We start from the raw sequence: 43,685 nt of genomic DNA, 5'->3' as shown, positions 1-43,685 counted from the left end.
TAAACTATTTTATTAATTAATTTTTAGCACGCATGAATTGTTTGACGTAGTCATCAGCTGGATTGTTGCGTAAATCACTTGACGTCCCCGTTTGTACCAAGCGTCCTCCATTTAAAATGCTGATACGCTGACCTACTTTAACGGCCTCATCGATATCATGAGTAATAAAGACAATCGTTTTATTCAGACGCTCTTGTAGCTCTAGCAATTGATCTTGCAATTGGGCACGAATAAGGGGGTCAAGCGCTGAGAACGCTTCATCCATGAGTAGTATTGGATTGTCTGTCGCCAGAGCACGAGCCAGCCCGACGCGCTGCTGCATACCACCTGACAGCTCGTCAGGATAACTGTGCTCCAAGTTTGATAGCCCAACTTCATTAAGCCAGTGCCGGGCAATCTCATGACGCGCGCTCACGCTCATTTTTCGTACACGCAGACCGTAGGCGACGTTCTGCATGACTGTCATATGTGGTACTAAGCCAAAGTGTTGAAAGACCATACTGACCGTTTGCTGGCGATACTGCTGCAAGCCTTTATCATTGAGCTCTAAAATATTTATAGCAGATGGAGAGTTTACAGTTTCTAATGCATCAGTAGCGGGTTTGGCGTTAATAGCCGTATCGACCCATATTTTGCCGCTGGTTGGATCAATCAAGCGATTGATATGACGTATCAATGTCGATTTACCAGAACCTGACAGCCCCATTATGCAATGTAACTCGCCCGCTTTAATATTTAAATTGATATCATAAAGCCCGACCGAATAGCCAGTTTGTTCCTTTACCGCAATACTATCCATACCCTCAGCTAGCAAGGCTAATGCAGACTGTGCTTGCGCGTTACTGGCATTATAGATTTTACTAATATTCTCGAGCTGGATATGATTCATGATGACTCTCGTTATTTTTATTGTTCTATTGACATAGCTTTTATTATCACTAAGGCTGTTTAGGTCTCTGACTTCTATCATTAAGCAAACTACTATCCAATTGGATGTTTGCCTGCGTCAATGGTTTTTTGCCGCGCGCGCTTACCTTGACCAAAGGCTTGAGTAATACGGTCGATGATAATCGCTACTATAACGATAGCGGTACCTGCCTGTAATCCCTGACCGATATTGAGCGTTTGAATAGATTGTAATACATCTTCACCAAGCCCAGGCGCGCCAATCATAGAGGCAAGCACCACCATCGCAAGCGACATCATTACAGCTTGATTAATACCTGCCATGATACTGGGTAGCGCTTGCGGCAATTTAATCCAAATAAGCAGTTGCAAATGCGTACTGCCAAATGAGCGCCCTGCTTCGACCATTTCATGATTGACTTGAGTGATACCCAGAGTCGTCAGACGAATCAATGGTGGCAGTGCATAAATAACCGTCGCAAATAGCGCTGGCACCTTGCCAATACCAAACAGCATCAGCACCGGTATTAAATACACAAAACTTGGCATAGTCTGCATCACATCTAGTATAGGAGTGATGATCTTACGTAGCAGCTTACTGCTCGACATAGCAATACCAATTGGAATACCAATTACCACCGTGACCCACACCGAAACGATCAGCAGCGCCAACGTGTCAATCAGCGCGCCCCATAATCCAAACGCCCCAATTAAAAACAAGCCTGCAGCGCACGCCAGTGCAAACCAAATCTTACGTACGCCAAACCACGCTAAGACAGTCACTAACGCAATAATCAGCCATGGTGGAATAATGGTTAATAATCGCTCGATAGGGATGAGTAAATACGTTAACGCCATCGTACTGATAGCACGGAACACATCACCGTAATTTTGTACAACGCTTGCTAATGCCTTATTAAGTGGCGTCTCAAGTGACCATGAGGGGAAGAAATTTGATGATAAGCCTAATGAGTTCGTATTAGATGCTGTTGTATCAGTAGCGATAGTAGCGCCTGTTAAGCTAATACCTAACTTAGCAGCAAGGTTCTTGGCCGCCTCATTCGATACCCATTCTTGCCACACATTCGGGTTTTCACGCAAAAATACCAATGCCTGCTCCTCCCCGCTACGCTTACTTTCACTCATCTCCAAGATAGCGCCATTTAGCTCATCAGAGGTAAACTGTACTTTTTTGAAAACATCGGCCAGCTCAGGATTGGCAGCGATAAACGGAGTAGATACAGCGATACCTAGAGGTGATACAGGGAATCCAGAAACACAAGCAGATGTGCCATCAGCGAGTAGCAAGTCTTGCCAGCACTCATCTTTATAAGCTGCAAATTCTAACGCTGCAAAGTCATATTTTGCCATTAAGCCAGTAGGCTGCCAGTAATAGAACAATAGCGGTTTATGCTGCTCAAAAGCGGAGGCAATCTCCGCATCGAGAGCAGCACCCGTACCGGGATGGGCGTTATTAAACACACTGTCCAAACCGGTATTTTTGAGAAGGCGTGTATTAAAAATCTCACACGCCCAACCAGATGGACAATTCATAAAGCGTGACTTGCCCGGGTTTTCAGGGTCTTTAAACAGCTCAGCGTATTTAGGTAGGTCCTGATAGCCGCGCAACCCAGGGTTTTCATCCAGCACATACTTAGGAACGTACCAACCTTGAGTCGCCCCGCCTTTGAGCGTATCACCGATAACAGCTACCTTATTCTGTGCGATGGCTTGTTCCATGATTGGGGAGCGTCCAACCCATTGTTCACTGATAATTTGGATATCATTTTGTGACAATGCCGTTTCAAGCGCCGGACCTGCACCGGGCACTTCTGTTACTTGACAGCCGTAACCACTCTCAGTGATATATTTGAGTACACCCGTGGTGAACTGTCCACTTTCCCACGTTAGCGCTCCAAACTTAATCGGCGTGTCACAAGTTGGCAAGGCGGCTGATACTGGTGAAGACAGTAATAGCGAGCTTATGAGCAATAAGCTAAATGCAATCCATTGGCGCACGGCATGTCCTATTTATCATTTTTATTGTGATTAGAATGACTATCTTTTAGCTTAATAAAACTGTTTTTTAACCAAGCGTTTATTGCTAGACATCCATTTAAAAGTAACGGCACTATCGTTTAGACTCACTACAAAGTGTAGCGATTTATAAGACTGATAACAAATGTTTATTTGTCAATCATTAAGACTACTCTCTACATTTTAATGGGCATAAAAGATATGGCTGTTAAGCTTTATAAAACTCAAAACTTAATTGTAAATAAAAAAATAGCACCTACCTGAGTAGATGCTATTACTTATAATATCGCTCACCATAACCTACGATTATATCAATGAATGCTTTATATCAATTGATAGTTAACACCAATTTAACCCATTGTTTTTAACAACAGCTATTTCAAAAATAGCGCCATAGCCTTTTTAAATAAGCCACCATACGGCGGTAATAAGATATTCAGGCCGTTAATTTTGGATTGTATAAAGATCGGCTTCATATGGCTTAAACGCTCAAAGCCCGCTTTCCCATGATACGCCCCTGTACCTGAATCGCCAACACCGCCAAATGGTAAGTCGTGCTGCACCACATGCATAACAACTTCATTAATACAAAGACCGCCCGATACTGTGTTGGTACGAACCTTGTCTATGTCACGGTTATTATCACCGAATACATATAGCGCTAACGGACGTGGACGCTCGTTGATGAAGGCAATGGCGTCATCAAGGGTGTCGTAATGTATTAACGGTAGGATGGGTGCAAAGATTTCATTTTGCATCACGTCACTATCAGGAGCAGGCTCGCTGACAATTACCGGCGGCATTAGACGAGTTTCAACATTAGAGTCAGCAGCAGTAAGCTTATGAACACCCTCACCTGACAAACTGTCTAAATATCCTTTCACCCGTTTAAATTGCTCACCATTGATAATGCGCGAGTAGTCAGGGTTGTCTTCTATATTAGGATAGTGCTTTTCCATCCACTCTCTTGCTAGACGAATAAACTCTTCATGATATTGACGCTGGATGAGCACATAGTCAGGCGCAATACAGGTCTGACCGGCATTCAGGGTTTTGCCCATCATCACACGGTTGACGGCGTTTTCTAAGTTTGCACCTTCTAAAACTACCACGGGAGACTTACCACCTAGCTCAAGCGTGACTGGCGTTAAATTAGGAGCCGCAGCCGCCATGACCTTTTTGCCGACCGCTGTAGAGCCGGTATACAGCAGATGGTCAAAAGGCAGTTTACTAAATTCTTCAGCAATCTCAACTTCGCCAATCACTACACAAACCATATCTGGTGAAAAATAACGCGAAATAGTATCTGCAAAGGTTTGCGCAAATTGTGGCGCCGCTTCACTCATTTTAATCATAATGCGGTTGCCAGCGGTGAGCGCATCAATCATTGGTCCTATTGCCAAAAACAATGGGTAGTTCCAAGGAACCATAATACCAACCACGCCCAATGGTTGTGGCAGGATCTCATTGTGTGCAGGCATATAAAGCGCTGAAATCGATACACGCTGCGCTTTCATCCATCTTTTACCGTGTTTTTTAGCATGACTGATACCAGTAAAGCTAGGAAATAACTCGGCAAACTGAGTTTCTGACTCACTACGATAGCCAAAGTCTGCGCTAATAGACTTAGCAAGCAATGCTTGATTATCACTCAGCATCACCTCTAAATTATCAAGTTGATTTGCACGAGTGGCCCAATCATTAATGGGTTGAGTACGGCTTAATTTTTTCAAGCGTGAAAATTGCGCCTGCATATCAGCCACTGTCTTGACGGTACTAAGCGAGTCATATTCATTGTAAGTATCGTTCGTATTTTCGGCCTGATTGTTTTGGGCTTGATCAGTTTGATTATTGTCTGTCATTTATATTCCTTTTCATATGCGTTAGAGTCAGCACGCTATATTAAGTTTAAGACTCTATATTTGTTATTAGACACTGTGTTTATATAAATATCTTACCTATACAGTAGCGTCCAATAATGAAAGCTGATGAGATTCCATTCAATGCGTTCTATTCAATAGCATTTAATGTAGCGCATTGACCAACAAATGAACAGCACCTTTAATTGACTACTGGGTTTGTATAAGATGCGTGTCCGTTAGCAGATACGTGATTGATATTTCACGGTGTTTTTAGACTAGCTATAGGAGTGAAGGCTTAAAGAGTGAGACAATTATTCTTAAAATTTAAATTTGGGCGACAATATTAAAACTGCTACACTCAATATTAGCTAGACACATCCATCTGAACAACAAAACTATAAGACAGCCACTCTCATGCAAAACGCCACCCAACCGCTTAATGATACACTTATCACAAAATCGCTCTCAACCGCCGATTATGTTCCTACCCTCGATGCCATGCTATCGCGTACATTAGCGCGTATTGCCCTCAAAAAAGAGCAAGGGCTGCGTACTCCTGATGAGTTATGGATTGTCGATCATAATGACGTCTATACACTTGGGCAAGCAGGTAAAGAAGAGCATATCTTACAGCGTACTAACACGCCTATTATCAAGACAGATCGTGGTGGTCAGGTGACGTGGCACGGGCACGGGCAACTGGTTATTTATTGGTTGTTTGATTTAGACAGTTTGGGCTGGAGTGTACGCAATATGGTCTCGCATGCTGAACAAGCCATCGAAGATGTGGTCAATGACTGTGTAAAAAGCCCATCATCATCTGACCCCATTCATATCAGCGCCCGTGCTCGCCGTGATGCACCCGGTGTTTACTTATATGCTGACACCTCTGAAGAAAACAATAGAGATACAGATGTAGAAGCATCTGCTGCTGACATAGATATCGATAATACAATTATGCTTGGGAAAATTGCTTCGCTCGGCTTCAAAATTAAACATGGTTTTAGCTACCATGGTATCGCCATTAATTTAAATTGTGATTTATCAGCATTTAATGCCATTAATCCGTGCGGTTACGCTGGGATGCAAATGTTACGGCTGGCCGATTTTGTCAATATGGATAAGCAGACGAACCAAGCGCTCAATGAAAAATCCGCGACCGATATTTCCAAATCGCTCACTTATGAGCAAGTCACTCAAAAACTTATCCATAATATCGCTGAGCGTCATGCAGGACGCATCAAATTGCGAGCACTAGCGCCAAAGTAAAAAGTAAATTGATTGAGTCTCTTTTTGCATAATCCTTTTTTGCATAATATCGTGCGCGCTTAGACTTAAGCATTGTGAGAAAATTTGATTCAAACTTGCTATAATCGTCAGCGGCACAAGTTGGGCGCAGCAACAATCCTTGTACGCCAACCTTTATCCTTTTACGACTCAAACATTCATAACAAAAGCAAATTGGAGTATTTTATGGCAGATTTTAATAAAATTTTAGACGCAGGTGACGTCGACGGTGGCATCATTAACGTGGTAATAGAAATTCCAACAGGTAGCAGCCATAAAATTGAGTGGAATCGCGAATTGGCTGTATTTGAGCTTGATCGTATTGATCCGCAAATTTTTGCCAAACCTTGCAACTATGGTTTTATCCCGCAAACGCTTGATGAAGATGGCGATGAGTTGGACGCATTAATCATCACTGAATACCCATTAACGACTGGCATTTTCTTAAAAGCTAAAGTTATCGGTGTTATGAAGTTCGTTGATGATGGCGAAGTGGATGACAAAATTGTCGTCGTACCAGCGGATGACCGCAATAATGGCAATGCTTATAACAGCCTAGCTGATTTGCCTGAACAGCTTATCAAACAGTTAGAATTCCATTTCAGCCACTATAAAGACCTTAAAAAAGCCGGTACAACGGTTGTCGAATCTTGGGGTGATGTTGCAGAAGCCAAAGAAGTGATTAAAGAGTCTATCCAGCGCTGGAAAGACCTGTAATCTATAGGCGTTTTACTTTAAAAGTAAGCCAGCCCTGATAGTTTATAAAATGAGGTTTATCATAAGTAAGATAAACTTTATAAAAAATACCGCAGACACGCTGATGACTGCGGTATTTTTTTTGCTTGAATTCCGCTCGTATAAAATGGTTATAATAACCCATATCATACCTACCTATTATCACGCTCAAATAAGGACAGTCATGTTTGACTCTGATTCAGGCTCAAAGCCTACCAATGCAAAGTTGCCAAGGACAGTTATTATGATGGTCGAAAAAGGCAATCTGGTAATGGCGATTAAGACTTTAGCTGCCGATGAAAATATCAGTATGGATGCCGCTAAATCTCGGATAGATGCTTACGAGCTAAAGCTGAAGAACGAGCAACAGCAAAAGCTTAATACTATCGCCAATAAACAAGGCATACCGAGTCAAGCCTTTAGCTTTGATAGAGAGCCGGTTGAGGAAGAAACGGAGCGCTTGATTAAGAGTCGGGTCAAGTCTACCCCGCCCGAACAAGGTTTCCAAAGTCTACAAGATGGTGTCGACAGTCAACTCAATGATTTGGGCTATAAAAAGCCACTGTTGCCCTATTGGGCAAAACGATTATTAATTATCGCGATCATCATGGCAGGATTGTTTTGGATATTATGGCGTGTGTTTGGCTAGTCTGTTTTAAGTAGTTCCATTATAGCAGTCTATTTTAAGTGGTCTATTAATAGGTTTAGAGGACAAAATGACTGGTTCGATTGGGGTATACCCTAATTTTATAATCCTCACTTTAAATCAATAAGTACAAAAAAGTTTTACTGATAATTTTTATATGATTCATAGTGTCTACACTGGATTAATAGGACATTTAGGGCAAAGCTATGATTTACACCAATCTACTGATGAAAGGTTTTTTAGATATTAACGAAAGTGAAATACGAGAAGGCACATTAGATAAGGAGTTAGACCTTATCTTAAAAGAAGGGTTTTTACCGATAGGTGACTGCATTTTTCTAGAAAAAACATTCCCTTCAAGCTATGCTCGCTGTTCAATTGAAAAACATGAGATTGAAAAAGAGTTTACTGATTTTTCGGGTTATGAAGTTTCGACTAATAGGTTTCATACAGAAGATTTTACAGACAAGGACCCGTTTATCCAGTCCATTATATTTGCTAACAAATTCAAGGAAAAATGGCTCATAGATTTTCCTTCAGAGAGCGTTAATATAACAATAGGTTTTCAAGATGATGAGGTTGGGAAGTTTGCAACTTTCACTTTTCACAAGAGTAGGAACTATGAAGTAGTGCATGATATCAATAGCCTTGAATTATACCCTCAGCCTATATACGTTGAAGTTCTATCTGGCAGTTCGATGCCTGTATAGCGCACCAGTCACGAGTAAATACAAATGAGCTTTAATTTTTACGCAATATCTAGATTTAAGAATAGCGAAGCTATTTTTGATGCCAAATGGACTAACATCGCTAATTTTATTGAAAACATTGGTATCGAAAACATCAACGATTACTTAATTGTAGAAAACGATTTTATAGACTTTTTAAGGATGTTTTACACTGATAGCTCAACAATTCCTCAAGAAAAATATGGCTTAAGTTTACTAGGATTTTGTATAAATGTGCATGATTTAAAATCTTTTGGTGAAAAGCATTTTTACGGTTTAGAGGGTGTAGAGACAAGGCTGTATAGATTGGCTAAACTGAATATTAACTATATACCTGAAGATGATTTAAATTTTTTACTTAGATGTTGGGTAAGAGATTTATGCTCAATTTATTTTTTTGAGGTAGGCACAGGCAGTTTTTTGAGATCTTCAGATGAAAGTTTTACTTTTACGATGATGTTACGTGAAAATATAGAGATCTCAGATATCTTTGAGCCAGTTGATAATGTATATATACATGAAGCTTTAGATCCGGATAGATAATAATCTGAATTGTAATACACTTAGCGATAAGTTCTATCCAAGGTTTCTTAAGCTTGAAAAACTAACGTCAAGTACACTGCCAAGTACACTAATACTGCCTCAGTAACTCAAACCATTGATACCATTAGCCTACAGCCTAAGATTCAAGTCCTCACTAGGGTACCATGCTTATTTCTGTATCGTCATAGAGGTGAAATAACATGACAGCATTTAATATGAATAAACCAGAAATAGAGCAAGCGGCTATTGAGTTTAAAAAGGCGCTTATAAATTGGAAATCAAGAGAGAAAATTGAAAAAGGTGCATTAGTACGACATCTTGATTGGACTGAAGAGGATATATTACGTTGCATAGAGGTAGAAACACGAAAGATTAAACCTGTCATAGAAGCATTTGAGCCTATATACCGTTTAGCTATACAGGGTAAAATGGAGAAGCCTTTCGCATTGCAAAGTTATATGATGACCTACACTGGTCGCGTATTAGGAGATGAGTTGTCATGGCCTGAAGCTCGTGAACCGTATCAGAGAATAATTAATAGTTTAAAAGGTGGCTTAACTTCAGAAGAGTTTATGGAATCGCCTGATATTATTAATCGAAAACTACCAGAGCATTACGACCAAGCGGTTAAAGAAATCGTAGCAGAGGGTTGGAGTCATAATGCTCCACTATAACTACTAAAAATATTTTTCAATAAATCACCGCATGCCAATCCTACCTTAATCTAAAGATTAAGCTGACCTTTAACATTAATAACTTTTATCTTATTCCCATAACAGACGTTATGACAAATGAATTTAGAACCGAAAAAGTTATCAAGTAGATAACTATAGAGATATCTCACACCATGCTATTAGTTTGCATATATAATTAATGACATCAATAGTAAGTAGAAAAAAGTCATGCCACTGCTTAAGTTTTCGGTCGTAAATAAAACAACGATTTTTTTAATAGCGGCGATGTTCTCCGCCTCGGCTATGGCAATGGATTTTAATCAACCAGAACGATTAGCCTATCAAGGCGATGCTATATCTCAATCAAACCCTGAAGTGATGTACTACAAGGGGCAAAGAGAGCGTAAGAATTATATTGAATCAGCTAAATCTTATCAAAAATTTGCCGACAAAGGCGATGTTAGAGCTCACACCGTCTTTGCAATAAATATAACAATAGCCAAAATATGCGTCAAGATTATATCAAAGCAAGTGAGTTGTATTGAAAATTAGCCAGCTAATGGAATACTAGTGCTCAATATAGTGTTGGCAATTATTACTACTACAAGAGCAGAGGTGTGCGTTAAAATCAAGATAACGCAAACGCACTTTCAAACATTAAATAAAAGATAGTTCGCATTTCTAACCATACGCTAGCTAAAAAAACACCGCTATCCTATCCGTCTATATCATTATCAATAATTTTAAGGCATTAAAAAAGGACGCTGCAGCATCCTTTTTTATTTTAGGTCAAGGCTAATAAAAACCCTATTCTAATGGTGCTCACCAGGTAAGATTCTGGCAAAGGCACGCTGAGCAAGATTTGGTTTTTTATCAGTAGTTAGACCAGCGCGGGTGCTTGGGAAAATACGATAACCTATCGATTGAATACCAACGTTGATCGCTGGTGCTAATGAATAAGTAGCAGAAGCAAATTTACCCATGTTGCTAGCGATACTGTTTGGTTTATGAACAATCGCCTTTGCGACCATCATCGCCGCCTCATCAGGCATAAGCGCTGGCATATAACGGTAAAGCTTAGTTGGCTCAATCATCGGCGTACGCACCAATGGCATAAAGATATTGGTGATTGTTACATTGTCGCCTTTTACTTCAGCGGCTAGGCAACGGCTAAAGGCATCCAATGCTGATTTTGAGGCGACATAAGCGGCAAAACGCGGACTATTTGCCAATACACCAATCGATGAGATATTAACAATTTGACCGGTTTGGCGTTCAATCATCGTCGGCAAAAATCCAAGGATGATTTTGACGGCACCAAAGTAATTAATATCCATAGTGCGCTCAAAATCATGGAAACGATCAGTAGACTCGTGAACCGAACGGCGAATCGAACGACCGGCATTATTTACTAATACATCAACATGACCGAAATCAGCCAAAATTTGCGCGCTGACTGTTTCAATGGCATCCATATTGGTCAAATCACAAGGATAATAACTGGCCTTACCACCAAGCTCCTTAATACGTTCTTTAACGGCTTTTAGCTTATCTTCAGTACGTGCCAATAAGATAACATGAGCACCGCATTCACTGAGTAAAAAGGCTGTACGCTCACCAATACCGCTTGATGCCCCTGTGATAATAATGTGCTTATCTTTGACCGCTTTAATGATTTCTTTTTTTGAGGGATTGGCCATGAAACATCCTTTTAAGAATTAGACTTCCGTTAATGTTCGCCTAAAGAATAGCAAATATAGTTGGATTAAAGGTAATAAATAAGCCGTAAAGCCCATTTATTTTGATGGTTATTAGCATTTAATAGCGTATTAACCCGTTTATTGCTCAAATTGTGAGTTTTTGCTCGTTATTCGTGAGCGTGTAAAAAATCCTCGACTACCCGAAACTGGCCAGCGGTGCTTTCTTCACCATACATGGCTTGTCGAAAAGCATTAGAGTTGGGAATACCTGTGGTATACCAGGCAATATGCTTGCGAGCAATTCGGCAGCCTGAGTATTCACCATAAAAATCATATAGCTCATCTAAATGCGCCAATACAATCTCTTTTATCTCGCTTACGCTAGGTGCATCAAGGCTCTCACCAGTACGTAAAAAATGTTCAATATCACGAAATATCCACGGTTGACCTTGGGCGGCGCGTCCAATCATGACCGCATCACAACCGGTCAACTCATAGACACGCTGCGCTTTTTGCGCACTATCAATATCACCATTGGCGATTACTGGAATACTAATGCTTTCTTTGACCTCACGTATCAGCTCATAGCGTGCCTCTCCGGTGTACATATCTTCGCGCGTGCGCCCATGAATGGCAATCGCCGCAATACCAGCTTGCTCAGCTCGCTTTGCTACACGCAGGATATTCTCACGTCCGTTCTCATAACCCAATCGCGTTTTTAAAGTTACGGGTGCATCAACAGCATTGACAGCAGCATCCAATAAACGCGCTACCAAATCCTCATCTTGCAATAATGCCGAACCTGCCAGCTTACGGCAGACTTTTTTGGCTGGACAGCCCATATTGATATCAATAATTTGCGCGCCATTATCAATCTGATAACGAGCCGCTTCTGCTAACTTATCAGGTTCAGCGCCCGCTATTTGAGCAGAAATAGGCGCTATCTCATTATCAAAGTTGGCACGGTATAGCGATTTTTTGCGCGCATACAGTGCCGTATCAGCAATAATCATCTCGCTGACTGCATGGCCAGCACCAAACGATTTACACAATCTGCGAAAAGGATTATCCGTCACGCCAGCCATCGGCGCGACTATCAGACGGTTTTCAATCGTCAAGCCGCCAATCACTAATGGTTGCAATAAAGGATGGTCAGAAGCTGACAAAGACGAAGGTAAAACGGGAGAATCAATAGACATAAAAAAACGGCTTGATTTGCAGTGAAAACAAGCCGTTATTCTAAGCATTCTTAATATTATTGCAAGTTATTAAAGCAAGCTACTTATCAAACACACTACCCTGCTCTAAGGTAATATCATCATCATGTTCTTGCATACGCCAAGGTAAAATATCCGGCGAAACATTGACAAAGTGTAGATATTTTTCAAATTGATCAATAATGTCATTAATCACTGATTCAGACTCATACCCATATAAATCATAAGTCTGGCCACCACGGCGCAGATATACTTCAGCGCGATGATCATGCTGTTGTGGTAATTTATCAGCGCCCTCTTCAGTGTAATAATCCGGTGTGTCATGCTCAGACAAGCGTACCTCATACCAAAACTCAACACCATCGCCGCGTTGCAGCTCTAGTACCGCACGATTATTAATTGCATCGTAATTGACATGAGTCGTCCAGCCAGTTTCTGTAAATTTCTCTGAGACTTCTACCATCGAAGGCATAATAGTCTCTTTGATATAGCTCAAGACTTTATCGCGAGTTGGCTGATCGGCCATATAGTCAATGCGCTCACGCCATGCGGATGGTTTGAGCAGATGTGGTGGAATTCTATTATCGTTATCTAGACTCTGGTTACGATGCCCTTCAATACGTAGCGCGCGCCACATACCAAATATCGAAATTAATATAATAACGGCAAACGGTAACGCGCTGACAATAGCTGCTGTTTGTAGCGCTGTAAGACCACCGGCTATAAGGAGAGCTGCTGCTACTGCCCCTTCAGTGACCACCCAAAACGTGCGCTGCCACCATGGTGTATCACTACGTCCACCGGCTGCTAACGAGTCAATAACCAATGAACCTGAATCCGATGAGGTTACAAAGAAGGTAATAATTAATAGCACCGTCAATGACGAGACAATTTGAGTAAAAGGTAAGTTTTCTAATAGTTTAAATAACGCAATCGCTTGGTTATTTTGTACTTCAGTAATCAGCGATTCATAGCCATCGACCATAATCATATGTAGCGCGGTATCACCAAAGACTGAAAACCAAAAGAAGGTAAATAAAGTCGGCACTAACATCACACCTAACACAAACTCCCGAATGGTACGACCACGGCTAATTTTGGCGATAAATAGACCGACAAATGGCGCCCATGCAATCGTCCATGCAAAGATAAATAGTGTCCAACTACCGATCCAATCACTCGATTGATACGCTTGCAAGCTAAAGGTACGCTCTACGATATTACCTAAATAACTGCCAGTATTTTCCATAAAGGCATTAAGAATAAATATGGTGGGGCCAACAACAAATACAAACAGCATCAGCGCGGTTGCCAATACCATATTTAGAATAGACAGCCGCTTCACGCCTTTATCCATCCCTGCTAACACCGATATTAGAGCGGCCGCCGTAACCAGCGCAATAATAATCACCTGAACCGTGCTACTAACCGGAATCATATCTGGTAGCAGATAGTTTAAGCCGGCATTAATTTGCGATACCGACAGACCTAAACTGGTCGCAATACCGAACATCGTGCCCACAATTGCAAACACATCCACAGTATGACCGATAGGTCCATAAATCTTATCACCGATCAATGGATATAATGTTGAGCGTATTGACAACGGCAGCCCATGGCGAAAAGAGAAATACGCCAATGACACGCCTACCACCCCATAAATCGCCCAGATATGAAAGCCCCAATGAAAATAAGCAATTTGCATCGCTTCTTTGGCGGCCTCAATGGTTTGCGGTGTCGATAACGGTGGACTGGCAAAGTGTATTACCGGCTCTGCTACTCCGTAGAATAGCAAGGCTATGCCATAACCTGCCGAGAACAACATAGCAAACCATTCAAGAAACTTGTATTCAGCTTCGGCATGGTCAGGCCCTAACTTAATATTGCCATAAGGTGAAAATGCTAGAAAGATAATAAACATTAAAAATATGGCCACTGCCAACATATAAAACCAACCGAAAGTATCGGTGACAAAATTCAGCACGGTACTAAATAGCTCGCCAGCTGCTTCGGGATTAACCGCAGTGCCGATCACTAATAGCAGCATAATGGCTGCTGCCGGTACAAATACTGGCAATAAAATGGTGGAACGGGATGACTTACTCTTCATAAAGATGTTCTCATTAAAACGGACACCTTAAAGAAACCTCTAAAACCAGTTTCTTAAAAAGATATATCCTCAAATTATTCTTAAGGTGTTAAAAAACGATGCTTTGTTTAAAACCCTAAAATGGAATGAGCAATAATGTCAAAATAATCGACAACGCTCAAATAGGCGATAATGCCCAAGTAGAAGTAATGTTTACCACAAACCCTTTATAAACCCCAGTATTGATGTTAGTTTGTAACATTACTTTAACGTTTATTACATGACTATTACCAAGTAATAAAAAAGGCAACTTGTTAGTTGCCCTTTTTTAATTATTCAGAAAACAAATTCTTTATACTGTTTTGATTAAGAAAACTCATCGGAAACTTCAACTTCAAGCATTAATAATAGCTGCCAACTGCTGAGCCTGCTCTGCCAATTCGTCTTGATTGGCCATCTTGATAGCATGCTTACCTAATTCATGGATACTAGAGGGAATCAGGTGCACATGGTAATGAAACACCGTCTGTCCCGCTTCAGAACCATTTAACTGCATTTGAATAATACCTTCACGTTTAAACACTTGACGCTGGGCCTGCATAATTTTTTTACAAGTCATCAAAACAGCTGCTGCGTACTCAGGTTCAAGATCAGCCAAGTCAACCGCTTTTTGCTTAGGGATGACCAATACATGCCCTTTTGCTTGTGGCATGATATCCATAAAAGCGAGGGTTTTATCATCTTCATAAACCTTGTGATAAGGAATGTCACCGTCTAACATTTTGGCAAAGATATTATCGTCATTATAGGCAGTATCATCATAGGTAGTTTGCTGATTAGCTTGGCTCATTTTTATTCCTTAATGATTTATGGGTACTGAGTGATAAATATGTCATGAAATTATGTCATAAAATATAGTGGACGAAATATAGGTTAAGTACAAGTGCCCGATAAAGCAACGACTCAAATTTATCTATATAGAAGCCAGCTTGGTTGATGATTAATTTATTGACGAGTCATACACTATAAATGTTATATTAATCCTCTATTTTAATAACCCTACGTTTATGGATTTGACAACCTTGTCCACTCAATCATCAGATAATCATGACACTTATTCAGAACCCTACAATACAGCAACGGCATCTGTATTAGATACCATTATGGCTGACAGTGATGAGCAAGAGGCGGTGATAGTCTCGAATAGTACTCAAATCACTGATCCTAACGCTATTATTTTAGCTGAAGCGGTGACCGATAAGACAATCAGTTGGCGGCTACATAATTGTAAAATCAGTAAAAAAACCGTCACGCAAGATTTGCCGTTACCGTTTTTATATCACTATGACAGCTTAGAGGACAGTATCAAAGCGAATTATCCACTTACGCCAACCCTACTTTCCCAATTTAATACGCCCATGACTGCTGCTAAGGCCGCTAAGCTGATTGGTATCGACGAAGCACTCATATCCAGTCCGTGGCATGTCAAAGTGATTGGCTCATTGGTGGTGTTTAGCGAGGTATTACAATTAGCCGTTCGTTTGCATTGGACCAATACGGGCAAAGACACGCAGCAGATTTATACTAAAAACGAAGCTGACGCTATCATTACTGCTTTTAAAGAATGGCAGTTTTTTGGTCGTATTGATGTACTGTACAAAAACGATAAGCAAACACTAATCAGTATTGATGAGCATGCCGTAAGCAATGAGCCACTACTGACTATTGATGCTAGCGCTGATTATCAGTTCTTGCCAGCGACTCATGCATTAGTCGTTATCGCTAAGCTAGAAGCAGATAAAACTGAGTTACCTTGGTTTGAAACCGCCATTTTAGAGCGTCTTGCATAAATTTTTGACCCTCAAGTCTTGATGATTATCGTCTAATTATTTTTAGTTACTCATATCTAATGGTATGGTAACGACCTAGTATTATTCAATAGTACTCACTCTCTATAAAAAGCACACTATTAATATAGAACCTAAAGGTGAAAAATTTAAGTCACCTCGCCTCATTGTAAGGAATATCACATGGATTATCGCTCAAAAACCTCTACCGGCGGTCGTAATATGGCAGGTGCGCGAGCACTATGGCGCGCTACTGGCATGACGGATGATGACTTTGGCAAACCTATTATTGCTATCTCCAACTCATTTACCCAGTTTGTACCTGGGCATGTGCATCTGAAAGACTTAGGACAATTGGTCGCGCGCGAGATTGAAAAAGCTGGCGGCGTCGCAAAAGAGTTCAATACTATTGCAGTTGATGACGGTATTGCCATGGGACACAGCGGCATGTTGTACTCATTGCCGAGTCGTGACTTGATTGCTGACTCTGTTGAATATATGGTCAATGCTCACTGTGCAGATGCATTAGTTTGTATTTCTAACTGCGATAAAATCACCCCAGGTATGTTGATGGCAGCCATGCGCCTCAATATTCCAGTGGTATTTATTTCAGGTGGCCCAATGGAAGCGGGTAAAATTATCGCCAGTACCGTGGCACACAGTCATAACAATGATGGCGGAAGTGATGCGCAAAGTGTTGACAGTAAAGGCAATGCCATTCGTAAGCTTGACCTCGTTGATGCGATGATGGATGCCGCTGATGACAGCATTAGTGATGAAGATGTGTTGGCGATTGAAAGCTCAGCCTGCCCTACTTGTGGTTCGTGCTCAGGTATGTTCACCGCCAACTCTATGAACTGCTTGACCGAAGCATTGGGATTGGCTTTACCGGGTAATGGCTCACTATTGGCAACGCACTCGCTACGTCGCGAGCTGTTTTTAGAAGCGGGTCGCACTATTGTTGCACTAGCCAAACGTCGCTATGAGCAAGATGATGATTCGGTGCTACCGCGCTCAATCGCCACTAAAGCGGCCTTTGAAAATGCCATGACCTTAGATATTGCAATGGGTGGCTCTACCAATACCATTTTGCATCTGCTTGCTGCTGCTAACGAAGCCGAAGTTGACTTTAAGATGCACGATATTGACCGTTTAAGTCGCGGTGTCCCTTGCCTTGCCAAAGTTGCACCGGCTTCACAAAAGTATCATATGGAAGATGTGCATCGTGCTGGCGGTGTATTTGCGCTATTAGCCGAGCTTGATCGTGCCGGCTTGCTCAAAACTGACTTGCCGACCATTCATAGCGCGACGATGAAAGAAGCGATTGATAAATGGGATATTATGAATCCTGACAATCTTGAAGCGCGTGCACGATACATTGCAGCCCCAGGCGGCGTACGTACCACTCAAGCATTCTCACAATCAAAAGAATGGTCAAACCTCGACGTCAACCGTGAGTCAGGTTGTATTCGCAGTGCCCAGCATGCTTATTCAACAGATGGTGGCCTTGCGGTATTGTACGGTAATATTGCGGAACGCGGTTGCGTGGTCAAAACCGCTGGCGTTGATGACAGTATCTTAGTCTTTACTGGTCGTGCGCGTATCTTTGAGTCACAAGATGACGCAGTCGCCGCCGTATTAGCTGACAGCATCGTCGCCGGTGATGTCGTTATCATCCGCTACGAAGGTCCTAAAGGTGGTCCGGGTATGCAAGAAATGCTCTACCCAACGACTTATCTGAAATCTAAAGGTTTGGGTAAAGAGTGTGCGCTACTGACCGATGGTCGTTTCTCTGGTGGTACGTCTGGCTTGTCAATCGGTCATGCCAGCCCTGAAGCCGCTGAAGGCGGTGCGATTGGTTTGGTTGTCGAGGGCGATACCATTCATATCGACATCCCAAATCGTACGATTAACATGCAGGTGAGCGATGCTGATTTGGCCGCGCGTCGCGAAGAGATGGAAAGTCGTGGTCGTGATGCTTGGAAGCCTGTGAGCCGCGAGCGTCATGTGACACCTGCGCTACGTGCCTATGCGGCGATGACTACCAGTGCGGATACTGGCGCGGTACGTGATGTGAGTCAAGTAGAGCGCTAAACGAGCCATTCAATCACAACCTTTTTAAACAGTCGATTATTATAGAGTGATCCAAAGCCTGCGCTATGCAGGCTTTTTTTTCACCAAAAAACAACGTAGACGTTATTCTGATAACGTTTATTTGCGGTATTGCAAGGACTTTACCGTCATTATAAACACCTATTGATAACGGCTATGTTATGACAAGCGCATGGTCTGTTATTCAAATATATTAAATATCATCCACAACAGCCTTTTATTTTGATAAATAACTGACATTGATCGTTAATTTCAAATTATTGAATAAACATAACAGTGTGCGCAAACCTTATGATTGAAAATTATAATTTATTCTTATTGGTCTGCGGCATTGCCTTCTTATCTGGCGCCCTGTTTCCCATCCTTTTTAAACGCACTCCCATCTCATTGCCTATGTTACAGGTGAGCTTTGGCTTACTAATGGGCTATTGGTGGACGAGTCTGGCGTTTCTCAACCCTATCGATAATGGTCTGATTATCGAAAAATTGACGGAAATTGTGGTATTGGTTTCTTTGGTCGGTGCTGGTATCAAAATTGATACCAAGCTATCTTGGCAACTATGGCGCCCAACGATGCGCCTATTGATCATCACTATGCCGATTGGTATTTTTGCGATGGCAGTCTTAGGCTACTATGCCTTTGGTATGACACTGGGCGCAGCAATCTTATTGGGCGCCGTACTTGCCCCTACCGATCCCGTGCTGGCATCAAGCATACAGGTTGGGCCACCTAACACTGGTGGCGAAGATACACCGCGTTTTACGCTAACGTCAGAAGCTGGATTGAATGATGGCTTAGCGTTTCCTTTTGTGTATCTCGCGATTAAGATAGCGGAAGCCTATAGCGGAGGACAGCGTTTTACGGGTGAGATGCTTTGGTCATGGTTTACCCACGATGTGCTATGGAAAGTTGGCGCAGGTTTGCTGGTTGGTATTATCGTTGGCAAAGTAATGGCAAAACTGGTGTTTTCGAAGTACAGCCGCGAGACAACTATTTCTCAAGGCTATGTAGTGATAGCCCTCACTCTGATAGCATATGGACTGGCAGAATATGTCCATAGCTACGGTTTTATTGCGGTATTTATAGCAGCATTTGTATTCCGCCGCTCAGAACATGAGCATAGTTATCATCATAAACTGCATGATTTCGCTGAACAATCAGAAGGTTTGCTGATGTCGTTGGTACTCGTCATCTTTGGCATGTTCCTTGGTCAAGGTCTACAAGCTGGGGTCGAGCTGACGTGGCGCGTCTATATTGTCAGCTTCACTTTTTTATTGCTGATTCGTCCACTTGGCGGGTTTATTGCCTTATCCGGACTTAATCTACCCCGTACTGAAAAATATGCTATTTCCGCACTGGGTATTCGCGGTATTGGCACCTTGTACTATTTGTCTTATGCACTCAACCAAGGTTTTTTCAATGATGAAGATGCCCTGAAACTTTGGATAGTATGCTCAATTGTGATTTTAACGTCTATTTTTATCCATGGTTTAAGCGCAGTAAGGCTACTGAAAATGACACCAAATAAGCCGCGTCAATAGCATTAACCGTACAGCTCAAGACTGATATTCATAAAAATTTATGCCCATTAAATCTCAGAATCAACCAACGCTAATACTGCTTCAGTCAGCGCAAACTGACGGATATCATTGAGCATAGTCACATCAAAGTTATGGATAAAGGCAAAAGACAATTGCCGCGCAGGGTCACACCAAGCAACCGAGCCGTTATAGCCCATATGACCAAAGGCTTGCTCAGTATAATTTTCAGTATCATTTTCGGTATTATTGTTAGTATCGTTTATAACCTCATTGAAACCATCACCTTGGCAGATACTAAATCGACGATGATAGCCCAAACGCCAATCCATATGAGCGGGCATCACCGCATCCATGCCAGTGACTTGCGGCGTTGATAATTGTTTAAAAGTTTTCTCATCAATCAGTGTTTGCCCTTGCCACACGCCGCCATTGGCTAGCATTGCATAGATAGTCGCTAGGGCGTGCGCTGAAGCCACACCATTGGCAGCGGGTATGATTGCCTGTAGCGTCTGTTTATCGTAATAGTCAATAGGTTGTTTATTGGCAAGTACGAGAGCAGCCTTATAATTTTTGAGATTGAGCTGACTGTTATTAAAATATAAGCGATTGATCTGTGCGGTATCTAAGCTTGGTATTTCATCAACAATTTCATTATCCGTTTTACCTACTGTTATTTGATTTTTTATCGCTTTTTTCTGCCAATAAGCATAGCTTGGTAAGCTTGTATAAGTATGTAGAGTATTTTCAGAGTCCGCTCTTAAGACTGGTTTACTACGGCGAGGACGCGCTTGTGCTGACTGCTGGCGGCTTTCTTGACTGCCCTCTTGCGCTACTACATCAAAATTCTTAACCAATCGTGCAACCTTGCTTACTTTGCTGTCTGGTACGCCAAAATAGCAGCTATCTACAATGCCCAAAGGGTGCGTCAAATAATGATGTAACGCCTCAGCCAATGGCATATCAGTGACTGCTTCTATCACGCCTCCTAATACCCAGCCATACACCAACGCACTATAAGCGCTGTCATATAATGCAGCATCTTCAGGTACAGTTATTGGCATTGCTGCGACTTTTTCGAGCATTACTCCCCAATCAAGCACCATGTCATTATCTACCTCAATACTCTGAATCGAAAATACATTGGCCTGATGAGACATAACGTTACGCAAGGTAATTTGCGCTTTTTCCTGTGCTGCAAATGCTGGCCAATAATGAGCAATCGGCGTGTCATAATTGAGCATTTTCTGCGAGACCAAGACATGAACCAGTGTCGCTAAAATGCCCTTGCCTGTAGAAAAATTAAGCGACAACGTATTAGAACTCCATGACAAGTCTGATCGTGCCATACCGACACTCGCCTGCGCGATACACTTCCCAGCTTGGTAAACCACCAGCGCGCCACCTGCTGGCGCATCATCAAGCTGTAAATCCGTTAGTAGCTGCTGTAAGCGGTGCTGAATCTTAGGATTGATATGTTTATTAGAGTCTTTTTTATTAGAGTCTTGTTTATTATTTTCATCATTATTTATCATGACTTCCTCGTTTTTTATCAAATATTGCGTTTTTATCGACTATCTAAATGCTCAAAAATAAAGGTTTATGATATAAGTTTGCTAATAAAAAAGGCCACCTATTGGTCGCCTCTTTGTTATTCAGTAACAATTATATTTTAGCGCGGTACTAATAAACGATTATGGACTTCTTCTGCAAGTTTGGTGAGACCATGACTGCGCCCACGTTCCATAGCCGTATCCATTTTACGCCCACGTAGCCAACCGGCTCGCAGCGCCATTACTGCTCCAGCACGATTACCAGAGCCACAATGCATGGCTATTTTTTTACCATGATACTGACGTAATATATTATCAAATGCCAATATTTTAAGCTGTTTTAAATCTTCGACACCGCTGATAGGTAACTGCTCATAATACATACCTGCGCGCTCAACAGCCGCGCGCTCATCAAAGCTCAACTCACCATCAGGTTGTAAATTAATCACCAACTCAACCCCAGCTGCTGCCAAGGCCGCCACTTTTTCGTCATCGAGCGCACCGCATACAATGGTATTTTCATCAGGGCGAAAATAAGGCTCGAAAATAGCTACGAGATTGATGCCGTTATCAGCAACAGTATTGTCTTTAGGCTCATTAGCAGCGCTTTGGTTTATAGCTGCTGAGTTATCAGCTTGGGTTGGGTTAAGCGTATTTTCAGGTAAAGTCATAATTATAAATTTGTTCGTTAGATAGGGCTATTAGGATAGAAAAATCTTAATTTACTGGTTTGCATCCTGCAACTTAATCACACCTACAAGATGCGGCTTGTCGTTTTTAGAGCTAAATAGCCCAAACTCACAACTGTCTTCTGCGCTTTGTAACTGCGCCACCGAATCAGCGATAAGCTCTACTTCTGCTGGCAAGAAAATAGGTAGCTTAAATGATACCTCAACCGTGCAAGCATCCGGCAGCTCATCCATCATTGCCAAACATTTGGCTTTTGACCACATGCCATGAGCGATTGCTTTTGGGAAACCAAAGGCGCGCGCTGATAGCGGATGCAGATGGATAAGATTAAAGTCGCCTGAAACAAACGCATAACGACGACCGATATCTTCTGGCACTTCAAAGATACTATGCACACCCTCTTCATTGACTGTCGGCTTAACCGTCACTGGACGCGGGCTGCTTTTTTTATCCTTACTACTGGCAGGTTTTTTGCTACGGGATAAATAAGTAGACGTTCCCTGCCAAATGATTTCATCCTGTGATTTTACAGTGGTAACAAAATCGAACTGCTGACCTTGCGCATGATCACGTAAATTATCAAACGTCACCGCCATTGCAACCGTTTCACGCTCACCAATAGGACGATACTGGGTCACGCTGTTATCAACGTGTACCAGACCTAACATAGCAAACGGAAATGGCTCTTTGACCATCATGTTCATCTGCAAAGTTTGTGATAACACAGAAAAATACGTAATAGGCACTTTGCCGTTGTCAGCAAAGCCACAAATCTTACGGTAATCGTTAAGATTGCTTTGGTCAATATGCAAATCGTCCACATAGTAAGTCGCTTGCGGCAACTCATCACGACTGACTTTACCATTGCCGATCGGCAATAAACTTTTTACGATATTAGCATAGGTAGTATGCGCTTTTGGCAACGCATCATAATGTTTGTCTGACATAATAAATCCTAAGTAGGGCTTGAGCAAATTTTATGGCTGCATCTAAAAAGTTATAAATTCGTTGATTGAAATGTATGGTTTAACAATAAAGTAGAGACTATCTTTAATCAATATGATTATTTTTAATTAAAGTAATAATGGTTTACCAGAGTGAAAAATCATTCAACTTATTATTACTGTGTTTTTATCATAAAAAAGCCACCCTTGGGCAGCTTTATTACAATTTATCAGCAATTTTTTCGTAAGCATATGTGAGGTAGATTAAAATCACACTTGATAGCATGTATTTATCGCCGGCTTATTTATTACACATAGCTAATAATAAATCGATATTATGCACCCAGTAAGCTTTGACCACAAACACGAACCGTATTGCCATTTAGACCGCCAGAAGCCGGTGATGCAAACCATGCAATGGTCTCAGCCACATCTACTGGTAAGCCGCCTTGGCTCATTGAGTTCATACGGCGACCAGCTTCACGAATGGCAAATGGAATCGCTTCCGTCATTTGCGTTTCGATAAATCCAGGGGCAACAGCGTTGATCGTCATGCCTTTGGCATTATCTTCTAACTGTTTAGCAGTCGCATTGACCAAGCCAATAACACCAGCTTTCGAAGTGGCATAGTTGGTTTGACCTAAGTTACCAGCAATACCTGAGATCGATGACACACAAACAATACGAGCGTTGTCTTTTAGCACATCATTATCAAGCAAGTAGCGGTTCAGCTTAGCGATACTGCCCAAGTTGATATTGATAACCATATCCCACTTCTGCTCATCCATATTAGCAAGCGTCTTATCACGAGTCACGCCAGCGTTATGAATAATGGAATCTAGACCACCGCGTTTTTTCGCCGCTTCGGCGATTTCTGCGCCCGCTTCATCACTAGTGATATCAACCATTAAGGCAGAACCACTAATCTCACTAGCGACTTTCTGCAAGTCAGCTTGCTGCTGCGGTACATCCAAACAAATCACATGTGCGCCTTCACGAGCTAAGACACGGGCGATTGCTTCACCAATACCGCGACTTGCTCCAGTCACTAGCATGGTTTTGCCGCCTAAAGGCTGCGTCCAATCAACATCAACAGCATCGCCTTTACTAACACGTACGACCTGTCCTGAGACGTAAGCTGAACGGGCTGAGGTGAAAAAGCGTAGCGTTGAATCTAGATTCTGCTCTGCGCCTTCTTCAACATAGATAAGCTGGGCAGTAATACCACGTTTAAATTCTTTACCAACAGATTTCACGAAACCTTCAAGCGCGCGCTGAGCCAATGCCGTTTCGATATCAGTGATAGCTTCTGGTGGACGACCAATGACGATCACTCGACCTGATTTCTCTACACGGCGAGCAACGCTATGAAAGAACTCATAAACTTGTTTAAGATCAGCAGCATTACTGATATTACTGGCATCAAACAATAAAACTTTGAATTTATCCTCACTGCCAGTATTGGCTTTTGCTTTAACGCCCGCATCAGAAAGCGCATCTTTCGCGTCATCGCCACTGTTCACAAATACTTCAGTGTGAAGTTCTGACAAAATACGCGCCACTGACTCACTGATTGTTTTATCAGCACCATCCGCACGGCCGACTAATACACTACCGCGTACCGAAGGTTGACCACTATCAAAACGATCAAGATCTACTGGCATGGGTAAACCTAAATTCTTCGCCACTTTTTTACCAATAGAAGACTGAACAAAATCACCATAACGGTCTGACATAATATAATCCTATAGTTAACGGTTAAAATAACAGTAAACAAAAATGCAATGCGCCTATTATAGAGACTCACCTACATCATCATTCATAAAAATTATTAGTATTTAGTAAATGGGTGTAAATCTGCCTTAACTATACACTTCCATGATAAACAAGTCCAAAAGCTACTAATGTCTATAACAATCTGTAAACAAGCCAGTATACAAGATGGCAACTTTTTCTAGCTTCAAAAAGCCTTATCTTGTGCTAAAATCAGACCTATAAGTTATGGCAAACTCATTTATCGATAACAATATATTATCAAACGCACTGTTATGCAATGCTTTTAATCCATACTAGCCAGTTTATAAGGCTTATATTTATATCCATCAAAGCTTGCAACGACTGTAAATAAGCGTCACATCGTTTGCTAAAGATATACAGTAAGGCTATAAAAAGCGCCTTATGATCAGCAACGATGTTATGTAATATGTGCCGCAATAAATGATAATATCTGCATATGTTGTTTAAGGTGTTTTGAGCTTGCTCGAAAGGTTTTAAATATCTTTTTATTGATATCTCTCTTTTCTTCTACCCATACTTTTTAAGGATAATATTATGAGTAATACAAACAATCACCCAAATAGCCCTGTTGTTGAAACTACTGTCGTTAAAGCTACCGATGCTAAAAGCACAGATACTGCTGTTGATAAAGCCGCGACTGATACGAAAAAAGCTGACACTAAAGCTACAGACTCAAAAGCGTCAAGCCCTAAAAAAGAAACGCCAGCGAAAGATAGCAAAAGTACTGCTGCTAAAGAAAGCAACGATAAAGCTAATAACGACAAAGACAGCACTGATAAAAAGGTCGAAGCGACAACTGCCAAGAAAACAACCACGGCTGCTAAAAAAGCCAGTACCACCAAGCTTAGCTCAGGTCAGCATCGTGTGGCTATCTTAGGTGGTAACCGTATCCCATTTGCACGCTCAAACGGTAGCTACGCTGATGTTAGCAATACTGATATGCTAACGGCTGCATTGGATGGTCTGATTGAACGTTATAATCTACAAGATGAAAAAATTGGTGAAGTGGTTGCTGGTGCAGTCATGAAATTAAGCCGCGACATCAACTTAACTCGTGAAGCGGCCCTAAACACGGCGCTTAACCCACATACCCCAACTTATGATATCTCACAAGCTTGTGGTACTGGCTTGCAAGCAACATTTGCCTCCGCCAATAAAATCGCCCTTGGTATCATCGATTCAGCCATTACTGGCGGTGTTGATACAACCTCTGATGCTCCTATCGCGGTCGGTGATGGCTTACGTAAAGTGTTGATTAAATTGGGCGCCGCTAAAGACAACAAACAACGTCTAAAAGCATTAATGGGTCTAAATCCAAAAGATTTAATCGATTCACCACAGAATGGCGAGCCACGTACTGGTCTATCAATGGGCGATCATCAAGCGATCACCACGCTTGAATGGAACATCAGCCGTGAAGCGCAAGATGAGCTTGCCTTTAATAGCCATCAAAACCTAGCACGTGCTTATGACGAAGGTTTCTTTGATGATTTAATCACCCCATATAAAGGTTTGACTCGCGATAACAACTTGCGTCCAGACACCACTTTGGAAAAACTGGCCAAGCTAAAGCCTGTCTTTGGTAAAAAGAATGCCAAACCAACCATGACTGCTGCTAACTCTACCCCGCTGACTGATGGCGCGTCTTGTATCCTATTGGGTACTGACGAGTGGGCTGCAGCACATGGCCTAAAACCATTGGCTTATATCGTCCATCAAGAAACAGCCGCTGTTGACTTCATCGGTAAATCTGGTGATACAGAAGGTCTACTGATGGCGCCTGCTTATGCCGTACCGCGTATGCTTGAGCGTGCTGGTCTAACTTTACAAGACTTCGATTTTTATGAAATTCATGAAGCGTTTGCCTCACAAGTATTATCAACACTGGCAGCATGGGAAGATGAGAAGTTCTGTGAAGAGCGTCTAGGACTTGATGCGCCACTAGGCTCGATTGATCGTAGCAAACTAAACGTGAATGGTTCTTCACTTGCTGCAGGACATCCATTTGCTGCTACTGGCGGTCGTATCCTAGCAACTGCTGCCAAATTACTAGATCAAAAAGGTTCAGGTCGTGCGCTTATCTCTATCTGCGCAGCGGGCGGTCAAGGTGTTACTTGTATTCTAGAGAAGTAAGACTCGCTGTTACTTAGCTAAGCTATTGTTTAGCTAAATAGTATCTCGTTATAAAAGCACCCTTTAATCCATTGATTAGAGGGTGCTTTTTTGTCTTAATGAAAATATTTTTAAAATAATAACGTTAATAACATAAGATATAAAAACACAATAATGAAATAGTTAGACGGTGAAAAATAGCCAATACATAGCTTCATGATTAGATATGCTAAAGTAAAGGTCATACCTATAATAACCATAAAAATATTTATCAGGAGCTTACTATGAACAATCCCTTCTCAGCAAGTGACCCCAAATCCTTAACAGCGCAAGGATCTAGTGAAATGACCTTACCTGAGCAAGTGACGTTTATCGAGCGGATGGATAAAGATCTCTTAAACGACGAACTACGACGCAAGATGCATCAAGACTTAATTGACAGTTATGATGAAGAACTTGAAAACGAGATAGATGATTATGTGCGCGACTTTCGTTTTGATGGTCGCGAGATGAGTGAGCAAGAGCGCCTAGATCGACGCACTTATTTTCAAGAGCTGGTACGCTTGCAACGTGAGCTTATCAAACTGCAAGATTGGGTGGTTGATCGCGGTGAGCGCATTGTTGTGATATTTGAAGGACGTGATTCTGCGGGTAAAGGTGGCGCGATCAAACGTATTACCCAGCGATTGAATCCCCGTGTTTGCCGCGTCGCAGCTCTACCCGCACCCACTGAACGTGAGCAATCACAATGGTATTTTCAGCGTTATGTGGCGCACTTACCTGCTGCTGGTGAGATTGTTTTATTTGATCGCAGCTGGTATAACCGTGTGGGCGTCGAGCGTGTCATGGGGTTTTGTACGGATGCGCAGTACGAAGAATTTTTCCAATCGGTACCGGAGTTTGAGCGTATGCTGGTACGCTCGGGGATTCGCTTGGTAAAATATTGGTTTTCAATTACTGATGATGAGCAGCATTCTCGCTTTATGAGCCGGATTCATGATCCATTGAAGCAGTGGAAGCTGTCGGCGATGGACTTACAATCACGGCGGCGCTGGGAAGATTATACCAAGGCAAAAGAGACCATGTTTGAGCGTACTCACATTCCTGAAGCGCCTTGGTGGGTGGTCGAGGGCAATAATAAGAAACGCGCAAGGCTCAACTGTATTGCGCATTTACTCGAGCAGATTCCTTATAAAGAAGTGCCGCGCGATGAAGTAGAACTGCCTGAACGAAAGCGCGACGATGAGTATTACCGCGAGCCTATCCCCGATGATATGTATGTGCCGCCGCGTTATTAGCACTCACATTTTCCCATTGTCTAAAACTATACTGCTAATAAAAAACAGCCTTATAAAAGTATAAGGCTGTTTTTATGACATCATTTTTAATGGAGCCGTCTCTTTAATATCCATCTTAATCACAGCACCTAGGATTACTGATAGGCATCAATACTACATAGTATAAGTAGATTGTAAGCTGTCAATCTTACCCGCCAATAAACGTTCGACTTCGTTTTTGATTCTTAGTCCAGACATATCAGTGCCAATTTGTACCGCAAAACCCGCTGGTCGACCACTTTGGGCTTTGGAATTAACCCAAACCACCTTGCCATTCATGGGTAAACGCTCGCTAGAATTGGGCAAAGTCACGGCAATAAACACCTCATCGCCCAGTTTTTGCGCTCGGTCAGAGGGTACAAACAATGCGCCGTTAGTAACAAAGGATAGATAGCTTGCATATAACATATCCATATTTTCAATATGACAGGTTAAAATCCCACCACGTCCTGGCATTGCCATAGTTAGCTTCCTTTATCAATGAAGTTTTCTGTATTTTTCAATACATTGTTAATGGTATTTAAGCGCAAACCATAAATCTTAAATATGAATTTGATGCCACTAATCGTATTTTTTGGTTTGCTATCTATTATAAATTAGCCAATTCTTGCATCAGCTTATCATAGGCAAATTTTTCTTGCACATTTTGTTGTAGTGCTATTTTCGTCTCTAGTAAGCTATGTGCAAAAGCCTCTAGCCCAGTATCGATAGGTTTATAATCACTTAAATTCGTTAAAAAATTAATGTCTTTTTGCAGCGCATCAAACCCTAAACAAACACGGCGGATATCAAGCAACATTAGCTCAGACAACTGAATAAACTCTGAAATACCGAGCTGGGTTTGCCAATAATCGCTTGCTGCTACGCTACTACGCTTGCCGCTACGCAATGCCTGCCATGTTGTCAGCCAGAGCGCACGCTTGCTATACCACGGCGCATGAGCAAGTGCTATCGCCGCTAAAGGCGCACCATTCGCTAATTGTATAAGCTGCTCAATCGCATCCGTACCAATCGCTTCACGATTGATAGTACTACCCAACGCCTGAGTAACATAATCTGATGAAATAACAGGGTCAATCGTCTGCAATGCCAGCTGCTGCACACGACTTTTGATCGTCGGTAGCAACTGCGCAGGGGCATCACTAATCAACAATAAATGGACTTGTGCTTGTGGCTCTTCCAAGGTTTTAAGTAGCGCATTAGCAGCAGCAATCGTCATTTTTTCAGCATGATCGAGTACACAAATACGCATACCCTGCCCACCTTGATAAATAAAAGGCTGTAAGGCACGAATATCATCCACCTTTATCTTTAGTGCTGCATTGCTCGCTGCTTTGGCAGACTTTTTGTCTTTGCCAGTACTATTGGACGCTTCTTCACTATGAGCATTATCGGCACTGACAGGCATACTGACAATTGGCAATACTTGTAAACTTGGATGGGTACCCGACCTAAGCCACTGACAGCTCTCACAATCTCCACAAGCGCCGAGTGGATTGACATCACGCTTGCGGCATAATAACCATGCTACCAAACGCCATACAAAAGCGCGCTTACCCATTCCTTGCATACCAGCAGCCAAGAGCGCATGTGGTAAGGATTGCTGTGGCATTGATACTCGCTTCGTCAGCTGTGACCATAGCTCTTTTTGCCACGGTAGTAATGGTGCAAAATAAATACTATCTGTTCTAGGTATCGTTGGCGTCATAGGCGTCATTGGCATTGTACTTGTCGTTTCTGTCATGTCACTCATAGCTATCGCTCAACACCTCTGAATACCGGATAATAATTTAGCACTTAACCAAAAACCATATTATTTTTACTTAGGCTATTTAATATCAACCGTTTTGAAAAGCTGACAAACTCATGGCATTTAAGCGGTCTAAATCTTCTTGCGTATCAACACCTGCTGGAAGCGGACACGCTGCTGTTGCGATAGCAATATGCCCGCCATTTTCTAACACACGTAGCTGCTCTAAGCTTTCTAGTATTTCGAGGGGCGTTTGTGGCCAGTGGACAAACTGCTGTAATAGACTAACGCGATAAGCATATAGCCCTAAGTGACGAAAGGCATTTTTTGGTGGTTGTTTATTATTCTCATTTGCTAATACGACATCACGCTCACAGGGAATCGCTGCTCGACTAAAATAAAGCGCCCGCTGCTGCTGGTTAGAAGTCTGGCTGACGACTTTGACGACCGATGGACGTATAAAAGTATCATAGTCTTCGATCGGTTCACACAAAGTCGCCATCACGCTATCAGTATCTTGCACCAATAATGCTTTGACTTGCTCTAACAATAACGGCGGCACCAGTGGCTCATCGCCTTGCATATTGACCACAATATCATGCGCAGACCAGCCTTTAATGCTAGCAACTTCAGCCAAACGGTCGGTGCCTGAAGCATGCTCGCTACTGGTCATCACGACATCAAAGCCTGCATCTATACAAATTTTGGCAATTGTCTCATCGTCAGTAGCAATACACATATCATCAGCAAAATTAGCCAATTGCGCTTTTTCAGCTACCCAAAGTATCATCGGCTTGCCATGAATACTTAATAATGGCTTATCAGGCAATCGCGTGCTTTTGAGACGCGCAGGAATGACAATATGAGTTTTGACTGGCGTAACTGCTGGCGACATGGTCTATTCCTAAAAAATTATCCAAAGTTTTCAATTATAAGCTTTAGACGTTTGCTCTCTCAAATTTTTCATTATTCATAGCGATCTTCACAGTTCGTAATTGCTGCTGTAATTGTTCATAGCAACTATCGGATAATACTGCTGTCACTGGTAATACCCATAATCTGCTGACCAGCTCTTTATATTCATCACTAAGCGTTTGATTAATAGTAGCTTGCACTAGTAACGCTCTTATTTTAACCGCATCTTTACTCGTCACAATGATAGGATGCTCGGTATACTGCAACAACTCAGTTAGACTAAAATCATAATGGTCAGGATAAGGATGCTGGATGACCTCAAAATCAAGCGAGTCTAAGGTATCAAAAAAACGCTGGGGATAACCAATACCACTCACCGCATGTACTAGATTTCCTCTCTCAGGCACCCCAATATTTACTATAGCTAAACCATCGACTTGATCATTACATGACCATAAGAGCTCTAAATTATCCGGCTGTAGATGCATCGTTAAACGCTCAGTCAGAGAGGCATTACTATCAGATTCATCATTATGAATTGAGGAGGCGTCTGTCTTTTGATGATAGACGACTTGCGCCCCTTGTAACCGCGACATGGACTCGCGTAAAAATCCTGTTGGTAGCAGCTGCTTATTGCCAAATCCGCGTGCCGCATCTACCACAATCCATTCAATATCACGTTGCAGCGCATAATGCTGTAAGCCATCGTCGGCAATAATTAATTGCAAGTCAGGATATGACTCCAACAAAGTAGTAACCGCTTGCTGACGACTCGGACATACCGCCATTGCAGCCCCTGTCATATTGACAATCAAGCATGGCTCATCGCCCACCACACTGGGTAAACTATCCGATCTGACCAAGGCTGGCATCTGACTACTATCGCCACCATAACCACGACTGATGATGCCTACTTTTATGCCTTGCTGCTGCAAATGACGCACTAAAGTAATGATCAATGGCGTCTTGCCACTACCGCCAACTGTAATATTACCGATAACCATTACCGGAATAGGCGCGCGGTAACTTGCAAACAGTCCTATTTTATAAGCTTGACGGCGTAACAGTATAAGCAGAGTATATAGCCAACTAATAGGCAACAAAAACCAAAGCCAAATGGCTTGACGTTGCCATGCACGCGTCATTGTCGTTTCAATACTCATTATAATTTGCGACTTATCCTATTCATCTAGTACTATTTATTTTATTCGGCAAAACACTATCAATTAAAATTGGCTAATAACCGCTATTCAAAATCGCGAGCATACATTTGCGCATAATGACCGTGTAATTGCATCAGCTCAGCATGCGTACCTAGCTCGACGATCCGCCCGCCATCTAGCACAGCGATACGATCAGCAGACTCAATCGTGGTTAAACGGTGAGCGATGACCAGCGTCGTGCGATCTTTCATAATATTATCAAGCGCTTTTTGAATATAATATTCCGATTCATTATCCAAAGCACTAGTGGCTTCATCTAATATCAAAATCGGCGCGTCTTTCAATAATGCTCGTGCAATAGATATGCGCTGACGCTGACCGCCTGACAATTGTAAACCTTCAGCGCCCACTTCACTCTGATAGCCATTCGGCATTTTCATAATAAAATCATGAGCAAACGCTTCCTTCGCTGCTTTCTCAACCTCACCCTGAGTCTTATTGGCTAAGCTGCCATAAGCAATATTATTAAAAACCGTGGTATTAAAGAGCACCACTTGCTGATTGACCATAGAAATCTGGGCGCGCAAACTCTCAAGCTTAATGTCTTCAATCGGCATGCCATCAAGTGTAATCTGCCCTGAAGAAGTCGATAAGGTGCGCGTTAGCAAATTTACTAAGGATGACTTACCAGCGCCACTACGTCCAACTAGTGCCACTGTCTCGCCTGCGCGCACATCTAAAGTAAAGTCACGCAGCGCCACAGTTGAATCTGGATAAACCAAACCAACATGCTCCAGTTGAATACTGCCCGTTAATGAAGGTTCCAGTATACCAGTGTCGTTTTCTTCAGGCTCATCTAGCAATTCAAATATAGATTCACCGGCTGCAAGACCTCTCTGTAGTTTCTGATTAACATCGGTCAGTGAGCGTACCGGCTTACTTAACAGCCCTGCTGCAGCGATATAGGAGATGAACTCACCTGCCGAGATATTTTCGATGACCGATGGACGTAGTGCCAGCCACACTACGACCGCCATCGCCGTTGCCATCAGTAACTGTACCGCTGGAGTATTAATACTATTGGTGACAACTATTTTCATACCTTGGCGCAGATTCTTCTTTGATACATCATCAAAGCGCTGCGACTCGTAGGCTTGGCCACCATAGTTCTTAACCACTTGATAGCCACCAACGACCTCGTTGGTTATATGACTAACCGCACCCATGGTTTCTTGAACACCTTTGGAGAGTTTCATATAACGCTTGGAAGCAAAATTAACCAACCATAAGATTGGCGGTAGTACCAAAAACAAAATCAAGGTTAAACGCCAATTGGTATAGAGCAAAAACCCTAACAGAGCTATCACGGTCAAGCCATCACGCACTAGCGTCTTCATTGAATCAGTACTAGCTGCTGTCACCTGTTCTACGTCAAAAATAAGCTTAGATGAAATTGTGCCAGAAGAATTGGCTAAGTAAAACGAGCTCGGCAAACGTAGTAATTTATTAAATACCTCTACCCTTATTTTATAGACAAGATTGCGCGATACCAAAGCGGAGTAATAATTACCCAAAAAGCTACCCAATCCACGCACAAAGAACAACATAATTATCAATGCAGGAAACCAAGCTTGTTTGCTTCGATCATTTTGATTGATGGCATCGGTGATATATTGTAATAACTTAGCAATCCAAATCTCTGTTGCCGCATTAATAGCAAACCCTACTATAACTAATATCAGCGCCCACCAATACGGCTTAAGATAACTCAATAGACGCAACAATGTCTTAAGCTTAGGTATTGGCGTTGCCTGTAAAGTATCGGAGGTTTTGGTTATGTCAGGTTGGCTCATAAAAGCCTCAATTTAGGTATAATAACTAGAATGAATCGCACTAATCAAACAGTGCTAACGATAGATATAGAGCGTCATAAAACAATTGGAGCGCTTAATAGTACTATTTAATAACACTATTTAATTCCATTATAAAAAACCATCCACAATTATTGTGGTAGCGGTTGACCAAGCGGGACAACGGTACTGATGTTTATATTTAAAAAGCCTAATTTACCAGCGACGTCCATGACTCGTATCACTGATTGATGAGTGGCATTAGCATCTGCGGCAATGACAAATAGCATATCACGATTACTACCTGTCTCTTGCTGTAGCATGCTGGTCAATTCTGCTTCGTTACTACTGGCAAGAGTGATACCATTGACCAGATAACTACCGTCTTCTTGCACAGCCACCTCAATACTATTTTTATCTTCTGTCAGCGCGACACCCTCAGCTTCAGGAAGAATAATATTTAAACGGCTAAAATGGTTAAACGAAGTTGCAAGCAGTAAAAATACGATCAAAAATAATAAGCAATCAATCATTGGGGTTAGATTAATTTCAAGCGGCTCAACAGTTGGTTTTCTAAAGCGCATATTACTCTCTTCAATGTACTTAGTACTAATGGGCTCAGTGTAGGATTATCATAGCTGCTGTACTACCATTAGTACAAAGTAGCGGTCGCTATTTTATCTAAACCCAAGCCATCAATTGAACGCTCGGCTTCTGCCTGATCATCTGCCACTATATGTTGCGCAGGTACATTAGGCTTATGAGCATGCTCTAATAATTGATAATCATATAGCTCTTGAATCATGAGCCCTGCTTGGGTCTCAAACTGAGCATTGATATCAATAATACGGCGCTGGAAGTAACGATAGGCCACCAGTGCTGGAATAGCGACAATCATACCGGCAGCGGTAGTGATCAGCGCCTGTGACACGCCAGCAGCAAGCATCGTCGGGTCTTGCATCGCACCATCAGTAATGGCTAAAAACGATGAGATAATACCTAATACTGTGCCCAATAAGCCAAGCAATGGCGCAATCGCGCCTATGGTGCCGAGCATATTGATGTTCTTTTCTAATTGATGAACTTGTACACTGGCACGGTTTTGCATATGCATCGTCATCGACTCTAAGCCATACTGGCGATAGAGCAAACCCGTCGCTAGAATATCGCCAAGAGGGCTTTTTTCTTTGACATTCATTAACTGCGTACGGCCGATATCACCATTTTCACGTAGGCGAGTTATTAACTGTTCGCGCAATCTATTAGGTGCAATTTTATTAAACTGTAAAGTATGGCTACGCTCGATAATAATCACTAACGCCAAAATTGAGCACAACACGATAGGCGTCATCAGCCAACCACCCGCCTTTACCAACTCCCACATACGAACTCTCTTTTATATTTTTATAAAAATGGTTGTCATCAAGATAATTTGAACAGTTATTTCAAACGCATTCAATAGCTTAAGCCTGTGCTTCGATGTGCTTAATTAAGGCGGCTAACTGATCTTGACTATGGAAGAATATCTCGACGCTACCCTGCCCATCCTTTTTATGCTTAAGCTTAACTTCCGCCCCTAGCATGTCTGTTAGCCTCTGGGTTAAACGTTCAGTATCGCGAGATTGGGCTTGTTCAGTGCGGTTGGCTTTGGGCGCTGGTTGCAAGATGGATTTAACAAGCTTTTCAGCTTCACGTACAGTCATGCCACCATCGATTATTTTTTGGGCGATAATAGGCTGCTGCTCAGAGGATAAAGCTAAGAGCGTACGCGCATGACCCATATCTAGGGCGCTATTCGCTAAATGGTCTTTCACCGTGTCGTGCAGTTGATTCAGACGCAGTAGATTCGATACCGTCGTACGTGCCTTGCCGACTACTTCAGCAATCATGGCATGACTCATACCAAATTCAGTATGGAAACGCTGTAATGCTGCAGCTTGCTCAATCACTGATAAGTCTTCGCGCTGAATGTTTTCAATCAAGGCGAGCGCAATCGCCAGCTCATCTGATAAGGCGCGCTCAATCGCTGGAATAACTGATTTGCCTGCCATTTTTGCGGCACGCCAGCGACGTTCACCTGCGATGATTTCATGAGTCACAAACGCTTCACTTTTGTCCTCATTCGCCAGCAATGGGCGGATAACGATAGGCTGCATGACGCCGTGTTGTTCAATAGAAGATGCCAACTCTGCAAGCGCAGTCTCACTCATGTCACGGCGGGGTTGATACTTACCCGCTTGCAATCGTGTCACATCAATTTGCACCAAACTGATCTGATCTTCAGATGCACTATTTTCTGTGCCATTCACTCGATTGATAGTAGCATTGCTTTTAGTCATCGTGCGCGGCGAACGCGCTTTACGATTAGCAGTATCTTTTGACTCCGAAGTAATTGACTCGGAAGCAAGCGACTTTACACTGGCTTTTGCCCGAACCGTTTTGGCAGACATTGTTGTATCTAATGTTTCAGCTGGCAAAGTCGCATCACGCGCAGCCATATCATCTTGCAAGGCAGAGGCGGTAATTTGCTTCTCTTTTTTGATTGACCCCAATAAGGCATCCAAACCTCGATTGGCAGCCAACCCTCTTTTCTTCGCCATGATTACCTATCCTCTAACGCTAAAATAAAAGCCAAATGATTGTTAATGCGGCTTACTAATAAATAATATATTAAGTACTTTTCAGTACTTAATTGTTTGGCTGATCGTTTGCTGTTATGGCTAATACACTGTGTTAATAAATAGCCATTTTCTCTTCTATCAATATAACTAGCTGCTTTGTTTCATGACTTCAGCGGCTAACTTTTGATAGGCGCGCGAACCTTTTGACCATCTCTCATACGCAATAACAGGCAGACCATGCGCAGGTGCTTCTGCTAAACGGATGTTTCTTGGAATATGCGTCTTATACATAATATCGCCAAAGTGCGCTTCAAGTTCGGCAGACACATCGCGAGCCAAGGTATTACGGGCATCAAACAATGTTCTCACCACGCCGCGAATATATAGCTTAGAATTCAACTCAGTTAAGCGCTCTATCGTCTGTGATAAGTCAGCCAAACCCTCTAAGGCATAATACTCACACTGCATCGGAATAATAACGCTATCAGTCGCAACCAAAGCATTAATCGTCAGTAAATTCAAGCTGGGCGCACAGTCTATAATCACATAATCATAAGCAGGCTTTTGAGCCGCTATTTGATCATTGACCAAATCCGCCATCGCTGTTTTAAATAGCTCATGACTGTTGGTTTTACTCATCAAAGTAATATCCATGCCAGCCAAATCACGATTGGCACCGATAACGTCAAACCCTGCTGGACTGCTAACAATAGCATCAGATAGCGATACGCCATCAAGCAATACATCTGCTATGGTCAGCTCTAGCTCGTTTTTATCCACACCAGTGCCACTGGTCGCATTGCCCTGTGGGTCTAAGTCAATCAGCAGTACATGCTTGCGCTTGGCAGCCAAGCTGGCGGTCAAATTTACCGCCGTTGTAGTTTTACCCACGCCGCCTTTTTGATTCGCAATTGCTATGATTTCCATACACTCACTCAATTTAATTAAGATCTATTACTGGTTTTTATTTAAGCTGTTTTTTTTATAACTTATTTTATGCCGAATCTCGTTAAAGCTTATTTGACTCAAATGCCCTAATACTAAATTAGTAATAACAATATTTAAGCTTTATTGTCTAAATAATATAGTAAATGATATTTCATAATAAAACATTTGTTGTGTCATGATTGTTTGTGTGCTCATAGCTTAGACATTTTTATAAGACAATTCAATTAAATGACGACTATCATGTAAACGTGGCACATTAAGTTTAATGGTCTTAATCTCCCAGTTATCGCCCAGTGCTTGTAGCTCCTCATCGCTCGGAGCCTTACCTTTCATCGCACATAAGTAACCACCATCGGCTAGTCTTGGCTGTGCCGCATCAACAAAATCTATCAAACTGGCAAATGCTCTAGACGTGACCACATCATAGCTGGCTTCATGCGCTTCAATACGCGAGGCGATAGGCTGCATGTTACTCAAACCAAGCTCGCTGCTGATTTGCTTAATAAAACGAATCTTTTTCTGATTACTATCAAGGGCAGTACATGAGCGCTCAGGTTGGCAAATCGCAATAATAACCGCCGGTAAGCCTGCGCCCGTGCCGATATCAAGCAGCGACCCTGATGGTAAATGCGTTATAATAGCCAAGCAGTCGATAACATGTTTGATCAGCGCCTCTACTGGGTCAGTAATGGCGGTCAGATTATACGCTTTATTCCATAATAAAAGCTGGTCTAAATACAATAATAACGTGCGCTGCTGCGTCTCACTCAATGTTAGACCCAGCTCATCGATCGCTTGTGCCAAGATATGTGCTAATGTCGGTAATTGCGCGCCAAGCTTTACAAAGCCTGTCGGATCAATATGGATATTACCCGTGCTAGCAGATGATGATGAAGATATTTTAGTAGAGTCTGACATACAAGGAATTATCCAGTTTTGATACGTGAACCGTCTATTTTATCATGCAGGCTGCCCATTGAATAGTTGCAGATTGCGCCGATGTACGCCATCTTATACTATCTACGCCTACATTGAGTCGTTATTCTTCCTTGATAGTCTTAAAATTATCATATCGAAGTTAAGGTAAGCGCACTCTTATTAGCTAAAACATGCATCTCTGTATGATACAAAATTGCGCCTAATGACTTCTCTAAAACGTGGCTATATCTTGTAAGATGTCCTATCCATTATAAAAAATTGACCATCAACAACCAAATGTAAAAATCAAGCATTAAAAATAAATAACCATTCAACCTTATTAAACGACTGACCATACGCTTATGACCGAACAGCCAAACACCCTTATGAATCAAGACCAAAAAGACGCCAGCCATATGATAACGCCTGCCAGTACCTTAAATCATAAGCAGACACATAATAAGCAAACAGATAGCGAACCAGCAGCGCCTATCACGCCTCATCCTATATTCACAGAAGTCAATCAGCGTTGTCTTATCGCTGCCGAACAGCTTAAACGCTATAGTGAGCCCAGCCTGCTACCCACAGATACACGCACCGCACCAGATTTAGATATCGGTTTTGGGCAGCAGCGAGCGCTTAAGGCACTGTACACTGCACTCGACATCCACGCTAGTGGCTATCATGTGTTTGCTGCTGGTGAAAATGGCTTGGGTAAACGCACAGTGATTAGTCGCTTGCTAAGTCGCATCGCCGCTGATGCACCGACGCCTGATGATTGGGTGTATGTGCATAATTTTACCGATCCACGGACGCCACTGGCTTTGCACTTACCTGCCGGTCAGGCAGCGCTATTGCAACAACAGGTCAACAACTTGTGGCAGCAAGCTAAAAAGCGCCTGAGCCAACGCTTTCGCAGTGATCAATATCAAAGCAAAATCGAAGCCATCAAAAATGATACCCATCAAAAAGAAAGCCATGCTTACGATGCGCTAAATGCTGAGGGCAAACAGTACGACTTAGCGTTGACGTTCCGCTCATTTGATAATAAAGCGGTGTTTGTACACCCTAGTCAACTGCCGGCAGAAGAGAACCCTCCTTTTGCTACTAATACAAAAATGGCGAGCGGCAATAAAAGCCCAACAGCGACAGATAAAACCAAAAATACAAAACACCATGCTGATATTCATACCGACGACGATGATAATGATAATAACGTCGACAGCAATAATAAGTATGATAGTGAATACGGCGGCCGCGAATATGAAACTGAACTGAATAATTTTGCTCAAAAGAATCATATGCAAAAGCGGCTGAGCCAGCTGACGATTGCGTTAGAACAATTAGAAGATGAAGCCAATGATGCTATTGAAGCCTTACATCGCAATATTGCGCGGCGGGCGCTACAGCCTTTGTTTGCACCTGTGTATGAGCTATTTACAACTCATCCGCTGGTCATCGAGTATTTAAAAGCAGTATTTGGCGACATGGTTACGCATGTCGAGCGTATCGTCAATGGCGATGATGAGGAATTTGTGACGGCGCTGCTGGCCACGACACCCAGCCGCTATGCAGTCAATGTCATTAGCAGTCATGAGCCTGATAGCGGTGCACCCGTTATCTTTGAAGATTTGCCGACTCACTTAAACTTACTGGGTCATGTGGAGCAAATTACCCAGTTAGGTACGGTTACCACTGACGTCAGTATGATTCGAGCGGGTGCCTTACACCGCGCCAATGGTGGTTATCTGCTCTTAGAAGCCAGTCATTTGCTTGAGCACCCTTATGCTTGGCAAGGTCTCAAGCGTGCCTTACAGTCACGTAAAATAAAACTCTCAAGCCTTGAACAAATGCTAACCCTAACAGGCAGCTTGTCATTATCACCTGCGCCTATTGACCTTGATATTAAGGTAATTTTGCTAGGTGAAGCAGATTTATATTACCAATTACTTGAGCTTGAGCCTGAGTTTGATGCGGTATTCAAAGTGCGCGCTGACTTTCACGATGATGTGGTTCGCACCCATGAGCACGAATTGGCGCTGGTAGGAAAGATGGCTGATATTATCGATTATGCCAAGCTTTATCCTTTTGATAGGAGCGCGCAAGCTGCCCTGCTTGAATACCTGAGCTTACAAGCGGAAGACCAAGACCGCTTGAGTCTACACAGTGACTTACTCATTAAACTCTTGCATGAATCCAACCGTCAGGCGCGTTTAAGTGGTCAAAATATCGTGAGTGCGAATCACGTCACGCAAGCCATCGAAGATATGGACGAGCGCTCAGGATACTTGCGCGACCTATATTGGGATGAGCTAAAAAACGGTCAACAGCTTATTCAAACTCAAGGAAGTGCTGTCGGACAAGTCAACGCCCTCACTGTAGTAAGTTATGCAGATAGTGAATTCGGCATGCCAGCACGTCTGACTGCGGTCATTCAGCCAAATATCGGTACTGGTGAAATCCTCGATATCGAGCGCGATGTTGATTTGGGTGGTAGCTTACACGCCAAGGGTATGCTGATTATGACCAGCTATTTACGGGCACTATTTAGTCAGCACCATGCGCTAAATTTTAGCGCTTCACTCGCTTTTGAGCAAAGCTACGCTCATATTGATGGCGATAGTGCGACGGTCAGTGAAGGCTGTGCGCTCTTATCAGCCTTAGCAAACGTACCGATCAATCAATCCTTTGCGATTACGGGTTCTATGAACCAGCTGGGTGAGGTGCAAGCAGTCGGTGGAATTAACGCCAAAATTGCAGGCTTCTTTGATGCTTGCCGCGAGCAAGAACTGACCGGACAGCAAGGTGTGGTCATCCCGATGGCAAACGTCAAACAGCTCATGCTGCGTGACGACATCATTGCAGCCGTCAAAGCTGGCAGCTTCCATATATATGGCGTGCATACGCTCAATGAAGCGTTAACCTTGATGACTGGCTTGCCTATCGATACCATGAATAAAAAAGGTCGCTATCGTAAGGAAACGCTGTTTGGTAAAGTCTTAAGCCGTTTGATGCTGTGGGATGAAAACCAAGATACTAATGACGACATTGATGATAAAAAATCAAAAAAGAAGGCTAATAAAAAGCGTAAAGCAAAACGTCAAAAAAAAGAAGATAAAAGGAAAGCAGTTAAGAAAGACAAAGACGTAACGACCGACGAACATCCCTAGACGTTACGATGCTTTTCTGCGATGATTATCTGTTAGTGATTCGCTATTAATAATTTGCTACTAGCCAATTAGCAATTAGCTCAAAATCTGACTCATGACTTTATAAGGTTATCTCTGAATGACTGTAGCTCATACTGACGCCGATCGTCTCCAAGCTCAACACTCTGTTGATGAGCAAGCAAATGCGCTTGTGGTTTCGGACAATAAAGCCTCTGAAGATACAGCCGATAATCGTCACGGAGCAGCGACAACTGCGCGGCAGTGGCAAGTCTTATCACAGCTACAGCGTAATCGCTGGGTGGGTACTACTCATGTCTATGAGCAGCTTATATTGGCAGGTTTTGATATCAGTTTACGCACCGTACAACGTGATTTAAATGCACTCGCCAAACGCTTTCCTATTGAAAAAAATAACGCTAATCCACAAGGCTGGCGCTGGTGCGATGATGCCCCACTACAAAGCTTACCGCATATGAATTTATCGCAAGCGGTTGCTTTTAATATGGTTGAAGCCAATCTGACCCAACTATTACCACCCGTTATCCTAGATGAATTATTTCCTTGGTTTGACTTAGCACGTCGACAACTCAAAAATAGTAAAGTAACTCACTCATGGATTGATAGAGTGCGTATTGAGCCTGCTACTCAGCCTTTGATTGCGCCGCATATTGATTTAGATAGTAAAGACAATATTTATCACGCCTTATTTTATCAACTACAAATCAAAGCCTGCTATACCCGTAGCAATAAATCACAAGCCAGCGAATATACCTTAAACCCTATCGCTATCATCCAGCGTGGGGTAATTATCTATCTGCTAGCGACGCGCACAGATGACCCAGAATTAATTATTCGCACCTTTGCCTTACATCGATTTGCCAGTGTTGAGATACTCGAAAGTGCAGCGCAAACGCCAGATAATTTTCAACTGGATCACTATTTGGATGCCGGTGGTATGGGTTTTAGCCACCCTTTATTCAGTCAGCTGCCCAATCATGGTAAGCAGGCTACTATCGAGCTGAAATTTACCAAACAAGCGGGCAAAAGCTTAACGGAAAGTAAACTCAGTGAAGATCAAACTGTCACGATAAATAGTGATAAAACCCTGACCATAAAGGCAACGGTTAATTTAACCTCGCAACTGGTTTGGTGGTTACGTGGCTTCGGTAATGGTTTATTAGATGCCAAACCCGCACTACTTTATCAAGCGGTATTAGACAATCCTTTAAATGATGAATAGTGGCTAATGCTTGTTAACTAAGCCAATGACGCTACAATTTAGCAGTATTAAAAATATGATGATCAATTAAAAAATTAAGAACTAAAAAGGAATATTATGTCGACCACTACCCCATCACCATTACTTTCAGACAGTTTAAGAGGACTGGGTTTGGATGCGGGAACTTTGTTTTTTGCGCTCAATTATGAATTTACCAAAATTGAGCAAAAGGGCGTGTTTAAAAACCTAAAAAAGCGTTTTATAAAAGATAAGAGCGCCATTGATATCGATATAGCCTGCGTATTGTATGATGATAACTGTACTATCAGCGACATCGTATGGTTTAAGCAACTGCGTGATAAAGCCGAATCGGTTTGCCATCAAGGCGACAGTCTTAATGGTAAAGATCGCGGCGATCAAGCAATGTATCTTGCACCACTTGATCAAGAACAAATCAGGCTTTACTTGGATGAAATCCCAGCCCATATCACGCATATTGCCTTAATTGCTAACTCATACCACGGGCAGTCTTTTACCCGAGTCAAAAAAGGTGAGATTCACTTAAGTGATGATGAAGGCAACCGCTCGTTTGAGGTCAACTTAAAACAGCTACCGCGTGATTGCATTACCCTTTGGGTGGCACATTTGCGCCGAGAAGTAGACGACTGGCATCTGACGCTACAAAATCTACCGCTTCCTGCGACAGACTTGCCAACAGCAGCGCAACAAGTGGCGCACGAATTGGCACGCGCTTTACCTATTCCACAAGGAATATA

Annotated in this window: 36 protein-coding genes; 15 read left to right on the top strand and 21 right to left on the bottom strand. The window is 42.4% G+C overall.

What is annotated here, in order from left to right; all coding sequences use genetic code 11:
- Positions 1-16: 16 nt before the first annotated feature.
- The 3 genes from CAN34_RS08380 to CAN34_RS08370 all read right to left on the bottom strand — a co-directional run bounded on the left by CAN34_RS08380 (position 17) and on the right by CAN34_RS08370 (position 4,805).
- Positions 17-889: an ATP-binding cassette domain-containing protein gene (locus CAN34_RS08380; RefSeq protein ID WP_089555260.1), complete on the bottom strand. Its 873-nt coding sequence runs from the start codon at positions 887-889 to the stop codon at positions 17-19.
- A gap of 92 nt (positions 890-981) precedes the next feature.
- Positions 982-2,925, bottom strand: a complete 1,944-nt coding sequence (locus CAN34_RS08375) for a glycine betaine ABC transporter substrate-binding protein (protein ID WP_174668355.1) — start codon at positions 2,923-2,925, stop codon at positions 982-984.
- 392 nt (positions 2,926-3,317) lie between these two features.
- The gene (locus CAN34_RS08370; RefSeq protein WP_089555259.1) at positions 3,318-4,805 is read right to left on the bottom strand and encodes a coniferyl aldehyde dehydrogenase; all 1,488 of its coding nucleotides are present in this window, start codon (positions 4,803-4,805) and stop codon (positions 3,318-3,320) included.
- A 414-nt stretch (positions 4,806-5,219) separates the two neighbouring features.
- Between CAN34_RS08370 and CAN34_RS08365 the strand changes: the two genes are divergently transcribed.
- The 7 genes from CAN34_RS08365 to CAN34_RS08335 all read left to right on the top strand — a co-directional run bounded on the left by CAN34_RS08365 (position 5,220) and on the right by CAN34_RS08335 (position 9,970).
- On the top strand, positions 5,220-6,074 hold the full coding sequence (locus CAN34_RS08365) for an octanoyltransferase (protein WP_089555258.1): 855 nt from the start codon (positions 5,220-5,222) through the stop codon (positions 6,072-6,074).
- 204 nt (positions 6,075-6,278) lie between these two features.
- Positions 6,279-6,809, top strand: a complete 531-nt coding sequence (locus tag CAN34_RS08360; RefSeq protein WP_089555257.1) for an inorganic diphosphatase — start codon at positions 6,279-6,281, stop codon at positions 6,807-6,809.
- A gap of 202 nt (positions 6,810-7,011) precedes the next feature.
- Positions 7,012-7,476: a hypothetical protein gene (locus tag CAN34_RS08355; RefSeq protein ID WP_079692016.1), complete on the top strand. Its 465-nt coding sequence runs from the start codon at positions 7,012-7,014 to the stop codon at positions 7,474-7,476.
- A gap of 203 nt (positions 7,477-7,679) precedes the next feature.
- Positions 7,680-8,183: a hypothetical protein gene (locus CAN34_RS08350; protein WP_089555256.1), complete on the top strand. Its 504-nt coding sequence runs from the start codon at positions 7,680-7,682 to the stop codon at positions 8,181-8,183.
- Between the two features lie 24 nt (positions 8,184-8,207).
- Entirely contained in the window at positions 8,208-8,744 is a 537-nt protein-coding gene (locus tag CAN34_RS08345; protein ID WP_089555255.1) for a hypothetical protein, read from the top strand.
- 200 nt (positions 8,745-8,944) lie between these two features.
- Positions 8,945-9,418, top strand: coding sequence for a hypothetical protein (locus tag CAN34_RS08340; protein ID WP_089555254.1), 474 nt, complete (start codon positions 8,945-8,947; stop codon positions 9,416-9,418).
- A gap of 228 nt (positions 9,419-9,646) precedes the next feature.
- Positions 9,647-9,970 (top strand): hypothetical protein, encoded by a 324-nt coding sequence (locus CAN34_RS08335; RefSeq protein ID WP_079692018.1) that lies wholly within the window; start codon positions 9,647-9,649, stop codon positions 9,968-9,970.
- A gap of 260 nt (positions 9,971-10,230) precedes the next feature.
- Here CAN34_RS08335 and CAN34_RS08330 read toward each other — a convergent pair whose 3' ends face one another.
- From CAN34_RS08330 to CAN34_RS08315, 4 genes are all read right to left on the bottom strand, one after another.
- A complete protein-coding gene (locus CAN34_RS08330) occupies positions 10,231-11,118 on the bottom strand; it encodes an SDR family NAD(P)-dependent oxidoreductase (RefSeq protein WP_079692019.1) in 888 nt (295 codons plus the stop codon).
- A gap of 167 nt (positions 11,119-11,285) precedes the next feature.
- A complete protein-coding gene (gene dusB, locus CAN34_RS08325; RefSeq protein WP_089555253.1) occupies positions 11,286-12,317 on the bottom strand; it encodes a tRNA dihydrouridine synthase DusB in 1,032 nt (343 codons plus the stop codon).
- A 79-nt stretch (positions 12,318-12,396) separates the two neighbouring features.
- Positions 12,397-14,445 (bottom strand): BCCT family transporter, encoded by a 2,049-nt coding sequence (locus CAN34_RS08320; protein WP_089555252.1) that lies wholly within the window; start codon positions 14,443-14,445, stop codon positions 12,397-12,399.
- Between the two features lie 373 nt (positions 14,446-14,818).
- Entirely contained in the window at positions 14,819-15,274 is a 456-nt protein-coding gene (locus tag CAN34_RS08315; protein ID WP_089555251.1) for an HIT family protein, read from the bottom strand.
- A 232-nt stretch (positions 15,275-15,506) separates the two neighbouring features.
- Between CAN34_RS08315 and CAN34_RS08310 the strand changes: the two genes are divergently transcribed.
- The 3 genes from CAN34_RS08310 (at position 15,507) to CAN34_RS08300 (ending at position 19,925) form a co-directional block, all read left to right on the top strand.
- Positions 15,507-16,274, top strand: a complete 768-nt coding sequence (locus CAN34_RS08310) for a hypothetical protein (RefSeq protein ID WP_254423135.1) — start codon at positions 15,507-15,509, stop codon at positions 16,272-16,274.
- 180 nt (positions 16,275-16,454) lie between these two features.
- Positions 16,455-18,365 (top strand): dihydroxy-acid dehydratase, encoded by a 1,911-nt coding sequence (ilvD, locus tag CAN34_RS08305; protein ID WP_089555249.1) that lies wholly within the window; start codon positions 16,455-16,457, stop codon positions 18,363-18,365.
- A 309-nt stretch (positions 18,366-18,674) separates the two neighbouring features.
- Positions 18,675-19,925: a sodium:proton antiporter gene (locus CAN34_RS08300; RefSeq protein ID WP_089555248.1), complete on the top strand. Its 1,251-nt coding sequence runs from the start codon at positions 18,675-18,677 to the stop codon at positions 19,923-19,925.
- Positions 19,926-19,972: 47 nt separating this feature from the next.
- Here CAN34_RS08300 and CAN34_RS08295 read toward each other — a convergent pair whose 3' ends face one another.
- The 4 genes from CAN34_RS08295 to CAN34_RS08280 all read right to left on the bottom strand — a co-directional run bounded on the left by CAN34_RS08295 (position 19,973) and on the right by CAN34_RS08280 (position 24,845).
- Complete coding sequence (locus CAN34_RS08295) at positions 19,973-21,457, bottom strand: serine hydrolase (RefSeq protein WP_089555247.1); 1,485 nt, start codon at positions 21,455-21,457, stop codon at positions 19,973-19,975.
- Positions 21,458-21,594: 137 nt separating this feature from the next.
- Positions 21,595-22,146, bottom strand: coding sequence for a sulfur transferase domain-containing protein (locus CAN34_RS08290; protein ID WP_089555246.1), 552 nt, complete (start codon positions 22,144-22,146; stop codon positions 21,595-21,597).
- 51 nt (positions 22,147-22,197) lie between these two features.
- Entirely contained in the window at positions 22,198-23,112 is a 915-nt protein-coding gene (locus CAN34_RS08285; RefSeq protein WP_089555245.1) for a MaoC/PaaZ C-terminal domain-containing protein, read from the bottom strand.
- Between the two features lie 332 nt (positions 23,113-23,444).
- Complete coding sequence (locus tag CAN34_RS08280) at positions 23,445-24,845, bottom strand: 3-oxoacyl-ACP reductase (protein WP_089555244.1); 1,401 nt, start codon at positions 24,843-24,845, stop codon at positions 23,445-23,447.
- Positions 24,846-25,440: 595 nt separating this feature from the next.
- Between CAN34_RS08280 and CAN34_RS08275 the strand changes: the two genes are divergently transcribed.
- Together CAN34_RS08275 and ppk2 are read left to right on the top strand one after the other, a co-directional pair.
- Positions 25,441-27,039: an acetyl-CoA C-acetyltransferase gene (locus tag CAN34_RS08275; RefSeq protein ID WP_089555243.1), complete on the top strand. Its 1,599-nt coding sequence runs from the start codon at positions 25,441-25,443 to the stop codon at positions 27,037-27,039.
- Positions 27,040-27,302: 263 nt separating this feature from the next.
- Positions 27,303-28,316 carry a polyphosphate kinase 2 gene (gene ppk2, locus CAN34_RS08270; protein WP_254423134.1) on the top strand — a complete coding sequence of 338 codons (1,014 nt, stop codon included), beginning with the start codon at positions 27,303-27,305 and terminating at the stop codon, positions 28,314-28,316.
- 153 nt (positions 28,317-28,469) lie between these two features.
- Here ppk2 and CAN34_RS08265 read toward each other — a convergent pair whose 3' ends face one another.
- The 10 genes from CAN34_RS08265 to rsmG all read right to left on the bottom strand — a co-directional run bounded on the left by CAN34_RS08265 (position 28,470) and on the right by rsmG (position 38,520).
- Positions 28,470-28,817 carry a PilZ domain-containing protein gene (locus CAN34_RS08265; protein WP_089555242.1) on the bottom strand — a complete coding sequence of 116 codons (348 nt, stop codon included), beginning with the start codon at positions 28,815-28,817 and terminating at the stop codon, positions 28,470-28,472.
- 127 nt (positions 28,818-28,944) lie between these two features.
- Entirely contained in the window at positions 28,945-30,099 is a 1,155-nt protein-coding gene (locus CAN34_RS08260; protein ID WP_254423136.1) for a DNA polymerase III subunit delta', read from the bottom strand.
- Positions 30,100-30,193: 94 nt separating this feature from the next.
- On the bottom strand, positions 30,194-31,000 hold the full coding sequence (gene kdsB, locus CAN34_RS08255) for a 3-deoxy-manno-octulosonate cytidylyltransferase (RefSeq protein ID WP_089555241.1): 807 nt from the start codon (positions 30,998-31,000) through the stop codon (positions 30,194-30,196).
- A 43-nt stretch (positions 31,001-31,043) separates the two neighbouring features.
- Positions 31,044-32,183 (bottom strand): tetraacyldisaccharide 4'-kinase, encoded by a 1,140-nt coding sequence (gene lpxK / locus CAN34_RS08250; RefSeq protein WP_089555240.1) that lies wholly within the window; start codon positions 32,181-32,183, stop codon positions 31,044-31,046.
- A gap of 83 nt (positions 32,184-32,266) precedes the next feature.
- Positions 32,267-34,036, bottom strand: coding sequence for a lipid A export permease/ATP-binding protein MsbA (msbA, locus tag CAN34_RS08245; protein ID WP_089555239.1), 1,770 nt, complete (start codon positions 34,034-34,036; stop codon positions 32,267-32,269).
- A gap of 149 nt (positions 34,037-34,185) precedes the next feature.
- Complete coding sequence (locus CAN34_RS08240) at positions 34,186-34,617, bottom strand: biopolymer transporter ExbD (RefSeq protein ID WP_089555238.1); 432 nt, start codon at positions 34,615-34,617, stop codon at positions 34,186-34,188.
- Positions 34,618-34,685: 68 nt separating this feature from the next.
- Positions 34,686-35,417, bottom strand: coding sequence for a MotA/TolQ/ExbB proton channel family protein (locus tag CAN34_RS08235; RefSeq protein WP_089555237.1), 732 nt, complete (start codon positions 35,415-35,417; stop codon positions 34,686-34,688).
- 79 nt (positions 35,418-35,496) lie between these two features.
- Positions 35,497-36,633: a ParB/RepB/Spo0J family partition protein gene (locus CAN34_RS08230; RefSeq protein WP_089555236.1), complete on the bottom strand. Its 1,137-nt coding sequence runs from the start codon at positions 36,631-36,633 to the stop codon at positions 35,497-35,499.
- 168 nt (positions 36,634-36,801) lie between these two features.
- Positions 36,802-37,581: a ParA family protein gene (locus tag CAN34_RS08225; RefSeq protein WP_089555235.1), complete on the bottom strand. Its 780-nt coding sequence runs from the start codon at positions 37,579-37,581 to the stop codon at positions 36,802-36,804.
- Between the two features lie 219 nt (positions 37,582-37,800).
- Positions 37,801-38,520 carry a 16S rRNA (guanine(527)-N(7))-methyltransferase RsmG gene (gene rsmG, locus CAN34_RS08220; protein ID WP_089555234.1) on the bottom strand — a complete coding sequence of 240 codons (720 nt, stop codon included), beginning with the start codon at positions 38,518-38,520 and terminating at the stop codon, positions 37,801-37,803.
- A gap of 362 nt (positions 38,521-38,882) precedes the next feature.
- Here rsmG and CAN34_RS08215 point away from each other — a divergent pair, with 362 nt between their 5' ends.
- From CAN34_RS08215 to CAN34_RS08205, 3 genes are all read left to right on the top strand, one after another.
- Positions 38,883-41,690 carry an ATP-binding protein gene (locus CAN34_RS08215; RefSeq protein WP_089555233.1) on the top strand — a complete coding sequence of 936 codons (2,808 nt, stop codon included), beginning with the start codon at positions 38,883-38,885 and terminating at the stop codon, positions 41,688-41,690.
- A 118-nt stretch (positions 41,691-41,808) separates the two neighbouring features.
- Positions 41,809-42,930 carry a YafY family protein gene (locus CAN34_RS08210; RefSeq protein WP_079692042.1) on the top strand — a complete coding sequence of 374 codons (1,122 nt, stop codon included), beginning with the start codon at positions 41,809-41,811 and terminating at the stop codon, positions 42,928-42,930.
- A 96-nt stretch (positions 42,931-43,026) separates the two neighbouring features.
- Positions 43,027-43,685 (top strand): TerD family protein (locus CAN34_RS08205; RefSeq protein ID WP_121509229.1); only part of this gene is annotated, 659 nt, incomplete at its 3' end.

This window comes from Psychrobacter sp. DAB_AL32B, from assembly GCF_002224105.1.
In the GTDB taxonomy this organism is placed as follows: Bacteria; Pseudomonadota; Gammaproteobacteria; order Pseudomonadales; family Moraxellaceae; genus Psychrobacter.
The sequence above is the reverse complement of the archived record's forward strand: the minus strand, read 5'-3'. Positions and strand labels throughout refer to the sequence as shown.

Excerpts from the sequence above, each read along its gene's own strand:
- CAN34_RS08380 (WP_089555260.1), bottom strand. The coding sequence starts at position 889 with ATGAATCATATCCAGCTCGAGAATATTAGTAAAATCTATAATGCCAGT.
- CAN34_RS08370 (WP_089555259.1), bottom strand. The coding sequence starts at position 4,805 with ATGACAGACAATAATCAAACTGATCAAGCCCAAAACAATCAGGCCGAA.
- CAN34_RS08365 (WP_089555258.1), top strand. The coding sequence starts at position 5,220 with ATGCAAAACGCCACCCAACCGCTTAATGATACACTTATCACAAAATCG.
- CAN34_RS08360 (WP_089555257.1), top strand. The coding sequence starts at position 6,279 with ATGGCAGATTTTAATAAAATTTTAGACGCAGGTGACGTCGACGGTGGC.
- CAN34_RS08355 (WP_079692016.1), top strand. The coding sequence starts at position 7,012 with ATGTTTGACTCTGATTCAGGCTCAAAGCCTACCAATGCAAAGTTGCCA.
- CAN34_RS08350 (WP_089555256.1), top strand. The coding sequence starts at position 7,680 with ATGATTTACACCAATCTACTGATGAAAGGTTTTTTAGATATTAACGAA.
- CAN34_RS08345 (WP_089555255.1), top strand. The coding sequence starts at position 8,208 with ATGAGCTTTAATTTTTACGCAATATCTAGATTTAAGAATAGCGAAGCT.
- CAN34_RS08340 (WP_089555254.1), top strand. The coding sequence starts at position 8,945 with ATGACAGCATTTAATATGAATAAACCAGAAATAGAGCAAGCGGCTATT.
- CAN34_RS08335 (WP_079692018.1), top strand. The coding sequence starts at position 9,647 with ATGCCACTGCTTAAGTTTTCGGTCGTAAATAAAACAACGATTTTTTTA.
- CAN34_RS08330 (WP_079692019.1), bottom strand. The coding sequence starts at position 11,118 with ATGGCCAATCCCTCAAAAAAAGAAATCATTAAAGCGGTCAAAGATAAG.
- dusB (WP_089555253.1), bottom strand. The coding sequence starts at position 12,317 with ATGTCTATTGATTCTCCCGTTTTACCTTCGTCTTTGTCAGCTTCTGAC.
- CAN34_RS08320 (WP_089555252.1), bottom strand. The coding sequence starts at position 14,445 with ATGAAGAGTAAGTCATCCCGTTCCACCATTTTATTGCCAGTATTTGTA.
- CAN34_RS08315 (WP_089555251.1), bottom strand. The coding sequence starts at position 15,274 with ATGAGCCAAGCTAATCAGCAAACTACCTATGATGATACTGCCTATAAT.
- ilvD (WP_089555249.1), top strand. The coding sequence starts at position 16,455 with ATGGATTATCGCTCAAAAACCTCTACCGGCGGTCGTAATATGGCAGGT.
- CAN34_RS08300 (WP_089555248.1), top strand. The coding sequence starts at position 18,675 with ATGATTGAAAATTATAATTTATTCTTATTGGTCTGCGGCATTGCCTTC.
- CAN34_RS08295 (WP_089555247.1), bottom strand. The coding sequence starts at position 21,457 with ATGATAAATAATGATGAAAATAATAAACAAGACTCTAATAAAAAAGAC.
- CAN34_RS08290 (WP_089555246.1), bottom strand. The coding sequence starts at position 22,146 with ATGACTTTACCTGAAAATACGCTTAACCCAACCCAAGCTGATAACTCA.
- CAN34_RS08285 (WP_089555245.1), bottom strand. The coding sequence starts at position 23,112 with ATGTCAGACAAACATTATGATGCGTTGCCAAAAGCGCATACTACCTAT.
- CAN34_RS08280 (WP_089555244.1), bottom strand. The coding sequence starts at position 24,845 with ATGTCAGACCGTTATGGTGATTTTGTTCAGTCTTCTATTGGTAAAAAA.
- CAN34_RS08275 (WP_089555243.1), top strand. The coding sequence starts at position 25,441 with ATGAGTAATACAAACAATCACCCAAATAGCCCTGTTGTTGAAACTACT.
- ppk2 (WP_254423134.1), top strand. The coding sequence starts at position 27,303 with ATGAACAATCCCTTCTCAGCAAGTGACCCCAAATCCTTAACAGCGCAA.
- CAN34_RS08265 (WP_089555242.1), bottom strand. The coding sequence starts at position 28,817 with ATGGCAATGCCAGGACGTGGTGGGATTTTAACCTGTCATATTGAAAAT.
- CAN34_RS08260 (WP_254423136.1), bottom strand. The coding sequence starts at position 30,099 with ATGACAGAAACGACAAGTACAATGCCAATGACGCCTATGACGCCAACG.
- kdsB (WP_089555241.1), bottom strand. The coding sequence starts at position 31,000 with ATGTCGCCAGCAGTTACGCCAGTCAAAACTCATATTGTCATTCCTGCG.
- lpxK (WP_089555240.1), bottom strand. The coding sequence starts at position 32,183 with ATGAGTATTGAAACGACAATGACGCGTGCATGGCAACGTCAAGCCATT.
- msbA (WP_089555239.1), bottom strand. The coding sequence starts at position 34,036 with ATGAGCCAACCTGACATAACCAAAACCTCCGATACTTTACAGGCAACG.
- CAN34_RS08240 (WP_089555238.1), bottom strand. The coding sequence starts at position 34,617 with ATGCGCTTTAGAAAACCAACTGTTGAGCCGCTTGAAATTAATCTAACC.
- CAN34_RS08235 (WP_089555237.1), bottom strand. The coding sequence starts at position 35,417 with ATGTGGGAGTTGGTAAAGGCGGGTGGTTGGCTGATGACGCCTATCGTG.
- CAN34_RS08230 (WP_089555236.1), bottom strand. The coding sequence starts at position 36,633 with ATGGCGAAGAAAAGAGGGTTGGCTGCCAATCGAGGTTTGGATGCCTTA.
- CAN34_RS08225 (WP_089555235.1), bottom strand. The coding sequence starts at position 37,581 with ATGGAAATCATAGCAATTGCGAATCAAAAAGGCGGCGTGGGTAAAACT.
- rsmG (WP_089555234.1), bottom strand. The coding sequence starts at position 38,520 with ATGTCAGACTCTACTAAAATATCTTCATCATCATCTGCTAGCACGGGT.
- CAN34_RS08215 (WP_089555233.1), top strand. The coding sequence starts at position 38,883 with ATGACCGAACAGCCAAACACCCTTATGAATCAAGACCAAAAAGACGCC.
- CAN34_RS08210 (WP_079692042.1), top strand. The coding sequence starts at position 41,809 with ATGACTGTAGCTCATACTGACGCCGATCGTCTCCAAGCTCAACACTCT.